The following is a 57,671-nucleotide window of genomic DNA, read 5'->3' as shown; positions in this document are numbered from 1 at the left end:
CTCCGGCGGGTCCAGCCTCAGCGTCCGCGCCACGCGTCCAGCACCTGCGCCGACGCGTTGATCGGCCGGCCCTGCTCCAGCCACGTGTACCAGGTCACACCCACGCCGGAGAGCTGGGCGACCTCTCCCGGCGCAGGCCCGGCGTGCGCCGCCGCAGCCCCGGCGGCATCCCGACGTCCGCCGGCTGCACCCGGGCCCGCCTGCTGCGCAGGAACGCGGCCAGCTCCGGCCTGCGGCGGTGTGATGCCCTCGCCATCCTCACGCCCCCGTCGTCACGTCGTCACGTCTTCACCCTGACCCTGCACGTCCAGAGCGGCCTCGGCTACAGCGCGCTGCGTGCCGGTCTCACCTTCGTGCCGACCGCCGTCGTCTTCGGCGCGGTCGCCCTCACCTGGCGCAGGTGGCCGGCCGCCTGGCAGCGGGCGCTGACCCCCGCCGGGTTCGTGCTCACCGCACTGGGCGTGACCGGCGTCGGGCTGGCCTTCCACGGGGGCGGCGACGGGGGCGTGCAGCGCTATGTGGCGTACGCCGGCGCGGGCGCGGGGCTCGCGCTCGCGTTCAGCCCCACGTTCACCGGCGCGCTCGCAACCGTGCGCCCCGAGGAGGCGGCGGACGCCAGCGGACTCCTCGCGACCGTCACCCAGCTCGGTCAGCTCATCGGTGTCGCCGCGTTCGGCACACTGTTCTTGAACCGGCTTGAGTCACTTGGGGGCCCGCGGGCGTATACCTCTGCGGAGGCGCTGTCAGCCTGCGCATGGGCGCTCGCCGCGACGGCGGCCGCGGGTGCCGTGTCCGGACTGGTACTGAGGCGTCGCTGACCGTATTGGTCCGGCCGTGGCAGAATCAAACGGCCGGAAGGGGGCGCGGCCCGACGGGAGGAGTAGCGATGCCTGCGAGCATCCTTGAGGAGGGCGGCTACCTCCTCGGTGCGGCGTTGATACGGGACACGATCACCCGGCTGCTCTGCCCTTCCTGCGGTTCCGCACATGTCGCCCAAGTGCTGGGTGACAACGGCGGGATCTCCTACGTGTGCACGGCCTGCGGCCACAGCTGGAGCTGATCGATGGGTGCACACAGGCGGAAATGCGACTGGTGCGGGAGCGGCACCCCGATCGTCCGCGACATGGAGCCGATCAACCCCGACTACCAGTACTGGTGCGAGGAATGCGCGCGGGCGCTGATCATAAAAGGCGACCCGATCGAGACCTACCGTGAGCTGGAGGGCGAGCCGATCTACGGCCGGCTCCTCGAAGAGCACTGCACGCTCAAGCGGTTCTATTCGTTCGTCACGGCCTGAGCGGGGCCCGGCTTCGGCAACGATGTCCGGGCAAGCGCGAGGAACAGCAGCCCGGTGACGGTGTAGAGGCCCGACAGCGTCAACGCGACGGTTCCCTGGTGCAGTTCGGGCCGCCCGTGCCCGTGCGGCACCCACCACAGGGCGTACGAGCAGAAGACCAGCACCGTGCCCGCGGCCGCCGTCCGCCACCCGCGCGTCCACAGCAGCAGCACCACCGGCACGCACCACACCCAGTGGTGCGACCAGGACACCGGGCTGATCAGCAGCGCGGTCACCGCGCAGACGGCCACCGCCCATGCCCGCCGGCCCCGCAACTCCGCCGTCACCGCCACCGCGAGCCCCAGGACGGCCGTCAGGGCCGCCGCGGCGGCCCAGAGGGCTCCCGGCTCGGGAGTGTGCAGCAAACGCGCCAGAACGCCGCGCAGGGCCTGATTCGCGGTCTCCTCGGCCCGGCCCACCCGCCCCGTCCGGAAGACCATCCCGGTCCAGAAGTGCCACGAGTCGTACGGCAGGACGGCCGCCGCCAGCAGGGTCGCCCCCGCGAACGCGGTCCCCGCCCCGCGTGCGTGCCGGAGCCACGGGCCCCCGTCCCGTCCTGCGAAGCGCGCGGCCAGGCCCGTGGCGAGCAGGAACACCGCGAAAAGTGCCGGCGTCAGCTTGACCGCGGCCGCGAGCCCCACCCCCACCCCCGCCCAGCGGCCCGGGCGTTCGGAGGGACGGCGTGACAGATCCCACAGCACGAGTACGGCCAGCACCAGATTGATCTGCCCGTAGCGCACGGTCGTCCAGACCGGCTCGCACCACACCGCCGCCGCCGCGACCCACAGGACGCGCTCCACGCGCGCGTGCCCGACGAGCCGCATGGACAGGCCGACGAACACCAGCAGCAGGACGAGGTTCCCCGCCGTCGCGAGCGTGCGCATGCTCGCGACGTCCAGCAGCGTCAGCGGAGTGAACAACAGCGCCGCGAACGGGGGGTACGTGGACGGCAGATGAGCCGCCGTCGTACGCAGCGCGTAGAGATCGCCGCCCGCGCGGACGGTCGCCCCCTCCGCCCGGTAGACCATCAGGTCGATCATCGACACCTGCGCGGCCCGCTGGGCCACCCAGAACGCCGTGAACGACAGGAGACACGCCCCCAGGGCCACCGGCACCCGGCGCCGGGTCTCGGAGAACGCGATCACGGTCACGAAGTCCGACACTAGCCCCCGTATCCGCACAGAACGGAAACGATTTGGTGGTGCACCCCGTCGACCGTGTAATGTTGGCGTCGCCGCCAGGGAAACCGGGCGGACCAAAACAAGGGGCTATAGCTCAGTTGGTAGAGCGCCTGCATGGCATGCAGGAGGTCAGGAGTTCAATTCTCCTTAGCTCCACAGAAGTCGAAGGCGGACCATCCGAACGGATGGTCCGCCTTCGACGTTTTTCCGCAGCATTCCGGCTCTTCGCGCGCGTGGGGCGGGCCACCCGGCCAGGGTGACCCGCCCCACATGCGTGCGGTGAAGTACGCGATCAGCGTCCCAGCGCCCGGCGGCCGCGGCCCTGCGAGAGGACCGGCAGGTTCTTGGCCGGCGCCTGCGAGCGCGTGTCCTCCTCCAGGCGCAGGGCGAGCGCCGGGCAGCGGCGCACCGCGCGCAGCGCCTTGGCCTCCGCGAACCGGGGCACCTTCGCCTGCGCGACCGTCGGGAAACCGTCCGCGCCCAGCTCGAAGACCTCCGGGAGGATGTCCGCGCACAGGCCGTGGCCCCGGCACAGCGTCCAGTCGACGTAGATCTTCTGGCGGCTGCCGCCACCGTTGTCCTCCGGCTCTCCGCCGCCCGGAATGCCGGTGGGCATCTTGCCGTCCTCGAAGAGCGGCAGAACGCCCTCCACGGGCCGTCCGCAGCCGTTTCCGAGAACGTGCGCGGCCAGGTCGTCGGTGAACGCCTTGATCGTCGACTCAAGGAACATCGCGGAACCGTCCGGGTGCGAGCACGCGCCGCGCCGCTTCACGTTCTTCGCGACCTGCTTGAGCGCCTCCAGAGCGGCCGGTCCGCCACCGTTGAGAATGTCCTCCATGCCGCGCGCGGCCGCCGGCAGACCCAGGTAGCAGGGACCGCACTGTCCCGCGCTCTCCTCCGCGAGCCACTGGGCGACCCGCAGCGACTCGCCCAGCGGACAGGTCTCCTGCGTGATCGGCAGGATGGCGCCCGCGCCCAGCGCACCGCCCACCGCGTCGAGCGAGTTGCGCGAGACGATCGCCTCGTTGACCGTGGCCGCGTCTATCCACTTGCCGTGGTAGCCGCCGGTCAGCACCCCCTGCGGCACCGGCGGGGCCCCGGCCAGCTGCAGGACGTAGCGCAGCGGCACGCCCGTGGGCACCTCGATCACCATGGGGCGGGCGACCGCGCCGGAGACCGTCAGCATGACGGTGCCCGGCTCGTCGTACAGGCCGGTGTTGCCGTAACGCTCCGGGCCGATCCGGGCGGCGATCGCAAGCTGCGCGAACGTCTCCGCGTTCGACAGCAGCGTGGGCGCGCCGCCGACACCGTTCTGCGAGGCACTGGTCTTGCGGCCGGGCGGGATCGCGGGGCCGCCGTCGATCGAGCGGATCAGTGACGCGGCGGCGCCGGTGACCATGCGGACCGGGTTGCGCTGGACGAACGCCTTCAGCGCCGAACGCCGGCCGTTGCTCAGGCCGCGCTCGGCGAGCGCCTGCTCCATGGAGCGCTGCGTGGACTCCCGGGTGACCCCCACCACGAGCGTGCGGGCACCCAGCGCCTCGGCGCACAGCAGCGCACCGTCCAGGATCAGATGCGGGGCACGGTTGATCAGCACCGTGTCCTTGCGGCAGGCCGGCTCGTCCTCACTGCCGTTGACGACGACGACCGGTCGTACACCGCGCTTGATCGCTGCCTCGGCGACCGAGCGCAGCTTCTTGTGGAAGGGGAAGCCCGCGCCGCCGCGGCCCCTCAGGTTGATGCGTTCGGAGAGCTGCGCGAGCTGCTCCCCGCCCAAGGGTTCAAGCGGCCCGTGCACCTTGAGGTGCATGGGCAGATCGAGTCTTTCGACAAGGTCGAAGCCTGACGTGAGCTGTGGAAGGCCGACCACGCGGACTTCTGGTACGTCGGGCAGGGCCTCGTTCACCTATAGCCTCCGGAAGGCGTGTTCCAAGGTTCGCCCGAACCCGGGGCGTCGAAGGACGCACCGGGCGCTGGTTCGTTGGCGGGACCGCTGTTGTACGTGTCATTCGAGTTGTACGTCCCGTACCGGGCATTCGTCTCACCCGTGTCGTACACATCACGTCCGTTCGTGCCCGCGGCGCCCGGATTGCCATAGGCCGGGATGTTGTATCCGGTGTCCCGGAGCGGGTCGTACGCCGACGGGGGCGCCTCGCCGACCGGGGGAGGGGACGGGATCGGCCAGCTGCCCGAGGTGCTGGACGGGCCGTCGACACGCTCCATGCGCGCGGTCTGGCCTGCCGCGAACGGCGACTGGGGCTGCCCCGGCGTGTTCGTGGCCCGGTAGGCGGCCGCGAAGCCGGAGGCCGGCTCGGGGGCGGGGGCGGCGGACGGGAACAGCGGGTTCGACTGCGTGGACGCGGTCTCGGCGCGCGAGGGCCTGGGGTCGCGCTCGCGCGGGGCGTCGTAGCCGGGAAGGCCGGACTCGCCGACTCGGGCACGGCTCGCGTCGAGATCGTTCAGACGGGACCGCTCGGAGTCCCCGAGGAGCGTGACGAGCCGGTCGGCGAAGCGGCGCTTGAACGGGCGGGGCGCGGCGCGCAGGGCGAGTGCCGCCATGATCCCGGCCAGGCACAGCTCGTACGACACCATGAAGAACGTCTTTGCCGGGCGGCCCGCGAAGAGACCGTGGAGCAGGGCGAAGCACAGGGCCGGGTAGGCCAGCATGTGCATCGCGCGCCAGCGGGCGGCCACCACGGCGGGCGCGGCGAACTGGTTGCGCAACGCGCCGGTGATGCCCACGAAAATCATGAGGTAGGCGGCCAGGGAGCCCATGCCGACGAGGGTGGCGCTGCCCGGGTTCGCGCCGCCGCCTCCTGTGACCAGCCAGCCGAAGGGGATCAGAGCGGCGATCCAGTCGGCGTGGTCCAGCGCGATCTTCACGCCGATGTGCACGAGCAGGAACGCGATCGAGGCCACCGCGGTGACCCGGTGGATGGCTTGGGCCACGATCCGCTGGCGGATGTTGAGGAGGATGCGGTCCTGGGCCACCAGGCCCCAGATGCACGAGCAGGTCAGACAGACGAGCGCCAGGACGCCCGCACCGAAGTTCAGGAACTGCTGCAGCCAGTCGCCTCCCAGCAGGACGACGATGGGTATCAGCAGCAGGACGACAGCGGACGCCATCCCATAGGCCGAGCGGCCTGGCTTGGGAAGCGAGCTGTTACTACGACGAGGGTTCATGGGGGCAACTCCGAGCAGTTCGGGAAAGCGGTCCCGGTGCCGCAGCCTAAGTGGCGCCATACCGATCAGTACGAGGTTTGAGTTATTGCGTTGTTATCAAAGGGCGATGCATCCCTGGTGATGTCCCTTAGCGGACGTTACGCGAAGTAATTTTTGAACCTGGTTCAACTCTCGTTCCGATGGTCGCCTCAGACGCACGTGTCAACCATTGATACGCAAGCGCGTCGCAGGTTGCTCAAGCGCTGCGGTACCCTGACGCCATGCGTGCCGTACGCCTTCTGCTTAGCGGGCCGCGCTGATCAGTCCCGACCGCCGGACGAAACGGTTGGTCGGCATCGGCGCGGCGTCCCCTCCTGTGCGAGGGGATTTTTCGTTTCTAGAAGTTCGCAGCCGCAGGCAGAGACGACCGATGGAGCTTTGAGGATCATGAGCGAGACGAACCCCGCTGCCGCCGCCACGTCGGCGGAGGCCGCGCCGCACCGCTACACGGCCGCTCTGGCGGCCGGGATCGAGGCACGCTGGCAGGACTTCTGGGACGCCGACGGCACCTACGCGGCGCCCAACCCCACGGGCGACCTGGCCGGCGACCCCGAGCTGGTCGCCAGGCCCAAGAAGTTCATCATGGACATGTTCCCGTACCCGTCCGGTGCGGGCCTGCACGTCGGCCACCCGCTGGGTTACATCGCCACCGACGTCTTCGCCCGCTTCCAGCGGATGACCGGCCACAACGTCCTGCACACCCTGGGCTTCGACGCCTTCGGCCTGCCCGCCGAGCAGTACGCCGTGCAGACCGGCACGCACCCCCGCGTGTCCACCGAGGCCAACATCGAGAACATGAAGGTCCAGCTGCGCGGGCTGGGCCTGGGCCACGACAAGCGCCGGTCGTTCGCCACGATCGACCCGGACTACTACAAGTGGACCCAGTGGATCTTCCTGCAGATCTTCAACTCCTGGTACGACGACGAGGCGAACAAGGCCCGCCCGATCTCCGAGCTGATCGCCCAGTTCGAGTCCGGTGAGCGTGCCGTACCGGGCCACACGCGCGCGTGGAACGAGCTGACCGCCACCGAGCGCGGCGACGTCCTGGGCGAGTTCCGCCTGGCCTACGCCTCGGACGCGCCGGTCAACTGGTGCCCCGGCCTGGGCACCGTGCTGGCCAACGAGGAGGTCACCGCCGACGGCCGTTCCGAGCGCGGCAACTTCCCCGTCTTCAAGGCGAAGCTGCGCCAGTGGAACATGCGCATCACCGCCTACGCCGACCGGCTGCTGGACGACCTGAACGAGCTGGACTGGCCCGAGGCCATCAAGCTGCAGCAGCGCAACTGGATCGGCCGCAGCGAGGGCGCCCGCGTCGACTTCCCGATCGACGGCGAGAAGATCACCGTCTTCACCACCCGCCCGGACACCCTGTTCGGCGCGACCTACATGGTGCTGGCGCCCGAGCATCCGCTGGTCGACCAGTTCGTCCCGGCGGCCTGGCCCGAGGCCACCCACGACGTGTGGACCGGCGGCCACGCGACCCCCGCCGAGGCCGTCGCCGCCTACCGTGCGCAGGCCGGCGCCAAGTCCGACGTGGAGCGTCAGGCCGAGGCCAAGGACAAGACCGGTGTGTTCACGGGCGCGTACGCGACCAACCCGGTCAACGGCGACAAGATTCCCGTGTTCATCGCGGACTACGTGCTGATGGGCTACGGCACCGGCGCGATCATGGCCGTACCGGCCGGCGACCAGCGTGACTTCGAGTTCGCGCGCGCCTTCGAGCTGCCGATCGTCTGCATCGTCGAGCCGACCGACGGCCGCGGCACCGACACGTCGACGTGGGAGGACGCCTTCGCCTCGTACGACGCGAAGATCATCAACTCCTCCCACGACGACATCAAGCTGGACGGCCTGCCGGTCGCCGAGGCCAAGGCCCGCATCACCGAGTGGCTGGCCCGCAAGGGCATCGGCGAGGGCACCGTCAACTTCCGGCTGCGCGACTGGCTGTTCAGCCGCCAGCGCTACTGGGGTGAGCCCTTCCCGATCGTCTACGACGAGGACGGCGTCGCCCACGCGCTGCCCGAGTCGATGCTGCCGCTGGAGCTGCCGGAGGTCGAGGACTACTCGCCGCGCACCTTCGACCCCGAGGACGCCGACACCCAGCCCGAGACGCCGCTGTCGCGCAACGAGGACTGGGTCAACGTGACCCTGGACCTGGGAGACGGGCCGAAGAAGTACCGCCGCGAGACCAACACCATGCCCAACTGGGCCGGTTCCTGCTGGTACGAGCTGCGCTACCTGGACCCGCACAACAGCGAGCAGCTGGTCGACCCGCAGATCGAGCAGTACTGGATGGGTCCGCGCCAGGGCATGCCGCACGGCGGTGTCGACCTGTACGTCGGCGGCGCCGAGCACGCCGTCCTGCACCTGCTGTACGCCCGGTTCTGGTCGAAGGTCCTGTACGACCTGGGGCACGTCTCGTCGGCCGAGCCGTTCCACAAGCTGTTCAACCAGGGCATGATCCAGGCCTACGTCTACCGCGACGGCCGCGGCTTCCCGGTGCCGGCCGCCGAGGTCGAGGAACTGGGGGGCGAGTACTACCACCAGGGCGAGAAGGTCACCCGCCTGCTGGGCAAGATGGGCAAGTCTCTGAAGAACGCGGTGACTCCGGACGAGATCTGCGCCGAGTACGGCGCCGACACGCTGCGCCTGTACGAGATGGCGATGGGTCCGCTGGACGTCTCCCGGCCGTGGGACACGCGCGCGGTGGTCGGCCAGTTCCGGCTGCTGCAGCGGCTGTGGCGCAACATCGTCGACGAGGCCACCGGCGAGGTCACCGTCACCGACGCCGATGCGGACGACGAGACGCTGCGCGCCCTGCACAAGGCGATCGACGGCGTCCGCCAGGACCTGGAGGGCCTGCGCTTCAACACCGCCATCGCCAAGGTCACCGAGCTGAACAACCACCTGACGAAGGCGGGCGGCGCGGTGTCGCGATCGGTGGCCGAGCCGCTGGTGCTGATGATCGCGCCGCTGGCCCCGCACATCGCCGAGGAGCTGTGGCGCAAGCTGGGCCACACCGGCTCGGTCGTGCACCGGGACTTCCCGGTCGCCGACCCGAACTACGTCGTCGACGAGACCGTGACCTGCGTCGTACAGATCAAGGGCAAGGTCAAGGCCCGCCTGGAGGTGGCACCGGCCATCTCCGAGGAGGAGCTGGAGAAGGTGGCGCTGGCCGACGAGACGGTCGTGAAGGCGCTGGGCGGCGCCGGGATCCGCAAGGTGATCGTGCGCGCGCCGAAGCTGGTGAACATCGTCACGGCGTGACACCGCCGACCACCTCCGGGTGGTCCCCTACGGGCAGGTTCGGGGTTTTTCTGGAACTCCGGGCCTGCCCTTTGCGTTTACGGTTGAGGAGCACGGCCACCCACGCCGTGCCCCGAGACGGCCGGGGTGGTGGGCAGCGAGGAGGAGCACCGTGGAAGCAGTGATCGCCGTATTCGCCGTGCTCTTTCTGCTCTTCGTCGCCGGTGGGGCGTACGTCACCTTCAAGGCGGTCGGCGCCGCCAAGCGCGGGGTGGACCGTACGATCACCCAGGCCCGGCGCACGGTCGAGGAGCACACGCTGCGCGCCAAGTCCATGGTCCAGATCGGCCCGGCGGGCGATATCGCCCAGCTCCGGCTCACTCTGCGGACCTCGATGCGGGCGACCCAGGACGCGTTGCACGCGGGCGTCGCCGAGGACGAGTCGCTGAAGGAGTCCCTCGGCCTCTTCCAGCGCCTCAGCGCGCACGGGCGCGAACTGGACGGCGAACTCCGGCGCCTGGAGTCCGAACCCGACCGGGCCACGCTCGTCACGCGCCTGCCCGAGCTGCGCCGTCGTATCGAGCGCATCACGGAGTCCGCGGACGCGTTGCGCTGGGCGGCCCGCGACCGTGCCCGCCGCTTCGCCGACGACGATCTGGACACCTTGAGCACCCAGATCGGCGTCGAGGCGGACGCGCTGCGGCACTGGACCCGTCCGGACCCGGCCGCGCAGACCCCGCCGTGGCCCGAGGCCGCCGCCGGCCCCGGCGACCGTCAGACCTGGCCCGGGCAGTCCCGGTCCGCCGCGGCGGAGGAGCCGGCGCAGCCCGCGATCACGCGGCCCGGCCGGCCTCGGGTGTATCCCTGGCAGAAGAAGCCCCGGCCGGAGAGCACCACTTGACCCGGCCGGTCCCGGTCCGGGCGGCCGGGGGCGGGCTGCCGCGTCCGGGCTACGCCAGGTAACCTCCAGCTCATGTCCTGCCATGTCGCGATCGTCACCGATTCAACGGCCTACCTGCCGCCGCGGACGGTGGAGCGCCACGGCATCACCGCGGTCCCGCTGACCGTGGTCCTCGGCGACCGGGCGCTCGAAGAGGGCACCGAGATCTCGACCCGTTCCCTGGCCCAGGCTTTGCAGAAGCGGCGCCCCGTCACCACGTCCCGCCCAGGTCCGGAGGTGTTCGCCGAGACCTACCGCAGGGTGGCCGGGTCCGGGGCCACCGGCATCGTCTCGCTCCACCTGTCGGCCGAACTGTCGGGCACCTACGACGCGGCGGTCGTCGCCGCCCGCGAGGCACCCGTCCCCGTGCGGGTGGTGGACACCGGGATGGTCGCGATGGCCCTCGGTTTCTGCGCGCTCGCGGCGGCCGAGGCCGCGGAGGCGGGCGGCACCGTCGACGAAGCCGTCACGGCGGCGGAGAAGCGGGCCGCCGGCACCTCCGCGTACTTCTACGTCGACACCCTCGACTATCTGCGTCGCGGCGGCCGCATCGGCACCGCCCAGGCCCTGCTGGGCTCCGCGCTCGCGGTCAAGCCCCTGCTCCAGCTGGACGGCGGCCGGATCGAACTCCTGGAGAAGGTACGGACGGCGTCCCGGGCCATCGCCCGCCTTGAGGAACTCACCGCCGAGCGTGCGGGCGGCGCGGAGGTGGACATCGCCGTGCACCATCTCGCCGCCCCCGACCGTGCCGCGGCCCTCGCCGACCGGCTGCGGGCGCGGGTTCCCGGGCTCGTCGACCTGCATGTGAGCGAGGTCGGTGCGGTCATCGGTGCGCACACCGGCCCCGGGCTGCTCGGGGCGGTCGTCTCGCTGCGGTGACCTGTGGATCCGGGGGTGCGAGCCTCGGCATCGTCACCCGTGCGGGTGGCGGAGTTGTCCACAACTCGGCCGCTGTCCACGGAAACTGATCAAGATCGTCGCGGATCGGCGGGAAGCCCGATCCTCGTCGCATGGCACTTCGATCACGCTCACACGAGACACATGCGACCAGTGGCCCGGGCCGGGGCCCCACCTCCGACGGCCGCACCCGGCACCGGCGGTCCCCGGTCCGGACCCGTGTCCGCCACCGCCCCGCCCCGGCCGACGAACTGCGCCGCCGGGCGGAACTCCTCTTCGGCGAACGGGCCGTCGTCAGGCCGGTGCCGGGGCAAGGACCGCCCGCCGCGGAAACGGTGTCCGGCACCGGCGCGGCGACCGGACTGAACGCGGCCACGACCGCGGTGCGCACGGCCACGGCCGGAGTGCGCACCGCCGCGGCGGCACTGTCCGCGACGGCGGCCGTGATGTCGTCGGCCCGGGCGCTGGCGGGCGAGGCCACGGCGCGGCGCGAGCCAGCGCTGCCGGGGCTGCGGTCCCGGGTCGGGTTCGCCGTACGGGAGCGGATGCCGGTGTGGCTGCAGACGCGCTGCGGACTGGAACGCCGGGGCGCGGTCGCCCTCGGGGTGGTGCTCGTCGTGGCCGCGGCGCTGGCCGTGCAGCACTTCTGGGCGGGCCGGACCGAGGCCGTGAGCGCACCGGAGGTGGTGCGCGCGGAGGCTCCGTACGAAAAGGGCGGGGAGCAGGCCCCGGCCGCAGGAGCGCTCGGCGGAGCCGGTGCCGCCACCGGGCCCGACGCGTCCGCCCGGACGGGCGGGGCCGGTGGGACCGGGGGGTTCGGTGGAACCGGCAGGCCCGGCGGGGAGATTGTGGTGGATGTCACCGGGAAGGTCCGTGACCCGGGGGTTCACACGCTGCCGGCCGGGTCCCGGGTGACCGACGCGCTGCGGGCGGCGGGCGGGGTGCGGCCCGGCACGGACACCGACGGACTCAACCGGGCGCGCTTCCTGACGGACGGCGAACAGATCGTCGTCGGGGGCCCCGCCCCGCCCGCCGCACCGGGCCAGGTCGTGGGTGGTGCCGCGGCGGGGACGGGCCCGTCCGCCCCGGTCTCCCTGAACACCGCGACCGTGGAGCAACTCGACGCCCTGCCCGGAGTCGGCCCGGTGCTGGCCCAGCACATCGTCGACTTCCGCACCCAGCACGGCGGTTTCCGCTCGGTCGACGAACTCCGCCAGGTCAAGGGCATCGGCGACCGCCGCTACTCCGACCTGCGGGATCTGGTACGGCCATGAGGCGCGGGACCGCCGACGCCGTCCCGGGACCCGGGGCCGTACGCCGGGCCGGGCACACCGGCCCCGGGCAGCGGCTCGGGACCGCGCACGCCGGGCAGGGCGCGCGGGCCGATCTGCGGCTGGTGCCGCCCGCGCTGGCCGTCTGGGCGACGGCGGCGCTGGCCCTGGACGCGCCACCGGGGTGGACGGCCGGGACCGCGATCGCCTGCCTGGTCGCCGGGGTGATCCTGCTGCGGCTCGCCCGGACGCGCCCCGGGCCGGGCGCGACGACCGCCGGTGTCGCCTCCGCCCGGCCTGGCTGGCGGCAGGCTTCGGCCGGTGCGCTGCTCCTCTGCGTCGCCGGGGCGGCGGCATCCGCGGGGCTGCACGGGGCGGACGTGCGTCGCGGACCGGTTCCCGGGCTGGCCCGCGCATACGCCACCGTGACCGCGGAGGTGGAGCTCACGGGTGACCCCTGGGCCGCGAGGCCACGCGTGCGGGGGGATCATGCCACCGCGGCCGCCGTGCTGATGCGCGGCGAGGTGCGGCGGGTGGACAGGGGCGACGGGACGGCGGTGACGACACGTTCACCGGTGCTGGTGGTCGTGGACACGGGGGTGTCGGCACCCGGTGGTGGCGGCCGGGCGCGCTGGCTGGGACTGCTGCCCTCCACGCGGCTGCGGGTGAGCGGGCGGCTGGTGCCGGCCACGGCCGGCGGGGACCGGGTCGCGGCGCTGCTGCGGGTACGGGAGCGTCCCGCGCCTGCGGTGGTGGGGGAGCCGAGCGGGCCGCAGCGCGTGGCCGGGCGGTTACGGGCCGGGTTGCGGGAGGCGACCGACGGGCTGCCCGAGGACGCGCGGGCGCTGCTGCCCGGCCTGGTCGTCGGGGACACCTCACGGATCACCCCGGACCTGGACGAGGCGTTCGAGGCGACCGACCTCGCGCACACCCTCGCGGTGTCGGGCAGCAACCTCACCATCCTGCTCGCCCTGCTCATCGGACCGCCGGGACTGGCCCAGCAGACCGAGCGCCGGGGGCTGGCCCCACGCCTCGGGCTGTCGCTGCGGGCGACGGCGCTCTTCGCGTCGGCGCTCACGCTCGCCTTCGTCGTCGTGTGCCGGCCCGACCCCAGCGTGCTGCGGGCCGCGGCCTGCGGAGCGGTCGCCCTGCTCGCCCTGGCGACCGGCCGCCGCAGGTCCCTGATCCCGGCCCTGGCGACGGCGGTTCTGCTGCTGGTGCTGTACGACCCGTGGCTGGCTCGCAGTTACGGCTTCCTGCTGTCGGTGCTGGCCACCGGTTCGCTGCTGATGCTGGCGCCCGGGTGGAGCGAGGCGCTGCGGCGGCGCGGGGTGCCGGAGCGGCTGGCCGAGGGGCTGGCGGCGGCCGCGGCGGCGCAGGCGGTGTGCGGGCCGGTGGTCGCGGTGCTGTCCGCGCGGGTGAGTCTGGTGGCGGTGCCCTGCAATCTGCTGGCGGAGATCGCGGTCGCCCCGGCCACGATCCTGGGGTTCGGAGCGCTCGCGGCGGCTCCGGTGGCGATGCCGGTGGCCAGGCTGCTGGCGTGGTGCGCGGGTTGGCCGGCCGGGTGGATCGCGGGGATCGCCCGGGCCGGGGCCGGGCTCCCGGGTGCGGGGGTGGACTGGCCCGGGAGCTGGGCGGGGGCGCTGCTGCTGGCCGGGGTGACGGTGGTCGTCGTACTGCTGGGGCGCCGGTTGCTGCGGCATCCGTGGTGGTGCGGGGCGCTGGGGGTGCTGCTCGTGCTGCTGGTGGTGCGGCCGGCGCCGCTGACCCGGGTGATCACGGGCTGGCCGCCGCCCGGCTGGCGGCTGGCGATGTGCGACGTCGGGCAGGGCGACGCGACCGTGCTCGCGGCGGGCGCGGGCACCGCGGTGGTCGTGGACGCCGGGCCCGATCCGGCGCTGGTCGACCACTGCCTGCGGGAACTCGGCATCACCCGGATCCCGCTCGTCGTCCTCACCCACTTCCACGCCGACCATGTCGCGGGGCTGCCCGGGGTGCTGCGCGGGCGTGAGGTGGCGCAGATCGAGACGACCGGGTTCGAGGAACCCGCGGACCAGGCCGGGTTCGTCCGGAGAGAGGCCGCCGAGCATCATGTCCCCATCACGCGGGCGGTCGCCGGGGAGCGGCGCAGGGCCGGGCCGCTGGACTGGCGGGTGCTGTGGCCGCCTCCGGGCCCGGCACCGGAACCGGACGGACCGAACGACGCCAGTGTCGCCCTGCTGGTCCGTTCGGCCGGACTGCGGATGCTGCTGCTCGGGGATCTCGAACCGCCGGCCCAGCAGGAGTTGCTGAGATCGCCGGCCGCCGCCGGGCTGGGCCGGGTGGATGTGCTGAAAGTGGCCCATCACGGGTCCGCGTATCAGGATCCGCAGCTGTTGCGGCTGGTGGCGCCACGGGTCGCGCTCATCTCGTGCGGGGCGGACAACCCCTATGGGCATCCGGCGCCGGGCACGGTGGCCGAGCTGCGGGCCGTGGGGGCGGTGGTGCTGCGTACCGACCGGGACGGGGCGCTCGCGGTGACCGGCGGCGGCGCGGGAGGGGAGGCGGGGGAGCTGAGCGTGGCGCGAGACTGAGGGCATGAACTCGGTGAACCCCGCGCAGATCGACGCCTACCTCCGTCGGCTCGGAGCCGCCCGTCCGGACCGGCCCACCGCCGAGGCCCTGCGCGAGCTGCACCTGCGGCATCTGCGCACCGTGCCCTTCGAGAACCTGTCGATCCACCTCGGTGAGGAGATCGTGCTGGAGGAGAAGCGGCTGCTGGACAAGGTGGTGGACGCGGGCCGGGGCGGGTTCTGCTACGAACTCAACGGCGCCTTCTCGGTGTTGCTCACCGAGCTCGGTTTCGAGGTGACACGGCTGGCGGGGCGGGTGTACGGGGCGGAGGGACGGCTCGGGATCCCGTACGACCATCTCGCGCTGCGGGTGCGGACGGTGGACGGCGGTGAGTGGCTCGCCGACGTCGGGTTCGGGGCGCACGGCCACTACCCGCTGGCGTTCGCCAAGCGGGGTGAGCAGGCTGATCCCGGCGGGACGTTCCGGATCACGGAGGCCGGGCCGGACGCGGCGGGAGCGGGAGCAGGAGCAGGGGAGGGGGCGCAGGGACTGGGCGCGGATCGGGTGGCGGCCGGGGACCTGGACGTGCTGCGCGACGGGCAGCCGCAGTACCGGCTGGAGGTCCGGCCCCGGGTGCTCGGGGACTTCACGGCGGGGGCGTGGTGGCACAGCACCTCACCGTCGTCGCACTTCACACAGTCGCTGGTCTGTTCCCGGATCACCGAGGACGGCGGGCGGATCACGCTCAGCGGGCGGACGTTGACGGAGACGGCGGCCGGAGGGGCCCGTGAGGTACGGGAGTTGGAGCGCGACGACGAGGTGCTCGGGGTCTACCGGGAGCGGTTCGGGATCGAGCCGGCCTGTGTGCCCACTGTGCGAAATCCGGGGAAAGTCAACCGGAATGGCTAATTCGGGTGCCGTGGGAGAACGTGCTTCCACTGGCGCGTAGCGTGCTACTCGTGCCCAGTTCCGGCGCATGCGGCGGATTCCCGCGATGTGGGCCCGTGTTGCCCCGAAAGCCGCATCAGTGATCGAATGTTTCTTCGGCAATGGACGGTGGCGAGGCGTACAGGGGTGGCGAGGATGTTCGGCCGCTTGATGGGTAACCGAACGAACCGGATGCAGCGGACGAGCCCCCTCGCGGCGGTGCAGACTCCGCCCGACGCCGGGGTGCTGAGCTGCCGGGTGCTCGACCCGGTCAACGAACCGGTGACGAAAGCCGAGTTCGCGGTCAGCGACACGATGGGGCGCACGGTCGTCAGCGGGGGTACGGATCCCTACGGGTCGTTCGTGGCGACCGTGCCCGCCGGGGAGTACCGGCTGGCGGTGTCCGCCGAAGGGTTCACGCCGTACCGGGCCACCGCGCAGGTCGGTGAGAACTGCCTCGCCTCGCTCGGCGACGTGACCCTCCAGGTCGCCCCGCCGCCGGACCTGCCCGCGCCGGGGGACTGGGAGATCGAGCCGACGCATTCCTCGATCGGCTTCACCGCCCGCCACATCGGACTGGCCCGGATCCACGGGCGGTTCAACTCGTTCGCGGGCGCGGTACGGATCGGCGAGCGGGTGGAGGGGTCCGCCATGCACGTCGTGATCGACGCCGCGACCATCGACACGGGCGTCCGGATGCGCGACGACCATCTGCGGTCGGCGGACTTCCTGGACGTGCAGCGGTTTCCGACGCTGGAGTTCTACAGCGACCGGTTCGTGCACAAGGGCGGCACGAGGTGGGCCGTCACCGGGGCGCTGTCCCTGCACGGGGTGACGCGTACGGTCACCCTCGACACGGAGTACCTCGGGCTCGGCAACGGCATGGAGGGCGAGGTGCGCGCCGCCTGCCGGGCCACCACCGAACTCCACCGCGACGACTTCACCGTGAGCTGGCAGACCATGCTGGCGCGCGGGATCGCGGTGGTCGGGCCGAGCATCCGCGTCGACCTGGACGTGCAGATCGTCCCGAAGGGCTGAGCGGGCCGCGACCGCTCGCTCCCCTTCCCTCCCACGCCCTCCGGCTCCCTGCGGCTCCCCGCGGTCGGCGGTGCCCGAGAGCGGTGTCCGAGAATAGGGCCGTGAGCGATGTGAGACACGTGCTGGTGCTGCCCGACCGGGACGCGGCCGAGGAGGCCTCGGAGGCGCTCGGGGAGCGGTTCGGCGTCGTCGAGGAGCCGCGGCTGGTGCGGGACGCCCTGGCGGGGGAGGACGACGCGGAGGACGCGCAGTGGCTGGTGCTGCTGAGGGACGAGCAGGGACGGCTGGACCCGGCGGAGCTGGACGAGTTCGCGGGGGAGTGGGACGGGTGGCGGGAGGAGCCGTAGCAGCGCGCGCGGCCCGGGGAGGGGAGCGCGCGGCCGGCCCTGTTGTCAGTGGGCCGTGGGATGCTTGGCGCGATGGCCAAGAAGACTGCTGATGACGATGCGCTTGCTCCGGTGACACTGGCCGTGGGGCAGGAGGAGCTGCTGCTCGACCGTGCCGTGCAGCAGGTGGTCGCCGCTGCCCGGGCCGCCGACGCCGACACGGACGTGCGGGACCTGAGCCCCGACCAGTTGCAGCCCGGCACGCTCGCCGAGCTGACCAGCCCGTCGCTCTTCGCGGAGCGCAAGGTCGTGGTCGTGCGCAACGCGCAGGACCTGTCCGCCGACACGATCAAGGACGTGAAGGCGTACCTCGGGGCGCCCGCCGAGGAGATCACCCTCGTGCTGCTGCACGCGGGCGGCGTCAAGGGCAAGGGCCTGCTGGACGCGGCGCGCAAGACGGGGGCGCGGGAGATCGCCTGCCCGAAGATGACCAAACCGGCGGACCGGCTCGCGTTCGTGAAAAGCGAGTTCCGGGTGCTCGGGCGGTCCGCCACACCCGAGGCCTGTCAGGCGCTCGTCGACGCCATCGGCAGCGATCTGCGCGAGCTGGCGTCGGCCGTGACCCAGCTCGCCGCGGACGTCGAGGGCACCATCGACGAGGCCGTCGTCGGGCGGTACTACACCGGGCGGGCCGAGGCGTCGAGCTTCACGGTGGCCGACCGGGCCGTGGAGGGGCGTACCGCGGAGGCGCTGGAGGCGCTGCGCTGGTCGCTGGCGACCGGGGTCGCCCCGGTGCTGATCACGAGCGCGCTCGCGCAGGGCGTACGCGCGATCGGGAAGCTGGCGGGGGCGCGGGGCGGGCGGCCCGCCGATCTCGCGCGGGAGCTCGGGATGCCGCCGTGGAAGATCGACCGGGTGCGGCAGCAGATGCGGGGGTGGACGCCGGACGGGGTCGCGGTGGCGCTGCGGGCGGTCGCCGAGGCGGACGCGGGTGTGAAGGGCGGCGGGGACGATCCCGAGTACGCCCTGGAGAAGGCCGTGGTGACGATCGCGCGGGCGGCGCGGTCACGGGGGCGAGGTCAATAGGCGGAGGGCTGCGCCACGGGGGCGAGGTCAATAAGCGTGAGGGCTGCGCCCATACGCCGGGGGCGGGGTCAACAGGCGGAGAGCGGGCGCAACGGGCGGGGAAGGTGTGCCCGGGCATGCCGAAGGCCCCGGCGTCCGCCCTGGGGAAGGGCGAGCTGCCGGGGCCTTCGGTTCAGGCTGTCGATCGACGCCCGCGTGGCGAACGCAGGCCGCGCGTCGATCCTCGGGTGCCGGTCGGGGGCGGATGAGAGAGGGCCCGCCCGGGTCCTTCCGGCGTCAAATCAAATGTCAGCCCTTGAGGGAAGCGACCTTGGAAGCAAGCGCCGACTTCTTGTTGGCGGCCTGGTTCTTGTGGATGACGCCCTTCGAGACGGCCTTGTCGAGCGCACGCGCGGCAGCGCGCTGCAGCTCGGTGGCCTTCTCGACGTCACCCGCGGCAGCAGCCTCACGAGCCTTGCGGACCGCGGTCTTCAGGGAGGACTTGACGGCCTTGTTGCGCAGCCGAGCCTTCTCGTTGGTCTTGATCCGCTTGATCTGGGACTTGATGTTCGCCACGAATGAGCCTTTTCAGGTTCTGGTGCGGGGCCGTGAAGGTCCCGTACCGATGATTTCTTGAAGTGGTGCCTCGCGCTGAGAGGGCATGAGGCACAGCCGCCCACGTTACCAGCGAGCCGGACAATGGCCCAAACCGGTCCCCGGTCCCCCGCCATGGGACCATGGAGACTACGTATCGATCCGACCCGAGGCATAAGGCGCCTCAAGAGACAGGACCCTGCGTGCCCGCGACCCCTAACAATGTGCCCGAGCCGAGCCGTACCGCCCCGGCTCTGATCCGCAATTTCTGCATCATCGCGCACATCGACCACGGCAAGTCCACGCTCGCCGACCGGATGCTCCAGCTGACCGGTGTGGTCGAGCAGCGGCAGATGCGTGCTCAGTACCTCGACCGGATGGACATCGAGCGCGAGCGCGGCATCACGATCAAGTCCCAGGCGGTGCGTCTGCCCTGGGCCCCCACCGAGGGCCCGGACCAGGGCAGCACGCACATCCTCAACATGATCGACACCCCGGGGCACGTCGACTTCACCTACGAGGTCTCGCGGTCGCTGGCGGCCTGCGAGGGGACCATCCTCCTCGTCGACGCCGCCCAGGGCATCGAGGCGCAGACCCTCGCCAACCTCTACCTGGCGATGGAGAACGACCTCACGATCATCCCCGTGCTCAACAAGATCGACCTGCCGGCCGCGCAGCCGGAGAAGTTCGCCGAGGAACTGGCGAACCTGGTCGGCTGCGACCCGTACGACGTGCTGCGGGTCTCCGCCAAGACCGGCGTCGGCGTCGACGCACTGCTCAACAAGGTCGTCAAGGAGATCCCGGCGCCGGTCGGTGTCGCCGACGCGCCCGCCCGCGCCATGATCTTCGACTCGGTCTACGACTCCTACCGCGGTGTCGTGACCTATGTCCGTGTCATCGACGGTCAGCTCAACAAGCGTGAGCGGATCAAGATGATGTCGACCGGCGCCACCCACGAACTGCTGGAGATCGGCACCAACTCGCCGGAGATGCTGTCCGCCGACGGACTCGGCGTCGGCGAGGTGGGTTATCTGATCACGGGTGTGAAGGACGTCCGGCAGTCCAAGGTCGGTGACACGGTCACCAGCCAGAGCAAGGGCGCCACCGAGGCCCTGGGCGGCTACAAGGACCCGAAGCCGATGGTCTTCTCCGGCCTGTATCCGCTGGACGGCTCCGACTACCCCGAGCTGCGCGAGGCCCTCGACAAGCTTCAGCTCAACGACGCCGCGCTCGTCTACGAGCCGGAGACCTCCGCCGCGCTCGGCTTCGGCTTCCGGGTCGGCTTCCTCGGCCTGCTGCACCTGGACGTGATCCGGGAGCGGCTGGAGCGCGAGTTCGGGCTCGACCTCATCGCCACCGCGCCGAACGTCGTCTACCGCGTGGTCATGGAGGACCGGACCGAGTACACGGTCACCAACCCGAGCGAGTTCCCCGAGGGGAAGATCAACGAGGTGTACGAGCCCGTCGTACGGGCCACGATCCTCGCGCCGACCGAGTTCATCGGCTCGATCATGGAACTGTGCCAGACCCGGCGCGGCACCCTGCTCGGCATGGACTACCTGTCCGAGGACCGGGTCGAGATCCGGTACACGCTCCCCCTCGCGGAGATCGTCTTCGACTTCTTCGACCAGCTGAAGTCGAAGACCCGCGGCTACGCCTCGCTGGACTACGAGCCCACCGGTGAGCAGACCTCCAGCCTGGTCAAGGTCGACATCCTGCTGCACGGCGACAAGGTCGACGCGTTCTCGGCGATCACGCACAAGGACGCGGCCTACGCGTACGGCGTGCGGCTCGTCGCCAAGCTGCGCGAGCTCATTCCGCGGCAGGCCTTCGAGGTGCCCATCCAGGCCGCCATCGGCTCCCGGGTGATCGCCCGCGAGACCATCCGCGCCATCCGCAAGGACGTCCTCGCCAAGTGCTACGGCGGTGACATCTCCCGTAAGCGCAAGCTGCTGGAGAAGCAGAAGGAAGGCAAGAAGCGGATGAAGATGGTGGGTTCCGTGGAGGTTCCGCAGGAGGCCTTCATCGCGGTGCTCTCCAGTGATGACAGCGCGGGATCGGCCAAGAGCAAGAAGTAACCGCGGGTAACGATCGGTCGCGGCCGTAAATCGGGTACAACAGGGGTTCGCCGTGCGAAAGTGTGGCGGACCCCTACGCGTGCGTAGCGTCGCTCTGCGTGGACCATGCGGCGAAACAGACAGGCCGATGCCCCTTACGTACAGGCCGGTCGCGGCTTACTCTGATCCCTGCTCGCTAGTTACTCGCGAGTTAAACAACCAGCGCGAACCCCACCGTGAGTAAACCCCAGCCGCACTGAGCCAGCCGCACCGTCGCGGGCCCCGGAGGATGTCGTGACCGACACACAGACACTGATCGAGAACCGACCGCCGTCCGTGGCGGCCCTCTTCCTGGATCGCGTGGCGGCCACACCGGACGCCGAGGCATACCGTTACCCGGTGCCCGCGGCCTCCGGTCAGGGTCCGGACGACTGGAAGTCGCTCAGCTGGGCGCAGTCCGCCGAGCGGGTCTACGCGATCGCGGCCGGCCTCATCGAACTCGGCATCCAGCCCGAACAGCGGGTCGCCCTCGCCGCCTCCACGCGCGTCGAGTGGATCCTCGCCGACCTCGGCATCCTGTGCGCGGGCGCGGCCACCACGACCGTCTACCCGCAGACCAACGCCGAGGAGTCGGCGTTCATCCTCTCCGACTCCGAGAGCCGGGTGCTGATCGCGGAGGACGCGGCCCAGCTCGCCAAGGCCGTGGAGAAGCGCGCCGAGCTGCCCGAGCTCATCCAGGTGGTCGTCATCGACCCCGCCGGCGTGGAGACGAGCGACTGGGTCGTCACCCTCGCCGAGCTGGAGCAGCGCGGCGCCAAGTACCTGGAGAAGCACCCCGAGCTGATCAAGGAGCGGGTCGGCGCGATCACCAAGGACCAGCTCGCCACCCTCATCTACACCTCCGGCACCACCGGCCGCCCCAAGGGCGTACGGCTGCCGCAGGACAACTGGTCGTACATGGCGAAGGCGATCGCCGCGACCGGGCTGATCAGCAGCGAGGACGTGCAGTACCTGTGGCTGCCGCTCGCCCATGTCTTCGGCAAGGTGCTCACCTCCGGACAGATCGAGGTCGGTCACGTCACCGCCGTCGACGGCCGCGTCGACAAGATCATCGAGAATCTGCCGGTCGTGCAGCCGACGTACATGGCCGCCGTGCCGCGCATCTTCGAGAAGGTCTACAACGGCGTAGCCGCGAAGGCCCGCGCGGGCGGCGCCGCCAAGTACAAGATCTTCCAGTGGGCGGCCGACGTCGCCCGCGAGTACGCCAAGGTCACGCAGGACAACTTCCGGCGCACCGGCGCCGCGACCGCGCCCTTCGGGCTCGCCGCCAAGCACAAGGTCGCCGACGGCCTCGTCTACTCCAAGCTGCGCGAGGCGTTCGGCGGACGGCTGCGGGCCTGTGTCTCCGGGTCGGCCGCGCTGGCGCCCGAGATCGGCTACTTCTTCGCCGGTGCCGGCGTGCACATCCTGGAGGGTTACGGCCTCACCGAGTCCTCCGCCGCGTCCTTCGTGAACCCCGGCGAGGCCTACCGCACCGGTACGGTCGGCAAGCCGCTGCCCGGCTGCGAGGTGCGGATCGCCGACGACGGGGAGATCCTGCTCCGCGGCCCCGGCATCATGCAGGGCTACCACGGGCTGCCCGAGAAGACGGCGGAGGTCCTGGAGGCCGACGGCTGGTTCCACACCGGTGACATCGGCGAGCTGTCTCCCGACGGCTATCTGCGGATCACCGACCGCAAGAAGGACCTCATCAAAACGTCCGGCGGCAAGTACATCGCGCCCGCCGAGGTCGAGGGACAGTTCAAGGCGGTCTGTCCCTACGTCTCCAACATCCTCGTGCACGGCGCCGACCGGAACTTCTGCACCGCGCTGATCGCCCTCGACGAGCCCGCGATCCTGGAATGGGCCAAGGAGAACGGCCTGGACGGCAAGTCCTACGCCGAGGTGGTGGCCGCGCCGGCGACCGTCGAGATGGTCGACGGGTACGTCAAGCAGCTCAACGAGGGGCTGCAGCGGTGGCAGACCATCAAGAAGTTCCGGCTGCTGCCCCGGGATCTCGATGTGGAACACGGGGAGATCACGCCGAGTCTGAAGCTGAAGAGGCCGGTTGTGGAGCGGGAGTACAAGCACCTCATCGACGAGATGTACGCGGGGACGCGCGAAGCGTAGGTGGTTGCGGGGGACTGTCGGCGGCTGCGGGTTCTTTGCGGCTTGTCGCGCAGTTCCCCGCGCCCTTTCAGCGGGACTGCTCAGCTCTGCTCAGCAGCCGCCGTAGTTTCCTGACTTCTTTTCTCGGCGTTGCCACGTCGAGAAGTTCTTCGGACAACCGGTCCTCCGTGAGATCGCCGCGCCGTTGACGCGGGACCTCCAGGCGCCCTGCGAGGGGCTCGCCGACAGCCGCTCGTCCAGGTGGCCGTGGCGCACCGGCGTCGTTTCCGTCGCCCCCGTCGATCCCCGTCTCCGGGACGTCGGGGAAGCCGCCGTCGCCGGTGGTGGTCATCGCGGCGAGCGGAGGGCGCCGTTCGGATGCTCGCAGTCGTTGCGGTTTCTGTCCGTCTTCGAGCACACCCGTAGCACTGTTCTCACTCATGGCGGCCGACTTCGGTAACTCCGTGCTTATGGGCGCGGCCAGTCTGTCACTCTGTCCGCATCGATCGGGATGTATTCGTCCGAACTGCTCGGGGAGCTGGACATGGGGGTCATACCCACGCAACGGGAGACCGTCTCCCGGGTCCGTGAGGCGCCTGCGGACGACGCGGCACCGGTGTACGACACCGCGGGCCCGCGTGCGCAGGGGCGCGCATCCCTGCCCGGAAGCCCCCTCGCGCCCGCTTCCGCCCGTGCCCTGGTGCGTGCCTGCCTGGACGAGTGGACCGCCTGCGGACTCCTCTGCCCGGAACAGCAGCGGGTCGCCGAGGACGCCATGGTCGTCGTCAGCGAGCTCGTCACCAACGCCGTCGTGCACGCGGGGACGGACGTCGAGGTGGACTGGTGGCTGGAGGAGCGGGAGGAGACGGCGTTCGTCGTCGAGGTCACCGACCACCATCCCTCGCGCGCGCCGCGCGACCACCCGGGCGAGACGCCGTACGAGATACCGGAGTTCGGGCGGGGGCTGCGTCTGGTCGCCTCGCTCGCGGAGTCCTGGGGGGTGACGTACCGCACCGGCGCGAAGTCGGTGTGGGCGCGGTTGACCGGCCACGGCGGCACGCTCCCCGACGAGCAGCAGCTGAAGGTCGCCGAGATCCTCGCGCCCGAGCCGCCCCCCTCCCCGTCCCCGTACGTGGCCCCGTCCCCGCACGCGGCCTCGGCCGCAGCGGAGGGCGGAGGATGCTCGCATCGCCCCGAGCGCGACCGGGACTGGCTCAACCGGGGTGCGCTGTCCTTCCTCGCCGAGGCCTCCGAACTGCTCGCCGGGCAGCTCGACGAGAACCTGGTGGCCGCGCTCACCGGCCAGCTGATCGTGCCGCGGCTGGCCGACTGGTGCGCGGTGTGGCTGGAGGACGAGGCGACCGGGCGCGGCGGCGGCTGGGGCGACCAAGCCGGTGCGGGCGGCCCGCGGCTGGCCCGGGTCTGGCACGGCAGCGAGAACCGCATCGAGGAACTGCGCCGTGCGCTGGAGAAGGACCCGCCGGGCGCGCAGGGCGGGTTACGGTCCGGGCCCGAGCCGTATCCCTGGCCCGGCGCGGCGCTCGGCCCGCAGGGCGCCGTCGGCTCGGCGCTCGCCTACCGGCTGATCGCGGGCGGCCGCCCGCTCGGCACGCTCGTCATCGGACGGTCCGGTCCGGACGGCATCCCCGACGAGATCACCGGCCTCATGGAGGACTTCGGCCGCCGGGTCGCCCTCGCCGTCGGCGCGGCCCGCCAGTACGCCCGCCAGGCCACCATCAGCGCCGTCCTCCAGCGCGGGCTGCTGCCCGGCGCGGTCGCGGAGATCCCGGGCGTGCGCAGCGCGCTCGTCTACGAACCCTGCGACAAGGGCGGCCCCAGCGGCGACTTCTACGACCTCTTCCCGGCCGGTGACGACCGCTGGTGCTTCGCCGTGGGCGACGTCCAGGGCAAGGGCCCCGAGGCCGCCGTCGTCATCGGCCTCGCCCGGCCCTGGCTGCGGCTCCTCGCCCGCGAGGGGTACCGGGTCGCCGACGTCCTGGACCGGCTCAACCAGCTCCTCCTCGACGACGCCACCGAGGTCGCCGACGCCGCCGCCCGCGCCCTGGTCGCCGCCGGCGGCCGGCCCATGCCGCCCGGCGACGGCCCGCAGACCCGTTTCCTCTCCCTCCTCTACGGCGAACTCACGCCCCTCGACGGCGGCGGCGTCCGCTGTACCCTTGCCTCCGCCGGGCACCCGCTGCCGCTGCTCCTCGGCCCCGACGGCGAGGTCCGCACCGCGGCCTGCCCGCAGACTTTGCTCGGGGTCGTGGAGGACGAGACGTACACCAGCGAGACCGTCGAGCTCGCGCCCGGCGCCAGCCTGCTGTGCGTGACCGACGGGGTCACCGAGCGGCGCTCCGGCTCCGCCCAGTTCGACGACGGCGACGGGCTCGCGCGGGCGCTGGCCGGCTGCTCGGGGCTGAGCGCCGACCTGATCGCCGAACGCATCAGACGGCTCGTCCACGAGTTCGGCGGCGGACAGCCGGAGGACGACCTGGCGCTGCTCGTCCTCCAGGCGGAGTGACCGAGGCCGTACCGGAAATCCCTACGGGGCGAGTACGGGACAATGGAGGACATGCCTTCCGCACTCCCCGACGGCGAGCCGGTCCCCGACGACGGCGCGCTCCCCGCGTCCGCGCTCGCCGGTGCCGCCGCCCGCCCCCTCGGGTTCTACCTGCACGTCCCCTACTGCGCGACCCGCTGCGGCTACTGCGACTTCAACACGTACACGGCGACCGAGCTGCGCGGCAGCGGCGGTGTCCTCGCCTCCCGCGACAACTACGCGGACACGTTGGCGGACGAGGTCAGGCTGGCCAAGAAGGTCCTCGGCGACGACCCGCGCGAGGTCCGTACGGTGTTCGTGGGCGGCGGTACGCCGACGCTGCTGGCCGCCGCCGATCTCGTACGGATGCTGCACGCGATCCGTGACGAGTTCGGGCTCGCCGCCGACGCGGAGGTCACCACGGAGGCGAACCCCGAGTCCGTCGACCCGGCCTACCTGGCGGCCCTGCGGGAGGGCGGCTTCAACCGGATCTCCTTCGGCATGCAGAGCGCACGGCAGCACGTGCTGCGGGTCCTCGACCGCACCCACACCCCCGGGCGCCCCGAGGCGTGCGTCGCGGAGGCCCGCGCGGCCGGCTTCGAGCACGTCAACCTGGACCTGATCTACGGCACCCCCGGCGAGTCCGACGACGACTGGCGGGCCTCCCTGGAGGCGGCGATCGGAGCCGGGCCCGACCATGTGTCGGCGTACGCGCTGATCGTCGAGGAGGGCACGCAGCTCGCCCGCCGGATCCGCCGCGGCGAGGTCCCGATGACCGACGACGACGTCCACGCCGACCGCTACCTGATCGCCGACTCGGTGCTGTCGGAGGCGGGCTTCGACTGGTACGAGGTGTCCAACTGGGCCACCTCGCAGGCCGGCCGCTGCCTGCACAACGAGCTGTACTGGCGGGGCGCCGACTGGTGGGGCGCGGGGCCGGGGGCGCATTCGCACATGGGCGGGGTGCGCTGGTGGAACGTCAAGCATCCGGGGGCGTACGCGGCGGCGCTGGCGTCCGGGAGATCGCCGGGGGCCGGGCGGGAGGTCCTGTCGGACGAGGACCGGCGCGTGGAGCGGATCCTGCTGGAGCTGCGGCTGCGGGAGGGGGTGCCGCTGGACCTGCTGAAGGAGGAGGGGCTGAAGGCCTCGCGGCGGGCGCTGGGGGAGGGGTTGCTGGCGGACGGCCCCTACGAGGAGGGGCGGGCCGTCCTGACGCTGCGGGGGCGGCTGCTGGCGGATGCGGTGGTGCGGGACCTGGTGGACTGAGGGGTCACCCCCGCGACAGCGGGGAGCATGACCTGCTCGGCGGTGCGGACGGACTGATCGACGGGCCACCTCCGCGCGGGCGGAGAGCAGTCCACCGGTCCCGGTGAATCAAGGGCTCGGCAGACGTCAGGGCACGGTCACGTGGTCGATGAGACGCTCGACACATCCCAGCAGCTCCGGCTCCAGGTCCTTGTAGGAGCCCACGCGCGCGAGGATCGCCTGCCATACCGCGCCCGTGTTGTCCGTGGGCCAGCCGAGGGCCCGGCACACGCCCGTCTTCCAGTCCTGGCCGTGCGGGACGCGGGGCCAGGAGCCGATGCCCAGAGCCGACGGCTTCACCGCCTCCCAGATGTCGATGTACGGGTGGCCGACGACCAGGGCGTGGTCGCTGGTGACCGACTGGGCGATGCGCCACTCCTTGGTACCGGGGAGCAGGTGGTCGACGAGGACGCCGAGGCGGGCGTCGGGGCCGGGGGCGAACTCGGCCACGATGGCGGGGAGGTCGTCGACGCCCTCCAGGTACTCCACCACCACGCCCTCGATGCGCAGGTCGTCGCCCCAGACCTTCTCGACCAGTTCCGCGTCGTGGCGGCCCTCCACGTAGATGCGGCCCGCGCGGGCGACACGCGCGCGTGCGCCGGGGACGGCGACCGAGCCGGAAGCGGTACGCGAAGGGCGTGAAGGTCCATTGGACGGGGGGCGTACGAGGGTGACCGCCCTGCCCTCCAGGAGGAAGCCGCGCGGCTCCAGCGGGAAGACGCGGTGCTTGCCGAAGCGGTCCTCCAGGGTGACCGTGCCCGCCTCGCAGCGGATCACCGCGCCGCAGAAGCCGGTACCGGGCTCCTCCACCACCAGACCGGGCTCGGCGGCCACCTCGGGCACCGGCTTCGGCTTCTTCCACGGCGGGGTCAGGTCGGCGGAGTACTGGCGCATTCGGATGACGATAGGAGAAGCCGAACCGGTGCGCCTACGACACGCCGAAACGGGCCGCCAGGGCGTCGCGCTGGGCCCGCACGAACGCCGCGTCGACCACCGCTCCGTGACCGGGTACGTACAGGGCGTTCTCGCCGCCGAGCGAGAGCAGGCGGTCCAGGGCCGCGGGCCATCGCGACGGTACGGCGTCGGGGCCGGCCTGCGGATCGCCGGACTCCTCCACCAGGTCGCCGCAGAACACCACCTCCGGGTCGCCGGGGACCAGGACGGCGAGGTCGTGGGGGGTGTGGCCGGGGCCCACGTTGGCCAGCAGGGCCTGGCGGCCGTCGCCCAGGTCGAGCGTCCACTCGCCGGAGACCAGGTGGCGCGGGCGGGGGAGGGCGTCGGCCGCCTCCTCGGCCTCCGGGGAGGGAAGGCCGTTGCGGACCGCGTCCAGGCGGAGCTCCTCGCGGTCGTAGGCGAAGACGGCCTCCGTGCCCACCGCCGCGTACAGGTCCGCGCCAGCGAAGGCGGCCGCCCCGAAGACGTGGTCGAAGTGCGGGTGGGTGAGCGCGAGATGAGTCACACGGCGGTCGGCCAGTGCCTGCGCCTCCACGCGCAACCGTGCGCCCTCCGCCAGGCTCGACCCGGCGTCCACCATCAGGGCCGTGCCCGCGCCCAGCACCAGACCCGCCGTGCAGTCCCAGCCCGGCAGCCGGCACCGGCCGACCCCGTCGGCCACCCGCTCCCAGCCCAGCTCTTCCCAAGTCACCGTCATGCCGCGACGCTAGCCGTAGAACGCCATGGGTCCTGACCGACCTTGCCCAGTCAGTACCCCACGGCCGTACACTGGGCCGGGGACGCTGGCACTCGCGCTCACAGAGTGCCAGACGAAAGACACGAAGGACCCGAAGGACCCGAAAGGCCGCGGGACGACTTTCTGGAGGTGTGGCGCCGGATGCTGAGTGAACGCAGGCTTCAGGTATTGCGCGCCATCGTCCAGGACTACGTCGGCACCGAGGAACCGGTCGGGTCGAAGGCGCTGACCGAACGGCACAACCTCGGCGTCTCGCCGGCGACCGTGCGCAACGACATGGCCGCCCTGGAGGACGAGGGGTACATCGCCCAGCCGCACACCAGCGCGGGGCGGATCCCCACCGACAAGGGCTACCGGCTGTTCGTCGACAAACTGGCCGGCGTCAAACCGATGAGCGCGCCCGAGCGGCGGGCCATCCAGAACTTCCTCGACGGCGCCGTCGACCTCGACGACGTGGTGGCGCGTACCGTGCGGCTGCTGGCTCAGCTGACGCGGCAGGTGGCGGTGGTGCAGTATCCGTCGCTGACGCGGTCGACCGTGCGCCACGTGGAACTGCTCGCGCTGGCCCCGGCCCGGCTGATGCTGGTACTGATCACCGACACCGGACGGGTCGAGCAGCGGATGGTCGACTGCCCGGCGCCCTTCGGGGAAACGTCTCTGGCGGATCTGCGGGCCCGGCTGAACAGCAAGGTCGCGGGACGCCGGTTCGCGGACGTGCCCCGGCTGGTGGAGGACCTGCCGGAGGCCTTCGAGGTCGAGGACCGCGGCGCGGTCACGGCGGTGCTCTCCACCCTGCTGGAGACACTCGTCGAGGAGAACGAGGAGCGGCTGATGATCGGCGGCACCGCCAATCTCACCCGCTTCGGACATGACTTTCCCCTCACCATCCGGCCCGTCCTGGAGGCTCTGGAGGAGCACGTCGTCCTCCTCAAACTCCTGGGCGAGGCGGGGGATTCGGGCATGACCGTACGCATCGGTCACGAGAACGCCTACGAGGGACTCAACTCCACGTCCGTGGTGTCGGTCGGTTACGGTTCGGGCGGCGAGGCAGTCGCCAAACTCGGCGTGGTCGGACCGACGCGCATGGATTACCCGGGAACGATGGGAGCGGTACGAGCGGTGGCACGGTACGTCGGACAGATCCTGGCGGAGTCGTAAGTGGCCACGGACTACTACGCCGTTCTCGGCGTGCGCCGCGACGCGTCGCAGGAAGAGATCAAGAAGGCCTTCCGTCGGCTCGCGCGCGAGCTGCACCCGGACGTCAACCCGGATCCGAAGACCCAGGAGCGGTTCAAGGAGATCAACGCCGCCTACGAGGTGCTCTCCGATCCGCAGAAGAAGCAGGTCTACGACCTCGGCGGGGATCCGCTCTCGCAGAGCGGCGGCGCGGGGGCCGGGGGCTTCGGGGCCGGTGGCTTCGGGAACTTCTCGGACATCATGGACGCGTTCTTCGGTACGGCGTCCCAGCGCGGGCCGAGGTCGCGTACGCGGCGCGGCCAGGACGCGATGATCCGGATCGAGGTCGAGCTCGACGAGGCGGCCTTCGGCACGACCAAGGACATCCAGGTCGACACGGCGATCGTCTGCAACACCTGCAACGGTGAGGGCGCGGCGCCGGGCACCTCCGCCCAGACGTGTGACATGTGCCGGGGCCGTGGTGAGGTCTCGCAGGTGACGCGGTCCTTCCTCGGGCAGGTCATGACCTCCCGGCCGTGCCCGCAGTGCCAGGGGTTCGGGACCGTCGTGCCGACGCCGTGCCCCGAGTGCGCGGGTGACGGGCGGGTGCGGTCGCGGCGGACGCTGACCGTGAAGATCCCGGCCGGTGTCGACAACGGCACCCGGATCCAGCTCGCCGGTGAGGGCGAGGTCGGGCCCGGCGGGGGTCCCGCGGGTGACCTGTACGTCGAGATCCACGAGCTGCCGCACTCCACGTTCCAGCGGCGCGGGGACGATCTGCACTGCACGGTGACGATTCCGATGACGGCGGCGTCGCTCGGTACGAAGGTGCCGCTGGAGACGCTGGACGGGCTGGAGGAGATCGACATCCGGCCCGGCACCCAGTCTGGGCAGTCGATTCCGCTGCACGGGCGTGGGGTCACGCATCTGCGGGGTGGCGGTCGGGGTGACCTGATCGTGCATGTCGAGGTGACGACGCCGACGAAGCTGGATCCTGAGCAGGAGCGGTTGCTGCGGGAGCTGGCGAAGCTGCGTGGGGAGGAACGGCCGCAGGGGCAGTTCCAGCCGGGTCAGCAAGGGTTGTTCAGCCGACTGAAGGACGCGTTCAACGGGCGTTGACATGGTGCCGTGAAGGGGCTCCGCCCCTTCGACCCCGCCAGGGGGCTCCGCCCCCTGGACCCCCGAAACCCTCGCCCACCCACCACCCGACTCGGTCGATCAAGAAGCAAGGCCGCCCCGCGGCTCGGTCGATCAAGAAGTGAGGCCGCCCCGCGGCTCGGTCGATCGAGGGTCGGGGCCGTCCCCGCGGCTCGGTCGATCAAGAGGTTGGGTGCCTCTGGGTGGGGGAGATTTCTGGCATGTGCCAAAGGGGCGGCCCGATTCGGTCTTGTTCGGAGGACGTGACAACATGCCGTCATGTCCTCCGCACTGACCGATCTCTTCCCCATTCCGATCGTGCAGGCCCCCATGGCCGGCGGGGTCTCCCTCCCGCAGCTCGCCGCCGCCGTGTCCGAGGCGGGCGGGCTGGGGTTCCTCGCCGCCGGGTACAAGACCGCCGACGGGATGTACCAGGAGATCAAGCAGTTGCGAGGGCTGACCGGGCGTCCCTTCGGTGTGAACCTCTTCGTGCCGCAGCCGGAGTATGCCGAGTCCGGGGCCGTGGAGGTCTACGCGCACCAGCTGGCCGGTGAGGCCGCCTGGTACGAGACCGAGCTCGGTGATCCGGACAGCGGCCGCGACGACGGGTACGAGGCCAAGCTGGCCGTGCTGCTGGACAATCCGGTGGCCGTGGCCTCGTTCCACTTCGGTGTGCCGACGCGGGATGTGCTGGACTCCCTGCGGCGTGCCGGAACGGTCACGATGGTCACCGCCACCACCGTCGAGGAGGCCCTCGCCGTGGAGCGGGCCGGCGCCGACGCGGTGATCGCACAGGGCGTGGAGGCCGGCGGACACCAGGGCACCCACCGGGACGTACCGGAGAACGACGGGTCCGGGATCGGCCTGCTGTCGCTGGTCGCCCAGGTGCGGGAGGCCGTGCGGATCCCGGTCGTCGCCGCCGGCGGGCTCATGCGCGGCAGCCAGATCGCGGCCGTGCTGGCGGCGGGGGCGAGCGCCGCACAGCTGGGGACGGCCTTCCTGGCCGGCCCGGAGTCCGGCGCCGCCGACCTGCACAAGCAGGCGCTGACCGACCCGCTGTTCACGCGGACCGCGCTGACCCGGGCGTTCTCCGGGCGGCCCGCACGCGGCCTGGTCAACCGGTTCATGCGCGAGCACGGCCCCTACGCGCCCGCCGCCTACCCGGAGGTCCACCACCTCACCTCCCCGCTGCGCAAGGCCGCCGCGAAGGCCGGGGACGCGCAGGGCATGGCCCTGTGGGCCGGGCAGGGGCACCGGCTGGCCCGCGAGCTGCCCGCCGGGCAGCTGGTGGAGGTCCTCGCCGAGGAACTCGCCGCCGCGTCGACAGCGTTGTCGACCAAGGGGGAGGGGGGCCGGGGATGACCGCGCCGGTGTTCGTGCTCGATCCGCTGGTGGTGCCCGGCTTCCCCGGCGGCGAGATCGTCCTGGACGGCCCCGAGGGGCGGCACGCCGTCTCCGTGAAGCGGCTGCAGCCCGGCGAGCCCGTCATCCTCACCGACGGGCGGGGGCGCTGGACCGAGGGGGTCGTACGGGCCGCCGAGGGCAAGGACCGGCTGGTGGTGACGGATGTGGCGACCGTCCACGAGGAACCTGTGCCGCGGCCCCGGATCACCGTGGTGCAGGCACTTCCCAAGGGGGACCGGGGGGAGGTCGCCGTGGAGACCATGACCGAGGTCGGCGTCGACGCGGTCGTGCCCTGGCAGGCCGCCCGCTGCATCAGCCAGTGGAGGGGCGAGCGCGGGCTCAAGTCGCTGGCCAAGTGGCGCGCCACCGCCCGCGAGGCGGGCAAGCAGTCCCGCCGGGTGTGGTTCCCTGAGGTGGGGGACGCGGTGAGCACCAGACAGGTTGCGGCGCTTCTCGCCAGAGCCGACCTCGCCGCCGTGCTGCACTCCGACTTCGAGCACGGCAGCGAGCCGCTCGCCGGCGCCCGGCTGCCCGCCGAGGGCGAGATCGTGCTGGTCGTCGGGCCCGAGGGAGGCATCGCCCGGGACGAGGTGGCGCTGTTCGAGGAGGCGGGTGCGAAGGCGTACACGCTGGGGCCTACCGTGATGCGGACATCGACCGCCGGGACGGCGGCCGCGGCCCTGCTGCTGGGCCGCACCGGCCGGTGGTCCTGAACCACACCAGCCCTGGGGGACACGCCGTGGAACTCGCCCAAGTCCGGCTCCTGGTAACCGACTTCGCCGCCTGCTACCGCTTCTATGCCGAGGTGCTCGGGCTGAAGCCGCAGTCGGGGGCGAGCGAGGGGCCGTACGAGAAGTTCAGCCCGCACGCCGGGTCGGCGGGGATCGCCCTGCAGGACCGGGCGATGATGGCCGCGGTACTGGGCGAACTGGGAGACGCGGCGACCGGGCACCGTTCGCTGGTGGTGCTGCGCGTCGACGACCTCGACGCCTACTGCGAGCAGATCGTGGGGCGGGGGGCGGTCCTCGTGCACGGGCCGGCGGCGATGGCGGAACGCATGCGGGTCGCCCACCTCAAGGACCCCGAGGGGAACCTGGTGGAACTGCAGGAGTGGCTGCTGCTGCGCACCTGAAGGGTGATGGTTCCGAACACGTGAGTGGCCGTATGTCCCCTACCGCCACCGGCGGGACGGTGGCAGGCTGCCCTCCATGGGGGCATTGAGGCGGATTTGGGGCCGGCCGCGCGGGACCAGGGTGGCGGCCGCGGCGGGGCTCGTGGTGCTCGCCGTGGGTGGCGCGGTCGCTTGTCAGCCGAGCGACCTGAACACCGCGACGGTCGCCTACACCACCGACCAGACCGCCACCGCCGAGCTGAAACGCCAGCACGTGGACGTCAGTTGGCTCACCTGCACCGGCAACTACGGGTCGTCGAAATCGTCCGCGAAGACGCCGTCGGCCACCGAGACCACCGTCGTCTCCGTGGACTGCAAGGGCAGGACCAAGGACGGGCGGGCCATCACCGTCACCGGCCGGGTCACGAAGGCGGTCAGCGGGGCCTGCGTGCGCGGGAACCTCGTCGCGAAGGTCGGCGGCAAGGAGTGGTTCCGGGTGAACGGACTGGGCGACTGCGACGCCACGCCCGGACCGACGTACAGCACCTACCGGCCGCCCACCTACGGGCAGCAGCCCGGCCCCACCGTGACCGTCACCAAGACCATCTGGTGCCAGGGCGACCCCAAGTGCCGGCCGGTGCAGGGCAAGTGATCGAAATCGGCCACCGGGAACACACCGCGATGCATAGGCTGAGCGAGTGACTCAGGGTGCAGCGACAGGACCGCGGTCCTACCTCCGATTTCCGCACGTCCACGGCGATCTAGTCGCCTTCACCGCCGAGGACGACGTGTGGCTGGCGCCCCTGGACGGCGGCCGGGCCTGGCGGGTCAGCGCCGACAACGTCCCCGTGACCCTGCCGCGCATCTCGCCCGACGGGACCACGGTCGCCTGGACCTCCACCCGCGACGGCGCCCCCGAGATCCACCTGGCCCCCGTCGACGGCGGCTCCGCCACCCGCCTGACGCACTGGGGGAGTTCCCGTACCCAGGTGCGCGGCTGGACCGCCGACGGGCAGGTCCTCGCGATCACCACCCACGGCCAGGCCAGCCTGCGCCGCAGCTGGGCCCACACCGTCCCGCTCGACGGCGGCCCGTCCACCGTCCTGCCGTACGGCCCGGTCGGCCATGTCGCCCTCGGCCCGCACACCGTGCTGCTGTCCGCCCCGATGGGGCGGGAGGCGGCCTGGTGGAAGCGGTACCGGGGCGGTACGGCCGGGAAGCTGTGGATCGACCGGGAGGGCGCCGGCGAGTTCGTACGGCTGCACGCGGAGCTGGACGGGAACCTGGAGTACCCCGTGTGGGCCGGCGACCGGATCGCGTTCCTCTCGGACCACGAGGGCACGGGCGCGCTGTACTCCTCCCTGGCCGACGGTTCCGACCTGCGCCGGCACACCCCGCTCGACGGTTTCTACGCCCGGCACGCGTCCGGCGACGGCACCCGCGTCGTCTACGCCTCGGCCGGTGAACTCTGGCTCCTGGAGGACCTGGAGGGCGCCGAGCCGCGCCGCCTGGACATCCGGCTCGGCGGGTCCCGGGTGGACCGGCAGCCGTACCCGGTCAACGCGGCCCGCTGGTTCTCCCACGCCTCGCCCGACCACACCGCGCGCGGCAGCGCCGTCCTGGTGCGCGGCGGCGTGCACTGGGTGACCCACCGCTCGGGCCCGGCGCGTGCGCTCGTCGCCGAGCCGGGGGTGCGGGCCCGGCTGCCCGTCACCTTCCGCGTGGACGCGGAGGAGTGGGTGGTGTGGGTGACGGACGCCGAGGGCGACGACGCCCTGGAGTTCGCCCCCGCGACCGGGCTCGTGCCCGGCGCCACACCGCGCCGGATCGCCGCCGGACAGCTCGGCCGGGTCCTGGACCTCGCCGTCGCCCCCGACGGCGGCCGGGTCGCCGTCGCCGCCCACGACGGACGGCTGCTCCTCGTCGAGCGGGAGACGGGCGAGGTCCGCGAGGTCGACCGCAGCGAGGACGGTGACGTCTCCGGACTGGCCTTCTCGCCCGACTCCGGCTGGCTCGCCTGGTCCCACCCCGGCGCCGGCGGGCTCTGCCAGCTCCGCATCGCCCACACCACCGACCTGACCGTCACCGAGGCGACCCCGCTGCGGTTCAGGGACTACGACCCCGCCTTCACCCGGGACGGCAAACACCTCGCCTTCCTCTCCACCCGCTCCTTCGACCCGGTCTACGACGAGCACGTCTTCGACCTGGCGTTCGTGGTCGGCGACCGCCCGCACCTGATCACCCTCGCGGCCACCACCCCCTCGCCGTTCGGCCCGCAGCGGCACGGCCGTCCCTTCGAGACCCCCGACAAGGACGAGACCCCGGACGCCGAGGGCACCCCCGCCACCCGCATCGACCTGGAGGGCCTCGCCGACCGGATCGTGCCCTTCCCCGTCGAGGCCGGCCGCTACTCCACGCTCCGGGCCGCCAAGGACGGCGTGCTCTGGCTGCGCCACCCGGTGCGCGGTGTGCTCGGCGCCTCCCGCGCCCACCCCGAGGACCCGGCGCCCAAGACCGAGCTGGAGCGCTACGACCTCGCCCAGCAGCGCATCGAGTACCTCTCCTCCGACGCCGACCACTTCGAGGTCAGCGGCGACGGCAAACGCGTCCTGCTCTGGGCCGACGGCAAACTCAAGGTCGTACCCAGCGACCGCCGGGCCTCGGGCGACGACGACAGCGACAGCAACATCACCGTCGACCTGTCCCGGGTCCGGCAGACCGTCGACCCGGCCGCCGAGTGGCGGCAGATGTTCGACGAGACCGGGCGCATCATGCGCGACCAGTTCTGGCGGCCCGACCTCGGCGGCGTCGACTGGAACGGCGTCCTCGACCGCTACCGCCCGCTCGTCGACCGGGTCGCCACCCACGACGACCTCGTCGACCTGCTCTGGGAGGTCCAGGGCGAACTCGGTACCTCGCACGCCTACGTCACCCCGCGCGGCGGCCACGGCAACGGCGCCCGCCAGGGCCTGCTCGGTGCCGACATCTCCCGCCATGACGACGGCAGTTGGCGCATCGACCGGATCCTGCCCGCCGAGACCTCCGACCCCGGAGCCCGGTCCCCCCTCGCCGCCCCCGGCGCCGCGGTACGCCCCGGCGACGCGATCGTGGCCGTGGCCGGCCGCCCCGTCGACCCGGTGACCGGCCCCGGCCCCCTCCTCGTCGGCACGGCCGGCAAGGCCGTCGAACTGACCGTGTCCCCGGCCGGTGGTGGCGAACTGCGCCACCCCGTCGTCGTCCCGGTCGCGGACGAGGAGCCGCTGCGCTACCACGCGTGGGTGGCCGACCGGCGAGCCCACGTCCACGAGTTGTCCGCCGGCCGGCTCGGCTACCTCCATGTCCCCGACATGCAGGCGCCCGGCTGGGCCCAGATCCACCGCGACCTGAGCGTGGAGATGGCGCGCGAGGGCATCGTCGTGGACGTCCGCGAGAACCGGGGCGGGCACACCTCCCAGCTCGTGGTGGAGAAGCTGGCCCGGCGGATCGTCGGCTGGGACCTGCCGCGCGGCATGCGGCCGCACAGCTATCCGAGGGACGCGCCCCGGGGACCGGTGGTCGTCGTCGCGAACGAGTTCTCCGGCTCGGACGGCGACATCGTCAACGCGGCGATCAAGGCCCTGGGCATCGGCCCGGTGATCGGCACCCGCACCTGGGGCGGCGTGATCGGCATCGACAGCCGCTACCGCCTGGTCGACGGCACACTGGTCACCCAGCCGAAGTACGCGTTCTGGCTGGAGGGCTACGGCTGGGGCGTGGAGAACCACGGCGTCGACCCGGACGTGGAGGTCGTACAGACCCCGCAGGACTGGGGCGCGGACCGGGATCCCCAGCTGGACGAGGCGGTACGGACAGCGCTGGAGGCCCTGGAGACGGCTCCCGCGAAGACGCCGCCGACGCTGCCCCTGTAGGGAGGGGCGCCCGGTCCACCTGAAAGGGCGCCGGACTGTGCCGACATGCGGCAACCACGGCCGGCCAAGGGGCGCGGGGAACTGCGCGACCAGCCCCCGCGAACCCGCACCCGACGACGATACGATGCCCCGGAAGATCGATCACGGTGCCAAGGAAGGAAACGGAATGGCAGGGGAACCCCAGGACGACTGTCTCTTCTGCAAGATCGTCGCAGGTCACGTCCCCGCGACGATCGTCCGGGAGACGGACACCACCGTCGCCTTCCGGGACATCAACCCCCAGGCACCCACCCACGTCCTGGTGATCCCCAAGGTCCACTACAAGAACGCGGCCGAGCTCGCCGCAGGCGAACCCGCGATCGCCGCCGACATACTGCGTGAGGCCCAGGCCGTCGCCGACGAGGACAAGCTGGAGAGCTACCGCGTCGTCTTCAACACCGGCAGCGGCGCCGGCCAGACCGTCTGGCACACCCACGCCCACGTCATCGGCGGCCGCGGCCTGCAGTGGCCGCCCGGGTGACCAGCCGTGTCCGTACGTGAACTGGTGGTCCTCGGCACCGCCAGCCAGGTCCCCACCCGGCACCGCAACCACAACGGCTACCTGCTGCGCTGGGACGGCGAGGGCATCCTCTTCGACCCCGGTGAGGGCACCCAGCGGCAGATGCTGCGGGCCGGGGTCGCCGCGCACGACCTGAACCGGATCTGCGTCACCCACTTCCACGGCGACCACTCCCTCGGCCTCGCCGGGGTCATCCAGCGCGTCAACCTCGACAAGGTCCCGCACCCGGTCACCGCCCACTACCCGCGCTCCGGGCAGCGCTTCTTCGACCGGCTCCGGTACGCCACCGCCTACCGCGAGACCGTCGGCATCACCGAGGCCCCGGTCGACGCGGACGGCGACCTCGCCAGCACCCGGTCGTACCGGCTTGAGGCCCGGCTGCTCTCCCACCCCGTCGAGTCCTACGGCTACCGGCTCACCGAGCCCGACGGCCGCCGCATGCTGCCCGAACGGCTCGCCGCGCACGGCATCACCGGCCCCGACGTCGGCCGGATCCAGCGCGAGGGCGTCCTCGGCGCCGTCACGCTCGACGAGGTCAGCGAGGTGCGGCGCGGCCAGCGGTTCGCGTTCGTCATGGACACCCGGCTCTGCGACGGCGTGCACGCCCTCGCGGAGGGCTGCGACCTGCTCGTCATCGAGTCGACCTTCCTCGACGAGGACGCCGGACTCGCCGCGGAACACGGCCACCTGACCGCCGGACAGGCGGCGGCCGTCGCCCGCGAGGCGGGGGTACGGCACCTCGTGCTGACCCACTTCAGCCAGCGCTACTGCGACCCCGACGCCTTCGAACGGGAGGCCCGGGCCGCCGGATACGACGGCGAGCTGACCGTCGCCCGCGACCTGCTCCGAGTGCCGGTCCCGAAGCGCAGGTGAAACGGCCGTACGATGCTTTGATGCCCCTCCCCAAAGCAGAACTGCACCTCCACATCGAAGGCACGCTGGAGCCCGAGCTGGCGTTCATGCTGGCCGCGCGCAACGGCGTCGAGCTGCCGTACGCGGACACCGACGCGCTGCGCAAGGCGTACCAGTTCGAGGACCTGCAGTCCTTCCTGAACCTGTACTACGAGCTGATGGCCGTCCTGCGCACCGAGCAGGACTTCGACGACCTCGCCGACGCCTACCTCGCGCGGGCCGCCGCGCAGGGCGTGCGGCATGCCGAGATCTTCTTCGACCCGCAGGCGCACCTGGTGCGCGGGGTGTCCATGGGCGCGGTCGTCGAGGGCCTGTGGCGGGCGCTGGGCCGGAGCGTCGAGAGCCACGGGATCTCCACCCGCCTCATCATGTGCTTCCTGCGCGACGAGTCCGCCGAGTCGGCGATGGAGACGCTTCAGGCGGCGAAGCCGTACCTGGACCGGATCACCGGTATCGGGCTGGACTCGGCCGAGGTCGGGCATCCGCCGGTCAAGTTCCGCGAGGTGTACGAGGCCGCGGCCGCGCTCGGGCTGCGGCGGGTGGCGCATGCCGGTGAGGAGGGGCCGCCGGAGTACATCACCGAGGCGCTGGACGTGCTCGGCGTCGAGCGCGTCGACCACGGGCTGCGCTGCGTGGAGGACCCGGAGCTGGTCGCCCGGCTGGTGCGGGAACGGATCCCGCTGACGCTGTGCCCGCTGTCCAACGTCCGCCTGCGCACGGTCGACGTGCTCGCCGAGCACCCACTTCCGGCCATGATCGACGCCGGGCTGCTGTGCACGGTCAACTCCGACGACCCGGCCTACTTCGGCGGTTACGTCGCCGACAACTACCACGCCGTGCGCGACGCCCTGGGCCTGACCAGGGAACAGATGCGGGAGCTGGCCCGCAACTCCTTCCGCGCGTCCTTCCTGGAGGACGACGAGGAACTGCGGGCCCGGTACCTCGCCGAGGTGGACGCCTACGAGTTCGGCTGAGTCGCCGAGTTCGGTCAGGCCGCGACGTCCAGCCGTACCGCCGTCCCGTCGGTGAGTGCCGGGCCGGTCGTGACGGTGGTGGTCCTGCGCCGCAGCGCCACCGCCGTCAGCGGTACCGCGACCGCCAGCAGGCCCACCGCGAGGACCGTCCCCATCGCCGGGAAACCCGCCCGCGCGGCCAGCAGGCTGCCGGTCATCGGGCCGAGGGCCGTCCCCAGCGATGACGCCGACCCCACCAGCACCGCCCAGCGGCCGCGTGGATCGAGGGCGGCGGCGAGCCCGATGACGTACGACAGGACGACCGGGTAGAGCAGGTTCCAGGCGATCTCGCCGGCCGCGAAGGACGCGAGGCCGGTGGCGGACGCGCTGAGCGCGATACAGCCCGCGATCAGCACGGTGCCGAGCCCGATCGGCAGGGCCAGGCCGAGCCGCGGGCCGAGGGCACCCGCGCCGACCACGCCGAGCAGGCCGGTGCCGAGCGCCACCGCGAACACCGCGCCGACGGTCGCCTCGCCGAGGTGCGCCTGCGTCAGGCCGATACGGCCGCTGACCCCCCACAGCGAGTTCTGCGCGGCCGACCAGCACGGCATCGCGGCGGCCAGCAGCAGGCCGGAGCGGAGCTGGGGGAGCCGGGAGCCGGCGGCGGTGCGGGGGAGGGCCGGGGCGGTGCGTGGGGACAGGCGGGCGGTGAACGGCCAGACCGCGAGCGCCGTGAGCGCGATCGCGGCGAGGGGCTGCGCGTGGCCCGGGCCGAGGTGCGGGACCGACAGGTAGACGGCCGCCGCGAGGGCGGAGACGCCGAGCAGGCCGAGGGTGGTGGTGCGGTGCGGATCGCGTTGTGCGGCGATACCGGTGGCGGCGACCGCGGTGACCGTGCCGGAACCGAATCCGCCGACCACTGCGCCGGCGACGACCGCGGGGACGGCGGTGGTCAGGGCCGCTCCGCCGTAGCCGAGGGCCGCGAGCAGCAGGCCTAGGCGGGCGAGTGTGCGGGGGCCGATGCGGTCGACCCGGGCGGCGAGGAGGAAGCCTGCCGTCGCCGAACTCAGCAGCAGGGCACTGCCGATGGCGCCTGCCTGGGTGGCGGTGACGGGGAGCCCCGATTCGAGCCTGCCGACGGTGGTCGGGAGGAGGTAAGGGGCCAGGTACCCGGCCGTGAAGAGGGCGACGAGGGGCCAGGGGGTGGTGCGGGGGGCGGACACGGGCGTTCCCAGGGCATGCGAAAGGAGCGGCGGAGAAAGGGGGTTCGGCGCAGGCCGTCGAGGGACAGGAACGCGCGGGGAATTTGTATCAAGGGCGGGGGAGCGGAAGAAGAGCGGGGGGTGTGATGTGGGGCACGGTGAGGTTTTGGGGGCGGGGGAGGGGGTAGCGGCGCCGCGCGCCATGGGGTTCGGTGGAGTGGCGAGTGCGGCCAGCGGGGGCTGGGGGCCGGGTGGGGACGCTTGCCGGCGCTGGCAGGGTGCCTCCCCCAGAAGGGTGTACCCCCAGCGCCCACCCGTGCCGCCCTGCGGCACGCCTGCCCGCAGCTAAGGCGCCCCGCAAGGGGCGCGGGGAACTGCGCGACCAGCCCCCACCCGCCCGCGGCCGACGACGCACCGGTACCCTCCGGCTCCTCAACGCCAGTTGACCGTGCCGCCTGTTGTCGCTGACTCGATGCGGGTGCGGGTTTCCTGCATCACCGCCACGATCTCGGCCTCGTGCCGGGGCGTCAGCCGGGTCACCGGTACCGAGCAGCTGATCGCGTCCTGGGGCGGGGTGTCGTAGCGGAGGGCGAAGCCGAAGCCGGTGATGCCGAGGACGCTTTCCTCGCGGTCGATCGAGTAGCCACGGGCGCGGGTCTCGGCGAGGTCGGCGGAGAGGGAGTCCGGGGTCGTGCGGGTGTGGGGGGTGAGGGGCTGGTAGGGGCCCTCGGGGAGGCCGGCGTCCGGGCGTTCCGCCAGCAGGGCCTTGCCCAGGGCGCCGGCGTGGGCCGGGAGGCGGCGGCCGACCCTGCTGATCGTGCGCAGGTACTCGTGGGACTCCCGGGTCGCCAGGTACGCCACGTCCGGGCCGTCCAGGCGGGCCAGGTGGATCGTCTCGCCGAGTGCCTCCGAGGCCTCGTCGAGGTAGGGGCGTACGAGGCGGACCCGCGGGTCGGAGTCCAGATAGCTGGTGCCGGTCAGCAGGGTGCGGATGCCGATGCCGTAGAGGGAGCCCGTGGTGTCCGTGCGCACCCAGCCGCGGGTGATCAGCGTCTGGAGCAGGGCGTACATCGAGCTGCGCGGGACGCCGAGTTCGTCCGCCAGCTCCTGGAGGCGGGCCGGGCGGTCGCCGCGGGCGGCGAGCAGCTCCAGCAGCTCCACCGTGCGCGCCGCGGACTTCACCTCGCGGACCCCTGCTGTCTCCGACATGCGCTGATCGTAAGGGGGTGGGGGCGGTGCGCGCCGTTGACGGCGAGGCGTTCGCATATCTAGTCTCTGTCTTCATACATAGATGACGTCCATGTCAGGAGATGGGTGCGGTGGCCGGACAGCCGGAGCGTGTGGTGCGGAGGCTGCGGGACGGGATGGCGGGCGGTGTGCTGTCGTTCCCGCTCACCTCGTTCCACGCCGACGGGTCCCTCGATGTGGACGGATTCCGGGCGTACGTCGCCGGGCAGCTGGCCGCCGGGCCCGGCGCCCTCTTCCCGGCCTGCGGCACGGGGGAGTTCTTCTCGCTGGACGAGGAGGAGTACCGGCAGGTCGTGACGGTGGCGGTCGAGGAGGCCGGCGGGCGGATGCCGGTGGTCGCCGGGGTGGGGTACGGCTGGGCGCAGGCCGCCCGGTTCGCGCGCATCGCGGAGGAGGCCGGCGCCGACGCCCTGCTCGTGCTGCCGCACTACCTCGTCGCCGCCCCGCAGGACGGACTGATCGCCCACATCGAGGCGATCGCGGGCCGGACCGGGCTGCCGCTCGTCGTCTACCAGCGCGGCCAAGTCACGTACACCGCCGAGTCGTTGGCCCGGATCGCCGGCATCCCCGGCGTGATCGGCCTCAAGGACGGGCACAGCGACCTCGACCGGCTGCAGCGGCTCACCCTCGCCGCCCCCGACGGCTTCCTCTTCTTCAACGGCGCCGCCACCGCCGAGATCCAGGCCCGCGCCTACGCCACCGTCGGCGTCCCCGCCTACTCCTCGGCCGTGCACGCCTTCGCCCCCGAGATCGCCGACGTCTTCTTCGGCGCCCTGCGCGCCGGCGACCAGGGCACGGTCGACAAACTGCTGCGCGGCTTCTACGTGCCGTTCGTCGAACTGCGGGACCGGGTGCCCGGATACGCGGTGTCGCTGGTGAAGGCGGCGGCCCGGCTGCGCGGCCGGCCGGTGGGCCCCGTGCGCGCCCCGCTCACCGACCCCACCACCGCCGACCTCGCGGACCTCAGGGCGCTGCTCACCGCCGGCCTCGACCTCGTGGGGGCCGCACTGTAGGCCTCACGGCCGGGGCGTGCGGCGGCCGTACCCGCCCGGCCGGCCGGCACCGGCGATGCCGCCGGCAGGGACGCCTCGTTCGGGCGGTCGTACGGTGAGAGCGGCCGCCTCGGACCCGACATGGTGCAGACTGGCCGGATCCGCACACGTCAGGGAGCGCACCGTGACCGCGTCCAACGCGTTCGCCGGAGAGGAACCCGAGTACCTCGACGACGACAGGGGAGCAACAACACCGCACTGCGCCGCACAGGTCGACCCGCTGGCCGCCCTGCGCACGCCGGACGACCCGCCCTGGGACGTCTACCTCACCGGCACCGTCTTCCTCGACATCGTCTTCACCGGCCTGGACTCCGCGCCGGTGCGCGGCACCGAGTCCTGGGCCCGGGGCATGGGCTCCAGCCCCGGCGGCATCGCCAACATGGCCACCGCCCTCGCCCGCCTCGGCCTGCGGACCTCCCTCGCGGCCGCCTTCGGCGACGACCACTACGGCGAGTACTGCTGGGACGCGCTCGCCCAGGGCGAGGGCATCGACCTCTCCCCGTCCCGGACGGTGCGCGGCTGGCACTCGCCGGTCACCGTCTCCATGGCGTACGAGGGCGAGCGGACCATGGTGTCGCACGGGCACGAGCCGCCCGCCGACACGCTGTTCCGCCAGCAGAACGCACCCGGCCACCCCGCTCGTGCACGCGCCGCCGTCGCCTCGCTCACGCCCGGCAAACGCAACCCGTGGATCGCCCGCGCGGCCGCTGAGGGCACCCGGATCTTCGGTGACATCGGCTGGGACGACACGGGCGAGTGGGACCTGGCCGCGCTCGCCGATCTCGAACACTGCGAGGCGTTCCTGCCGAACGCGGAGGAGGCCATGCGGTACACCGGCGCGGACTGCCCGCGGGCCGCGGCGCACGCCCTCACCGAGTACGTGCCCGTTGCCGTGGTCACCCTCGGGGCGGAGGGGGCGTACGCGGTCGACGGGCGGACCGGGGAGTCCGCGGAGGTGCCGGCGATCGCCGTGGAGGCCCTCGATCCGACCGGGGCGGGCGATGTCTTCGTCGCCGGTTTCGTCACCGGGACACTGGCCGACTGGCCGCTGGCCGACCGGCTCGCCTTCGCGGGGCTGACGGCGGCGCTGTCCGTCCAGGAGTTCGGCGGCTCGTTGTCGGCTCCCGGCTGGTCGGAGATCGGGGCATGGTGGCGGAAGGTGCAGTCGGTGACGGGGCAGGAGCCGGCGGCGCTGCGGCGGTACGCGTTCCTGGAGGGGCTGGTGCCGGAGGAGGACCAGGTGAGGCCCTGGCCCCTGCGGAGGGCGGTGCCGACGATCGGGTTCGGCCGGGCCGGGTGACTGCGGAGAGGGCGGGTGCGGGTGGCTGGAGGCTGGGGCAGGGGGTTTTCGCTTACGGCGCTGGCACGGTGCCTCCCCCCAGAGGGGGTACCCCCAGCGCCCACCCGTGCCGCCCTGCGGCACGCCTGCCCGCAGCTAGGACGTGCCCCGTAAGGGGCGCGGGGAACTGCGCGACGAGCCCCCACCGGCCCGCACCCGACAACGAGCCGTCACCCCCCCGGCCTACTCCCCCCGCACCCGACAACGAGCCGTCCCCCCCCGGCCTACTCCCCCGGCCTACTCCCCCCGCACCTTGGCAACCTGCACCCGCACCAGCGACCGCCCCGCCCCCGACACCCCCGACAACGCACCGGCGAACAGCTCCTCCACCCCGCCCCCGTCGGCCCCCACACTCCCGCTGCTCACCACATAGCCCTCCCGCACCGCGACCCTCAGCACACCCTCCGTGTCCACCGCAGCGGCGGCGATCGTCGGCACCTCCCCGCCCGCCGGGTCCGGCACCTTCGTGTACGCCCCCTTCACCGGCTCCCGCCAGCGCAGCGCCAGCAGGACCGGTGACTTGGCCTCGACTTCCGCGAGATCCACCTCGTACACCCCGTCCGCCGTGAGCACGTCGGCCCACGCGTCCAGCGCGATCGCCGCCGGCAGCAGGTCCCGCAGCGTCGACCCGGCGATGTTCCCGCCCACCGTCGCCGTCCGGCGCACCGCCCCCGTGCCCACGCCCTTCGCCGCCTGCCGCAGCAGCTCGGGAACCCGGTCGTCCAGCTGGTGGAGAAGGACCGCGCCTCCGAGGACCCCGTTCCCCATCGCCGTCGCCTCCGGTACCTTCCGCAGGGACACCGCCTGTTCCGGGAAGCCGTCCCGCTGCCACGCGGCCCATATCAGGGTCGCTCCGCCGACCGGTACCGCCCCCTCGGCCAGGCATTCCCGGGCCTCGGACACCGACGTGGGCAGTCGCAGCAGCACGGCTACCTGCTTTCTGTGCGGACAGGTGGCGTGGAGCGGACGCGGCCCCCCGACCACGTATGGCAGTGACGGCACGGATTCTGCCCCGGCGTGCCGGAGCGCATGCAGGGCTCACGGCGGCAACGGGGGCGCCTTTCCCGGGGAAAAGACCTACGGCGTTGTCAGCCCCGCGTCGTACGCTTGATACCGCGAGGCCGCCCTCAGCTACGCGGCCGTGACGAGGAGGAACCGCAGGCCTTAAGCGCCGGCCCATGACTCAGACACCGACAGCTCACACTCCCGCGCAGCAGCAGGCCCGAGCCCAGTTCGAGGTTCCCGCCCAGCACCCCATGGTCACCGTGCTGGGATCCGGCGACTCCCTGCTGCGCGTGATCGAGAAGGCCTTCCCGGCGGCCGACATCCACGTCCGGGGCAATGAGATCAGCGCGGTCGGCGATGCCCGTGAAGTGGCCATCGTCCAGCGCCTGTTCGACGAGATGATGCTGGTGCTCCGCACCGGGCAGCCGATGACGGAGGACGCAGTGGAACGCTCGATCGCCATGCTGCGGGCGAGTGAGAACGGGGAGGGCCCGGAGGAGACCCCGGCCCAGGTTCTGACGCAGAACATCCTGTCCTCGCGCGGCCGCACCATCCGCCCCAAGACCCTCAACCAGAAGCGGTACGTCGACGCGATCGACAAGCACACGATCGTCTTCGGCATCGGGCCCGCCGGTACCGGCAAGACGTATCTGGCCATGGCCAAGGCGGTGCAGGCCCTGCAGTCCAAGCAGGTCAACCGCATCATCCTGACCCGGCCGGCGGTCGAGGCGGGTGAGCGGCTCGGCTTCCTGCCGGGCACGCTCTACGAGAAGATCGACCCGTACCTGCGCCCGCTGTACGACGCGCTGCACGACATGCTCGACCCGGACTCGATCCCGCGCCTGATGGCGGCCGGGACGATCGAGGTGGCGCCCCTCGCCTACATGCGCGGCCGCACCCTCAACGACGCCTTCATCATTCTCGACGAGGCCCAGAACACCTCGCCCGAGCAGATGAAGATGTTCCTCACCCGGCTCGGCTTCGAGTCGAAGATCGTGATCACCGGTGACGTGACGCAGGTCGACCTGCCCAACGGCACCAAGAGCGGTCTGCGGCAGGTGCAGGAGATCCTCGACGGCGTGGAGGACGTGCACTTCTCCCGGCTGACGTCCCACGATGTCGTACGGCACAAGCTGGTGGGCCGTATCGTCGACGCGTACGAGCAGTACGACAGCACGCACGGTACCGAGAACGGCACGCCCAAGGGCGGCCGCTCGAAGTCCGCGCACAAGGGGAAGTAGACAAGCGCAGCGCCATGTCGATCGACGTCAACAACGAGTCCGGAACCGAGGTCGACGAGCAGGCGATCCTCGACATCGCCCGCTACGCCCTCGCGCGGATGCGCATCCACCCGCTCTCCGAGCTCTCGGTGATCGTCGTGGACGCCGACGCCATGGAGCAGCTGCACATCCAGTGGATGGACCTGCCCGGCCCCACGGATGTCATGTCCTTCCCGATGGACGAGCTGCGCCCGCCGTCGAAGGACGAGGACGAGCCGCCGCAGGGGCTGCTCGGCGACATCGTGCTCTGCCCGGAGGTCGCCGCGAAGCAGGGTGCCGAGGCCGAGACCCAGCACTCCATGGACGAGGAGCTCCAGCTGCTCACCGTCCATGGCGTGCTGCACCTGCTCGGCTACGACCACGAGGAACCCGACGAGAAGGCCGAGATGTTCGGCCTGCAGGCGGCCATCGTGGACGGCTGGCGTGCGGAGCAGGGCCTGACCGGCCCGTCCCCGGCGCCGACCGTCTCGTAGGCGGGCCGGGTCGTATTCGTATGAGTCCGCAGATCGTCGTCGGAGCGATCGCGCTGGTGGTCGTGGCCTGGCTGGCCGCCTGCGCCGAGGCCGGTATCGCCCGCGTCTCCAGCTTCCGGGCCGAGGAGGCGGTGAAGTCCGGGCGGCGCGGCAGCGCCAAGCTCGCCCAGGTCGCCGCCGACCCGACCCGCTACCTCAACGTGGCGCTGCTGGTCCGGGTCGCCTGCGAGATGGCGGCCGCGGCGCTGGTCACGTACGCCTGCCTCCAGGAGATCCCCGCCACCTGGCAGGCGCTGCTCGCCGCGATCGGCGTGATGGTGCTCGTGTCGTACGTCGCCGTCGGCGTCTCCCCGCGCACCATCGGCCGCCAGCATCCGCTGAACACGGCGACGGCCGCCGCGTACGTGCTGCTGCCGCTCGCCAGGATCATGGGCCCGATCCCGTATCTCCTCATCCTCATCGGCAACGCCCTCACCCCCGGCAAGGGCTTCAGGCGCGGTCCGTTCGCCTCCGAGGCCGAACTGCGTGCCCTGGTCGACCTCGCCGAGCAGGAGTCCCTGATCGAGGACGACGAGCGCCGGATGGTGCACTCGGTCTTCGAGCTGGGCGACACGCTGGTGCGCGAGGTCATGGTCCCGAGGACGGACCTCGTCGTCATCGAGCGCTACAAGACCATCCGCCAGGCCCTCACCCTGGCGCTGCGGTCCGGTTTCTCCCGGATACCCGTCACCGGGGAGAGCGAGGACGACATCGTCGGCATCGTGTATCTGAAGGACCTGGTCCGCAAGACGCACATCAGCCGGGACGCCGAGACCGACCTGGTCTCCACCGCGATGCGGCCCGCGTTCTTCGTGCCCGACACCAAGAACGCCGGCGACCTGCTGCGCGAGATGCAGAAGGAACGCAACCACGTCGCCGTCGTCATCGACGAGTACGGCGGCACGGCCGGGATCGTCACCATCGAGGACATCCTGGAGGAGATCGTCGGCGAGATCACCGACGAGTACGACCGTGAACTCCCGCCCGTCACCGACCTCGGCGACGACCGCCACCGGGTCACCGCCCGCCTCGACATCACGGACCTCGGCGAGCTGTACGGCCTGGAGGAGTACGACGACGAGGACGTGGAGACCGTGGGCGGACTGCTCGCCAAGGCCCTCGGCAGGGTGCCGATCGCCGGCGCCTCCGCCCAGGTCGAACTCCCCGACGGGCGCAGGCTCGCCCTGACCGCCGAGTCCGCCGCCGGCCGCCGCAACAAGATCGTGACGGTGCTGGTGGAGCCGGTGCCGGCGGCCGACGACCCGGAGGGGGACGGCACCGAGTGACCCCGGACCAGCTGCGCGCCCACTGCCTGTCCTTCAACGCGGCCGAGGAGGACTTCCCCTTCAACCCGGACATCTCCGTCTTCAAGGTGCTCGGCAAGATGTTCGCGCTGAGCTGGATCGACGCGAAGCCCCTCAAGGTCAACCTCAAGTGCGACCCCGAGGACGCGATCCGGCTCCGCGGCGAGCACGAGGGGCTGATCGCGCCCGGGTATCACATGAACAAGCGGCACTGGAACACCGTGACCGTGGACGGCGGTCTCCCCGACCGGCTCGTCAGAGAGCTGATCGAGGACTCGTACGACCTTGTCGTCGCCGGCCTGCCGAGGGCGGAGCGGCTGCGGCTGGACCGGCCGTAAATACCGTTGCCCGCGGGCGCCCGGGGCGGTCGGATGTGCCGTATGACCATCCGAGATCCGCTGACCGTCACAGATCCGCCGACCGTCAGATATCCGCGTCCCCTGCGTCCCGGTGACCGTGTCGGGGTGACCTCGCCCTCCAGCGGTGTGCCCAAGGAGCTTCGCGCGCGGCTCGACGTGGCGATCCGGACGGTCGAGGAGCGCGGGTACGAGGTGGTGACCGGCCGGTGCATGGACGCGGCCACCCACGTCAGCGCACCGGCCGCCGAGCGCGCCGCCGAACTCACCGGGATGCTCACCGACCCCTCGATCCGGGCCGTCGTCCCACCGTGGGGCGGCGAGACCGCGATCGACCTCCTCCCGCTGCTCGACTTCGAGGCGATCGGGCGGGCCGAACCGACCTGGGTCGTCGGCTACTCGGACATGTCGACCCTCATGACCCCGCTGACCCTGCGCACCGGGGTCGCCACCGTGCACGGCAACTGCCTCATGGAAACGCCCTACCGGCCGCCCGCGGGTCTGCTGTCCTGGCTGGACGTCGTGGCCGCGGCGCAGGGGCAGCCGTTCACCCAGTCCCCGCCCGGGCGGTACCGGGCGGCGGGCCGGGACGACTGGATCGCGGAGCCCGGCGTCCGCGAGGTCACGCTGGACGCCGCGGGCGGCTGGACCCGGCTCGACGGGACCGGGGACGGGGACGTGGACGTCGAGGGCCGGCTGATCGGCGGCTGTATCGAGACACTCGCCAACCTCGCCGGGACGCCGTACCTGGACACCGGCGGCTTCGCCGGGGACGAACCGCTGCTGGTCTATGTCGAGGCGTGCGAGGACAGTGCGTTCACCATCTGCCGGAACCTGCACGGCATGCGGCTCGCCGGCTTCTTCGACCGGGCCGCCGCCGTTCTCGTGGGGCGCACGCGTGCCCCCGGCAGCCCCACCCTCGGCCAGCACGAGGCCGTGCTCGACGCGCTCGGGCCGCTGGGGGTGCCGGTCGTCGCCGATGTGGAGTGCGGGCATGTGCCGCCGTTCCTGCCGCTGGTGAACGGCGCGCGGGGGCGGGTGGTGCACGACGCCGGACGGAGTCAGATCGTCCAGACCCTCGGCTGACTCCGTCCGGTGGCGGGGGCGGGCGGGGGCCGGGCCGGGTTGTTCGTATGCTCGGGGCATGACCTCCAGCAACGCGCTCGATCCCGAGGACCGCAAGATCGTCACCCTGGCCCGCTCGGCCCGGGCCCGCAACCAGGTGCCCGAGGGGGCGGCCGTACGGGACTCGACGGGCCGGACGTATGTGGCGGGGACCGTGGAGTTGCCCTCGCTGCGGCTGAGCGCGCTGCGGACGGCGGTGGCGATGGCGGTGGCGTCGGGGGCGGAGTCGCTGGAGGCGGCGGCGGTGGTGTCGGGGGCCGAGGAGGTTGTGGCCGAGGATCTCGCGGCAGTGCGGGATCTTGGGGGGCCGGGGACGCCGGTACTGCTGGCGGGGCCGGACGGGGAGGTTCGGCTCACTGTCCCTGCCTAGCCCTTCCGCCCACCCGACCCGCTCCGCCGAGAAGCGAGGCCTTGTCTGACTCCGTCGGGGGAGGGGCGGGGGCCGGTTGACCGGGGCGCGCGGCGGTGCGGGGACGGGTGCGGCGCCGTCGTGGTTGCGCGCGCCGTTCCCCGCGCCCCTTCAGGTGGGACCAGCTCAGGCGCCCCAAAGGGGCGCGGGGAACTGCGCGATCAGCCACACACCACCCGCACCCGCCCACGCACCCCAGTCACCCCTCTCGGCCGCCCTCCCCGCCGCCCCTCGCCGCAGTCGGCCAAATTTCAACCTTGCCGGTGTGTGTCGCTCGCGCATCAATGGGACCGTAAGTTCCGACGGACCGTCAGATTCGGCCCCGCGGTGTGTCCGCACCCACCCGGACCGGGGTCACCGTCCCACATGGCATTCCCACGTAACGGGAAGGGAACCGATCCCCATGAAACGAACAGTCACCGGTGCGGCACTCGCGGCGGGGGCCCTCGCCGCCACGGCGCTGGCCTTCGCGCCCTCGGCCGCCGCCGTCACCCCGACCACCGCCACCGTCACCGCCAACTGCGGCGTCTTCGGCGGCGGCACGGCCACCCTCACCGCGACCCAGAGCGGTACCTCGGCCACCCTCACGCTCACCTCCAGCGCGATCACCACCCCACTCGCGCTGTCGGCGAACTCCATCGCCTCCACGCTGACCATGGCCAACTCGACCGGCGCCAACCGGGTCTTCAGCGGCACCGTGAACCCGGCCATGGCCGCCGGCTCCCCGGTCACCGTCGGCCCGCTTCCCGGCACCGTGGCCGCGGGTGACAGCCTCGACTTCTACAAGGGCTCGCTGAAGATGGTCATCTTCGGCGTCACCGTCACCTGTACGTCCAGCGCCGCCCAGTCGCCGGGCCCGTTCGTCTTCTGAGTCCGTTGACGGGTTCGTTCCGGATGCCGCAGAACCTGATGAACCGTCAGGTTTCTGCGGCATCTCCATTGACTTCTCACGCGGCCTCCACATCAATGGCCCCCTGTCGGCGCAGAGGAGCCGCTGCGCCCGCAACCCTCAGGAGGGGGCTTCCATGGGTTCACCCCCAAGATCACGAAGATCCCGACGGTGGCGCTGGATCTCACTGTTCGGGGCGACCGCGCTCGCGGTGACGGCGGGTGGCGCGCTGGCCTGTCCGGCCGGTGCCGCCGGGACGAACGTCGACTTCGCCACGCACTGCATCCCGCCCGCCGTCGCGGGCCTCCCGCCGATCGACGGCACCACCACCGCCAACATCTCGGTGGACGACACCAGCCCCAAGGTCGGCGACACGGTCACCGTGACCTACACCGTGGTCACGCCCGCCGCCAACAACCCCACCGCCCTCGCCCTGCCGGCCGACATCATGACGCCGACCGGGAAGGTGACGCTGGGCGGGGCGCAGACCGGGGACGTGACGGTGACCGGGCCGAAGAAGAACGATCCGGTGCCGGGGTACGGGACCTTCCCGTCGTTCTCCATGACGGGGACGTTCACCGTCACCTCGCCGGGCGCCATCACGCTCTCGCCCGGCGACTACAACATCCACACCAGCTACATCCTGGAGCTGGACACGCCGTGCACCGTCACCACCCCGCCCGCCCCGGTGTCGGAGACCGTCACGGCCACCTCGACCACACCGGTCAACAACCGTGCCATCAGCCTGGACAAGGCCTCCGGCAACCCCGGTGACAGCGTGACCGTCAGCGGGCAGAACTTCACGCCGGGGGCGACCGTGACCCTTGCCGGCCGGTCCGGGGACACCCAGACCGCCGACACGGCGACGGCCACCGCGGGCTCCGACGGTTCCTTCAGCGCGCCCCTCGTCGTCAACGACAAGACGACGACGGGGATCGTGGCGTACGAGGGGAGCTCGTGGAGTGCCGACACGGGGGCGGGACCTGCCGCCTACGTCGTCAACGACACCACGCCGGTGCCCGACGGGAGTCAGAAGCTGACGACCACGGTCAAGGCGGGGACCCTGTCCATGTCCCAGGCCGGGGACTCCGTCGCGCTGTCGGCGGTCGACTTCGGGCAGGGCGGGGCCTCCACGGGCAACCTGCAGACCGTCACCGTCAAGGACTTCCGCGGCGGTCCGGCCGGCTGGTCGCTCACCGGCAAGGTCACCGACTTCACCGGTCCCGGCGCCAAGATCGACGCCGGGAAGCTGAGCTGGACGCCGAGCTGTGCCACCAAGTCGGGCAGCCCCAGCACCTGTGCGGCCGGTTCGGCGGGCACCGTCGGCAGTTCCGGAGCGACCCTCGCGTCGACGCCGGACGCCACGCTGACCGGCGGCGAGTTCACGGTCGACGCCGGACTCTCCCTGGACGTCCCGGCGTTCACGCCGCCGGGGTCGTACTCCGGAGTCCTGACCCTGACGCTCACCTGAGCCAACTGCCAACTCCCTTGTGGCGGCCGGGCTTTCGCACCGTGAAAGACCCGGTCGCCACCGACCCGCTTCCGACCGGGGGTCCGCACCCATGCGTCGCGTCAAGCCGTATGTCCTCCTCCTGAGCCTGATCCTCGGCGCCCTGTGCACGGCGGTTCCCGCACGCGCCGCCGACAACGGCAGCTGGTCCGTGTACCCGGTCGCCTCCAGGATCGCGGCGCGGCCGTACTTCTATCTCTCCCTCGACCCCGGATCGACGATCACCGACAAGGTGGCCGTCGCCAACAAGACCGGCAGGCCGCTCACCTTCCGGCTGTACGCGGCCGACGCCTACAACACCGCGCGCGACGGCGGCTTCGCCGTCCGCACGGTGAAGGAGCGGATGCGGGGCGTGGGGGCCTGGGCGAAGCTCGGGAAGGCGCGGGTCACCGTGCCCCCGCACAAGACGGTCACCGTTCCCTTCACCCTGCGGGTGCCGAAGGGCGCCGAGCCCGGTGACCATCCGGGGGCGATCGTCGCGCTGGACGAGAAGGTCGACCCGGGGTCGGGCTCCCTGGCGCTCGGCGTGCAGCGGGCGGTCGGCGCCCGCGTCTATCTGCGGGTGAGCGGGCCGACGCTCCCGGCCCTCACCGTCGAGAACGTGCACATCGCCCACCACCAGCCGCTCGTGCCCGGCCTCGGCGACAGCACGGCGACGATCTCCTACACCCTGCACAACACCGGGAACGTCACGCTGGATCCGAAGGTACGGCTGCGCGCGCGGGGCCTGTTCGGCCGTACGCTGCTCAGCCGCGACCTCACCGGGGTCCCCTCCGAGCTGCTGCCGGGGGAGCGGGTGGAGCTCACCGCGCGCTGGCGGGACGCACCCCAGCTCGACTGGGGCGACGTGACGGTGACGGCCAGCGCGACCGGAACCGAGGAGTCGGCGAGCGCGTCGTTCCTCGCGCTGCCGTGGCTGGTGGTGGCGGTGGTCTTCGTCGCCGGGGCGGCGGCCGGCGCGCTGTTCGCCCGGACGCGCCGGGGCAGGGGCCGGGGGAAGCCGTTCCCCGGGTGGTTCAGAGGGCGTCGGGACCGCGCTCGCCCGTCCGCACCCGTACGACCGTCTCCACCGGCAGCGCCCACACCTTCCCGTCCCCGATCTTCCCCGTCTGCGCGGCCTTGACGATCGCCTCGATCACCGGCTCGGCGTCGGCGTCCTCGACGACGACCTCGATGCGCACCTTGGGTACCAGGTCGACGCGGTACTCGGCGCCCCGGTACACCTCGGTGTGGCCGTGCTGCCTGCCGTATCCGCTGGCCTCGGTCACGGTCAGGCCGTGCACGCCGAGTTCCTGGAGCGCGGTCTTCACCGCGTCGAGACGGTAGGGCTTGACGATCGCGGTGATGAGCTTCATGCCTGGGAATCGACCTTCCGGGCGGCGGGGACGACGGAGTGGGCGACCGGGGCGCCATGGCCCAGGACCCCGTGATCGTAAGCGGTCTCGGCGTGCACCGTAAGGTCCAGACCGGTGTGCTCCTGGTCCTCGGCAGCCCGGAAGCCCATCGTCTTGTCGAGCAGCTTGCCGATGCCGTACGTCCCGGCGAACGCGTACGCCGCGACGGCCACCACCGCCACCGCCTGCTTGCCGAGCTGGGCGAGCCCGCCGCCGTAGAAGAGGCCCTCGGCGCCGCCGGTCATGGCCTTCTCGGCGAACAGGCCGATCAGGAGGGTGCCGATGATTCCGCCGACCAGGTGAACGCCGACGACGTCGAGGGAGTCGTCGTAGTTCAGCTTGAACTTCCAGCTCACGGCGTACGAGCAGACCACGCCCGCGGCCAGTCCGACGACCAGCGAGCCGAGCAGGGAGACCGAGCCGCAGGACGGGGTGATGGCGACCAGGCCCGCGACCGCGCCCGAGGCCGCGCCCAGGGTGGTGGGGTGGCCGTCGCGTTTCTGCTCGACGAAGAGCCAGCCGAGCAGGCCGGTGCAGCCGGCGGCGAGGGTGTTCAGGAAGACGGCGGCGGCGAGGCCGTTCGCGCCCATCGCCGAGCCCGCGTTGAAGCCGAACCAGCCGAACCAGAGCAGGCCGGCGCCCAGGATCACCATCGGGAGGTTGTGCGGCCGCATCGCGTCCTTCTTGAAACCGAGCCGCGGGCCGAGGACCAGGCACAGGGCGAGGCCGGAGGCGCCGGAGGTGATCTCGACGGGCAGACCGCCGGCGAAATCCAGGGCGCCGAGGTGGTGCGCGATCCAGCCACCCGGGCCCCACACCCAGTGCGCGACGGGAACGTATACGAGCAGTGCCCAGACGGGGACGAAGACCAGCCATGCCCCGAACCTGGCCCGGTCCGCGATCGCGCCGCTGATCAGCGCGGCCGTGACGATCGCGAAGGTGAGCTGGAAGGTGGCGAAGAGGAGGGTGGGGACGGTGCCCTGCACACTGTCCGGCCCGAGGCCGCGCATGCCCGCGTGGGCGAGGTCGCCGAGCAGCCCGGCGCCGAGGTCGTCCCCGAAGGCGAGCGTGTATCCACCCACCAGCCACACCACCGTGACCAGGGCGATCGACACGAAGCTCATCATCAGCATGTTGAGCACGCTCTTCGTGCGGACCATGCCGCCGTAGAACAGGGCCAGACCCGGGGTCATCAGCAGGACCAGGGCGGTGGCGGCGAGCAGCCAGGCGGTGTCGCCGGTGTCGGCGTGCGCGGCGGAGAGGAACACGGGCGTCTCCCACTGGGGTCGGGGCTCGTCAGAGAGTCACCGGTCCTGGTTTCCGGTTGCGTACGGCTGTGTTTCCGTGACGTTTCGTTGCGCCGGGGTTACCGAAATCTCACGGTGCGGCGGGGCCTCGTGGATCAGGGAGAATGGGAGCCATGAGCGTTCGCAGCCAGTCCACCGAGCCGTCGGAATCGCCGGAGGCCGCCCACCGGGCGGGCTTCGCCTGTTTCGTCGGGCGCCCCAACGCGGGCAAGTCCACCCTCACGAACGCTCTGGTCGGGCAGAAGGTGGCGATCACCGCGAACCAGCCGCAGACCACGCGGCACACGGTACGGGGGATCGTGCACCGGGAGGACGCCCAGCTGATCCTGGTCGACACCCCCGGCCTGCACAAGCCGCGCACCCTGCTCGGCGAGCGGCTCAACGACGTGGTCCGCACCACCTGGGCCGAGGTGGACGTGATCGGCTTCTGTCTCCCGGCGAACGAGAAGATCGGTCCGGGTGACCGTTTCATCGCCAAGGAGCTGGCGGGGATCCGCAAGACCCCCAAGGTCGCCGTCGTCACCAAGACCGACCTCGTCGACTCCAAGACCCTCGCCGAGCAGCTGATCGCGATCGACCAGCTCGGCAAGGAGCTCGGCTTCGAGTGGGCCGAGATCGTCCCGGTCTCGGCGGTCGGCGACAAGCAGGTGAGCCTGCTGGCCGACCTGCTCGTCCCGCTCCTCCCCGAGGGGCCGGCCCTCTACCCCGAGGGCGACCTGACCGACGAGCCCGAGCAGGTCATGATCGCGGAACTGATCCGCGAGGCCGCCCTGGAGGGCGTCCGCGACGAGCTGCCGCACTCCATCGCCGTCGTCGTCGAGGAGATGCTCCCCCGCGAGGACCGCCCCGCCGACAAGCCCCTCCTGGACATCCACGCCAACCTGTTCATCGAGCGCCCCAGCCAGAAGGGCATCATCATCGGCCCCCAGGGCAAGCGCCTGAAGGAGGTCGGCATCAAGAGCCGCAAGCAGATCGAGGCCCTCCTCGGCACACCCGTCTTCCTCGACCTGCACGTGAAGGTGGCCAAGGACTGGCAGCGGGACCCGAAGCAGCTGCGGCGGCTGGGGTTCTAGGACCGGCCGGCACCACGGGGACCGTGGGGGCACGAGGAGGGAACGCCGGCCCGGATGCGGATCTGCCTTGGAGACGGACCGCGTGCACTCCTCCGGCGAGAGCCCCGGACGGTCGCTCCGGACGTCCGGGTCGAGCGTCCGGTCTCCGGCTCGTGCTGCCGGAAGCAGGTGTGGTGCGGCCCGGATTCCCGGGCGGTCAGGAGCGGCTCGGGGTCATGTCCTGCAGGCCCACCACCCGTAGCAGTTGCAGGCGTTCGTGGGACTCCGTGCCAGGGCGGGCCGTGTGGATGACCAGGTGCTGGTGGGTGTCCGTGTTGATGAGGACCTCGCAGTCCAGTTCCAGGAGGCCGACGGACGGGTGGAGGAAGCGTTTCGTCGTCGCGCGGCGTACCGCCACCTCGTGCTCGGCCCAGAGGCGGGCGAACTCCTCGCTGCCGGCCAGGAGTTCGGCGACGAGGGCGGCGGGGACCGGGTCGCCGGGACGGGCGGCGGCCACCGCGCGGAGGTTGGCGACGTGTTCGCGGGCCCGTGCCGGGCGGTCCTCCGGCGGGAAGAGGCCGCGGACCGACGGGTCCAGGAAGTAGCGGCGGAGCATGTTGCGTTCGCGCGGCGGGCGGGCCAGGACGTCGCCGCTCAGCGCCCGTGACAGGGCGTTCTGGGCGAGGACCTCGCCGCAGTCGGTCGTCACCAGCGCCGGGGTGTCGTGCAGCCGGTCCAGGACCAGGAGCAGCCCCGGCCCCACGTGGGTGCTGGTCGCCTCCCGGCGCGGGGGTTCCTCGCCGGCCAGGTGGAACAGGTGGTCGCGTTCGTCCTCCGTCAGGCGCAGCGCCCGGGCCAGCGCCGTCAGCATCTGGCGGGACGGGCGCGGGCCCCGGGACTGTTCCAGGCGCGTGTAGTAGTCGGCGGACATGCCGGCCAGCGCCGCCACCTCCTCGCGCCGCAGCCCCGGGGTGCGCCGCCGGGCGCCCGGCGGCAGGCCCACGTCGGACGGGTCCAGGCGGGTGCGGGCGTGGCGCAGGAAGTCGGCGAGTTCGGGACGGTTCACCTCTCCAGGGTGGCGCGGGGCGTCCGGCTTATCCAGGGACCGCCGGTCCCCTGATCGGAAGGTCTCTCCCGGTCGCGCCCGGGCCCGGCGAGGGTGGTGGCACCAGAGCGAAGGAGCAGACCA

50 protein-coding genes, 1 tRNA gene and 2 pseudogenes (2 of these 53 cut by a window edge) are annotated in these 57,671 nt (G+C 72.1%); 40 read left to right on the top strand and 13 right to left on the bottom strand.

Annotated elements, in window-relative coordinates; genetic code table 11:
- Positions 1 to 256 (bottom strand): annotated as a pseudogene (locus OHB00_RS17745) (helix-turn-helix transcriptional regulator) (it extends 656 nt beyond the left edge of the window).
- A 28-nt stretch (positions 257 to 284) separates the two neighbouring features.
- Here OHB00_RS17745 and OHB00_RS17740 point away from each other — a divergent pair.
- From OHB00_RS17740 to OHB00_RS17730, 3 genes and pseudogenes are all read left to right on the top strand, one after another.
- Positions 285 to 818: pseudogene (locus tag OHB00_RS17740) on the top strand (MFS transporter); the annotation flags it as partial.
- Positions 819 to 886: 68 nt separating this feature from the next.
- Positions 887 to 1,060: a hypothetical protein gene (locus OHB00_RS17735; RefSeq protein WP_406435874.1), complete on the top strand. Its 174-nt coding sequence runs from the start codon at positions 887 to 889 to the stop codon at positions 1,058 to 1,060.
- 3 nt (positions 1,061 to 1,063) lie between these two features.
- Positions 1,064 to 1,297 carry a hypothetical protein gene (locus tag OHB00_RS17730; protein WP_006136074.1) on the top strand — a complete coding sequence of 78 codons (234 nt, stop codon included), beginning with the start codon at positions 1,064 to 1,066 and terminating at the stop codon, positions 1,295 to 1,297.
- Here OHB00_RS17730 and OHB00_RS17725 read toward each other — a convergent pair.
- Positions 1,276 to 2,487 carry a glycosyltransferase 87 family protein gene (locus OHB00_RS17725; protein WP_406435873.1) on the bottom strand — a complete coding sequence of 404 codons (1,212 nt, stop codon included), beginning with the start codon at positions 2,485 to 2,487 and terminating at the stop codon, positions 1,276 to 1,278. The genes OHB00_RS17730 and OHB00_RS17725 overlap by 22 nt on opposite strands.
- 113 nt (positions 2,488 to 2,600) lie before the next feature.
- Here OHB00_RS17725 and OHB00_RS17720 point away from each other — a divergent pair.
- Positions 2,601 to 2,673 (top strand) — tRNA-Ala (locus OHB00_RS17720).
- Between the two features lie 136 nt (positions 2,674 to 2,809).
- Here OHB00_RS17720 and OHB00_RS17715 read toward each other — a convergent pair.
- Entirely contained in the window at positions 2,810 to 4,423 is a 1,614-nt protein-coding gene (locus OHB00_RS17715; protein ID WP_406435872.1) for an NADH-ubiquinone oxidoreductase-F iron-sulfur binding region domain-containing protein, read from the bottom strand.
- Positions 4,420 to 5,643, bottom strand: a complete 1,224-nt coding sequence (locus tag OHB00_RS17710) for a cytochrome b/b6 domain-containing protein (RefSeq protein WP_406435871.1) — start codon at positions 5,641 to 5,643, stop codon at positions 4,420 to 4,422. The genes OHB00_RS17715 and OHB00_RS17710 overlap by 4 nt, the downstream gene beginning before the upstream one ends.
- Before the next feature lie 483 nt (positions 5,644 to 6,126).
- Between OHB00_RS17710 and leuS the strand changes: the two genes are divergently transcribed.
- From leuS to holA, 9 genes are all read left to right on the top strand, one after another.
- Positions 6,127 to 9,006: a leucine--tRNA ligase gene (leuS, locus tag OHB00_RS17705; protein ID WP_406435870.1), complete on the top strand. Its 2,880-nt coding sequence runs from the start codon at positions 6,127 to 6,129 to the stop codon at positions 9,004 to 9,006.
- 151 nt (positions 9,007 to 9,157) lie between these two features.
- Positions 9,158 to 9,886, top strand: a complete 729-nt coding sequence (locus tag OHB00_RS17700) for a hypothetical protein (RefSeq protein WP_406435869.1) — start codon at positions 9,158 to 9,160, stop codon at positions 9,884 to 9,886.
- Positions 9,887 to 9,958: 72 nt separating this feature from the next.
- Positions 9,959 to 10,804, top strand: coding sequence for a DegV family protein (locus OHB00_RS17695; RefSeq protein ID WP_406435868.1), 846 nt, complete (start codon positions 9,959 to 9,961; stop codon positions 10,802 to 10,804).
- 131 nt (positions 10,805 to 10,935) lie between these two features.
- On the top strand, positions 10,936 to 12,096 hold the full coding sequence (locus OHB00_RS17690; protein WP_406435867.1) for a helix-hairpin-helix domain-containing protein: 1,161 nt from the start codon (positions 10,936 to 10,938) through the stop codon (positions 12,094 to 12,096).
- Positions 12,093 to 14,666, top strand: a complete 2,574-nt coding sequence (locus OHB00_RS17685) for a ComEC/Rec2 family competence protein (protein WP_406435866.1) — start codon at positions 12,093 to 12,095, stop codon at positions 14,664 to 14,666. Before OHB00_RS17690 ends, OHB00_RS17685 begins: the two co-directional genes overlap by 4 nt.
- A gap of 13 nt (positions 14,667 to 14,679) precedes the next feature.
- Positions 14,680 to 15,555, top strand: a complete 876-nt coding sequence (locus OHB00_RS17680; protein ID WP_406445828.1) for an arylamine N-acetyltransferase — start codon at positions 14,680 to 14,682, stop codon at positions 15,553 to 15,555.
- A gap of 174 nt (positions 15,556 to 15,729) precedes the next feature.
- Positions 15,730 to 16,611, top strand: a complete 882-nt coding sequence (locus OHB00_RS17675; RefSeq protein WP_406435865.1) for a YceI family protein — start codon at positions 15,730 to 15,732, stop codon at positions 16,609 to 16,611.
- 101 nt (positions 16,612 to 16,712) lie between these two features.
- On the top strand, positions 16,713 to 16,958 hold the full coding sequence (locus tag OHB00_RS17670; RefSeq protein WP_406435864.1) for a hypothetical protein: 246 nt from the start codon (positions 16,713 to 16,715) through the stop codon (positions 16,956 to 16,958).
- Positions 16,959 to 17,030: 72 nt separating this feature from the next.
- The gene (gene holA, locus OHB00_RS17665; RefSeq protein ID WP_406435863.1) at positions 17,031 to 18,023 is read left to right on the top strand and encodes a DNA polymerase III subunit delta; all 993 of its coding nucleotides are present in this window, start codon (positions 17,031 to 17,033) and stop codon (positions 18,021 to 18,023) included.
- Positions 18,024 to 18,311: 288 nt separating this feature from the next.
- On the opposite strand, the gene rpsT is transcribed toward holA, so the two are convergent.
- Positions 18,312 to 18,578 (bottom strand): 30S ribosomal protein S20, encoded by a 267-nt coding sequence (rpsT, locus tag OHB00_RS17660; protein WP_089106790.1) that lies wholly within the window; start codon positions 18,576 to 18,578, stop codon positions 18,312 to 18,314.
- A 221-nt stretch (positions 18,579 to 18,799) separates the two neighbouring features.
- Here rpsT and lepA point away from each other — a divergent pair, with 221 nt between their 5' ends.
- From lepA to hemW, 4 genes are all read left to right on the top strand, one after another.
- Positions 18,800 to 20,674 carry a translation elongation factor 4 gene (gene lepA, locus OHB00_RS17655; RefSeq protein ID WP_406435862.1) on the top strand — a complete coding sequence of 625 codons (1,875 nt, stop codon included), beginning with the start codon at positions 18,800 to 18,802 and terminating at the stop codon, positions 20,672 to 20,674.
- 273 nt (positions 20,675 to 20,947) lie between these two features.
- A complete protein-coding gene (locus OHB00_RS17650) occupies positions 20,948 to 22,822 on the top strand; it encodes an AMP-dependent synthetase/ligase (RefSeq protein ID WP_406435861.1) in 1,875 nt (624 codons plus the stop codon).
- Positions 22,823 to 23,345: 523 nt separating this feature from the next.
- Positions 23,346 to 25,325: a SpoIIE family protein phosphatase gene (locus OHB00_RS17645; RefSeq protein ID WP_406435860.1), complete on the top strand. Its 1,980-nt coding sequence runs from the start codon at positions 23,346 to 23,348 to the stop codon at positions 25,323 to 25,325.
- A gap of 51 nt (positions 25,326 to 25,376) precedes the next feature.
- Positions 25,377 to 26,609 (top strand): radical SAM family heme chaperone HemW, encoded by a 1,233-nt coding sequence (hemW, locus tag OHB00_RS17640; RefSeq protein WP_406435859.1) that lies wholly within the window; start codon positions 25,377 to 25,379, stop codon positions 26,607 to 26,609.
- Between the two features lie 126 nt (positions 26,610 to 26,735).
- Here the strand turns inward: hemW and OHB00_RS17635 are convergent, their stop codons facing one another.
- Both OHB00_RS17635 and OHB00_RS17630 read right to left on the bottom strand, forming a co-directional pair.
- Positions 26,736 to 27,542 (bottom strand): DUF3097 domain-containing protein, encoded by an 807-nt coding sequence (locus OHB00_RS17635; protein ID WP_406435858.1) that lies wholly within the window; start codon positions 27,540 to 27,542, stop codon positions 26,736 to 26,738.
- Between the two features lie 34 nt (positions 27,543 to 27,576).
- Positions 27,577 to 28,299: an MBL fold metallo-hydrolase gene (locus OHB00_RS17630; protein ID WP_406435857.1), complete on the bottom strand. Its 723-nt coding sequence runs from the start codon at positions 28,297 to 28,299 to the stop codon at positions 27,577 to 27,579.
- 180 nt (positions 28,300 to 28,479) lie between these two features.
- On the opposite strand from OHB00_RS17630, the gene hrcA reads away from it, so the two are divergent.
- From hrcA to OHB00_RS17580, 10 genes are all read left to right on the top strand, one after another.
- Complete coding sequence (hrcA, locus tag OHB00_RS17625) at positions 28,480 to 29,496, top strand: heat-inducible transcriptional repressor HrcA (protein WP_406435856.1); 1,017 nt, start codon at positions 28,480 to 28,482, stop codon at positions 29,494 to 29,496.
- Positions 29,497 to 30,633, top strand: a complete 1,137-nt coding sequence (gene dnaJ, locus OHB00_RS17620; RefSeq protein WP_406435855.1) for a molecular chaperone DnaJ — start codon at positions 29,497 to 29,499, stop codon at positions 30,631 to 30,633. It abuts the gene before it with no gap.
- Between the two features lie 297 nt (positions 30,634 to 30,930).
- Positions 30,931 to 32,013: a nitronate monooxygenase gene (locus tag OHB00_RS17615; protein WP_406435854.1), complete on the top strand. Its 1,083-nt coding sequence runs from the start codon at positions 30,931 to 30,933 to the stop codon at positions 32,011 to 32,013.
- Entirely contained in the window at positions 32,010 to 32,768 is a 759-nt protein-coding gene (locus OHB00_RS17610; protein ID WP_406435853.1) for a 16S rRNA (uracil(1498)-N(3))-methyltransferase, read from the top strand. The genes OHB00_RS17615 and OHB00_RS17610 overlap by 4 nt, the downstream gene beginning before the upstream one ends.
- Before the next feature lie 26 nt (positions 32,769 to 32,794).
- Entirely contained in the window at positions 32,795 to 33,187 is a 393-nt protein-coding gene (locus OHB00_RS17605; RefSeq protein WP_406435852.1) for a VOC family protein, read from the top strand.
- A gap of 76 nt (positions 33,188 to 33,263) precedes the next feature.
- Positions 33,264 to 33,818 carry a hypothetical protein gene (locus OHB00_RS17600; protein ID WP_406435851.1) on the top strand — a complete coding sequence of 185 codons (555 nt, stop codon included), beginning with the start codon at positions 33,264 to 33,266 and terminating at the stop codon, positions 33,816 to 33,818.
- Between the two features lie 46 nt (positions 33,819 to 33,864).
- Complete coding sequence (locus tag OHB00_RS17595) at positions 33,865 to 37,074, top strand: S41 family peptidase (RefSeq protein ID WP_406435850.1); 3,210 nt, start codon at positions 33,865 to 33,867, stop codon at positions 37,072 to 37,074.
- Positions 37,075 to 37,240: 166 nt separating this feature from the next.
- Entirely contained in the window at positions 37,241 to 37,594 is a 354-nt protein-coding gene (locus OHB00_RS17590; protein WP_406435849.1) for a histidine triad nucleotide-binding protein, read from the top strand.
- Positions 37,595 to 37,600: 6 nt separating this feature from the next.
- Positions 37,601 to 38,506 carry a ribonuclease Z gene (locus tag OHB00_RS17585; RefSeq protein WP_406435848.1) on the top strand — a complete coding sequence of 302 codons (906 nt, stop codon included), beginning with the start codon at positions 37,601 to 37,603 and terminating at the stop codon, positions 38,504 to 38,506.
- Between the two features lie 20 nt (positions 38,507 to 38,526).
- Positions 38,527 to 39,519: an adenosine deaminase gene (locus OHB00_RS17580; RefSeq protein WP_406435847.1), complete on the top strand. Its 993-nt coding sequence runs from the start codon at positions 38,527 to 38,529 to the stop codon at positions 39,517 to 39,519.
- Between the two features lie 14 nt (positions 39,520 to 39,533).
- On the opposite strand, the gene OHB00_RS17575 is transcribed toward OHB00_RS17580, so the two are convergent.
- On the bottom strand, positions 39,534 to 40,721 hold the full coding sequence (locus OHB00_RS17575; RefSeq protein WP_406435846.1) for an MFS transporter: 1,188 nt from the start codon (positions 40,719 to 40,721) through the stop codon (positions 39,534 to 39,536).
- Between the two features lie 411 nt (positions 40,722 to 41,132).
- The gene (locus tag OHB00_RS17570; protein ID WP_406435845.1) at positions 41,133 to 41,909 is read right to left on the bottom strand and encodes an IclR family transcriptional regulator; all 777 of its coding nucleotides are present in this window, start codon (positions 41,907 to 41,909) and stop codon (positions 41,133 to 41,135) included.
- A 110-nt stretch (positions 41,910 to 42,019) separates the two neighbouring features.
- Here OHB00_RS17570 and OHB00_RS17565 point away from each other — a divergent pair, with 110 nt between their 5' ends.
- The gene (locus OHB00_RS17565; RefSeq protein ID WP_406435844.1) at positions 42,020 to 42,961 is read left to right on the top strand and encodes a 5-dehydro-4-deoxyglucarate dehydratase; all 942 of its coding nucleotides are present in this window, start codon (positions 42,020 to 42,022) and stop codon (positions 42,959 to 42,961) included.
- 163 nt (positions 42,962 to 43,124) lie between these two features.
- Positions 43,125 to 44,300: a carbohydrate kinase family protein gene (locus OHB00_RS17560; RefSeq protein ID WP_406435843.1), complete on the top strand. Its 1,176-nt coding sequence runs from the start codon at positions 43,125 to 43,127 to the stop codon at positions 44,298 to 44,300.
- Positions 44,301 to 44,576: 276 nt separating this feature from the next.
- On the opposite strand, the gene OHB00_RS17555 is transcribed toward OHB00_RS17560, so the two are convergent.
- Positions 44,577 to 45,266: an FAD binding domain-containing protein gene (locus OHB00_RS17555; RefSeq protein WP_406435842.1), complete on the bottom strand. Its 690-nt coding sequence runs from the start codon at positions 45,264 to 45,266 to the stop codon at positions 44,577 to 44,579.
- Between the two features lie 251 nt (positions 45,267 to 45,517).
- Between OHB00_RS17555 and OHB00_RS17550 the strand changes: the two genes are divergently transcribed.
- From OHB00_RS17550 to OHB00_RS17510, 9 genes are all read left to right on the top strand, one after another.
- On the top strand, positions 45,518 to 46,585 hold the full coding sequence (locus OHB00_RS17550) for a PhoH family protein (RefSeq protein ID WP_406435841.1): 1,068 nt from the start codon (positions 45,518 to 45,520) through the stop codon (positions 46,583 to 46,585).
- A gap of 14 nt (positions 46,586 to 46,599) precedes the next feature.
- The gene (ybeY, locus tag OHB00_RS17545; RefSeq protein WP_234539372.1) at positions 46,600 to 47,097 is read left to right on the top strand and encodes an rRNA maturation RNase YbeY; all 498 of its coding nucleotides are present in this window, start codon (positions 46,600 to 46,602) and stop codon (positions 47,095 to 47,097) included.
- 20 nt (positions 47,098 to 47,117) lie between these two features.
- Entirely contained in the window at positions 47,118 to 48,422 is a 1,305-nt protein-coding gene (locus tag OHB00_RS17540) for a hemolysin family protein (RefSeq protein WP_406435840.1), read from the top strand.
- Positions 48,419 to 48,778: an MmcQ/YjbR family DNA-binding protein gene (locus tag OHB00_RS17535; RefSeq protein WP_406435839.1), complete on the top strand. Its 360-nt coding sequence runs from the start codon at positions 48,419 to 48,421 to the stop codon at positions 48,776 to 48,778. The genes OHB00_RS17540 and OHB00_RS17535 overlap by 4 nt, the downstream gene beginning before the upstream one ends.
- 42 nt (positions 48,779 to 48,820) lie before the next feature.
- Positions 48,821 to 49,882 carry a S66 peptidase family protein gene (locus OHB00_RS17530; RefSeq protein WP_406435838.1) on the top strand — a complete coding sequence of 354 codons (1,062 nt, stop codon included), beginning with the start codon at positions 48,821 to 48,823 and terminating at the stop codon, positions 49,880 to 49,882.
- A gap of 58 nt (positions 49,883 to 49,940) precedes the next feature.
- Positions 49,941 to 50,291 (top strand): cytidine deaminase, encoded by a 351-nt coding sequence (locus OHB00_RS17525; protein WP_406435837.1) that lies wholly within the window; start codon positions 49,941 to 49,943, stop codon positions 50,289 to 50,291.
- Positions 50,292 to 50,733: 442 nt separating this feature from the next.
- Positions 50,734 to 51,201 carry a hypothetical protein gene (locus tag OHB00_RS17520; RefSeq protein WP_406435836.1) on the top strand — a complete coding sequence of 156 codons (468 nt, stop codon included), beginning with the start codon at positions 50,734 to 50,736 and terminating at the stop codon, positions 51,199 to 51,201.
- A 154-nt stretch (positions 51,202 to 51,355) separates the two neighbouring features.
- Positions 51,356 to 52,690: a beta-xylosidase gene (locus tag OHB00_RS17515; RefSeq protein WP_406435835.1), complete on the top strand. Its 1,335-nt coding sequence runs from the start codon at positions 51,356 to 51,358 to the stop codon at positions 52,688 to 52,690.
- A gap of 91 nt (positions 52,691 to 52,781) precedes the next feature.
- Positions 52,782 to 53,852, top strand: a complete 1,071-nt coding sequence (locus OHB00_RS17510) for a WxL protein peptidoglycan domain-containing protein (protein ID WP_406435834.1) — start codon at positions 52,782 to 52,784, stop codon at positions 53,850 to 53,852.
- Here the strand turns inward: OHB00_RS17510 and OHB00_RS17505 are convergent.
- Positions 53,746 to 54,084 (bottom strand): P-II family nitrogen regulator, encoded by a 339-nt coding sequence (locus OHB00_RS17505; protein ID WP_406435833.1) that lies wholly within the window; start codon positions 54,082 to 54,084, stop codon positions 53,746 to 53,748. The two genes, OHB00_RS17510 and OHB00_RS17505, sit on opposite strands and share 107 nt — an antisense overlap.
- Positions 54,081 to 55,391 (bottom strand): ammonium transporter, encoded by a 1,311-nt coding sequence (locus OHB00_RS17500; RefSeq protein ID WP_406435832.1) that lies wholly within the window; start codon positions 55,389 to 55,391, stop codon positions 54,081 to 54,083. Before OHB00_RS17500 ends, OHB00_RS17505 begins: the two co-directional genes overlap by 4 nt.
- A 143-nt stretch (positions 55,392 to 55,534) precedes the next feature.
- Here OHB00_RS17500 and era point away from each other — a divergent pair, with 143 nt between their 5' ends.
- On the top strand, positions 55,535 to 56,503 hold the full coding sequence (gene era, locus OHB00_RS17495; RefSeq protein ID WP_406435831.1) for a GTPase Era: 969 nt from the start codon (positions 55,535 to 55,537) through the stop codon (positions 56,501 to 56,503).
- 196 nt (positions 56,504 to 56,699) lie between these two features.
- Here the strand turns inward: era and OHB00_RS17490 are convergent, their stop codons facing one another.
- Entirely contained in the window at positions 56,700 to 57,548 is an 849-nt protein-coding gene (locus OHB00_RS17490) for a helix-turn-helix transcriptional regulator (protein WP_406435830.1), read from the bottom strand.
- 122 nt (positions 57,549 to 57,670) lie between these two features.
- Here OHB00_RS17490 and OHB00_RS17485 point away from each other — a divergent pair, with 122 nt between their 5' ends.
- Position 57,671, top strand: a 1-nt sliver of a protein-coding gene (locus tag OHB00_RS17485) for an NAD-dependent epimerase/dehydratase family protein (protein ID WP_406435829.1). Its footprint extends 857 nt past the window's final position; only 1 of the gene's 858 nt is visible here; only part of the start codon is in view: it crosses the right edge, with 1 base visible at position 57,671; the stop codon falls past the right edge of the window.

It is taken from the genome of Streptomyces sp. NBC_00631 (genome assembly GCF_045206895.1).
Taxonomy (GTDB): Bacteria; Actinomycetota; Actinomycetes; order Streptomycetales; family Streptomycetaceae; genus Streptomyces.
This window is presented reverse-complemented; position numbering and strand designations above follow the sequence as displayed.

Excerpts from the sequence above, each read along its gene's own strand:
- OHB00_RS17630 (WP_406435857.1), bottom strand. The coding sequence starts at position 28,299 with ATGACGGTGACTTGGGAAGAGCTGGGCTGGGAGCGGGTGGCCGACGGG.
- hemW (WP_406435859.1), top strand. The coding sequence starts at position 25,377 with ATGCCTTCCGCACTCCCCGACGGCGAGCCGGTCCCCGACGACGGCGCG.
- leuS (WP_406435870.1), top strand. The coding sequence starts at position 6,127 with ATGAGCGAGACGAACCCCGCTGCCGCCGCCACGTCGGCGGAGGCCGCG.
- OHB00_RS17615 (WP_406435854.1), top strand. The coding sequence starts at position 30,931 with ATGTCCTCCGCACTGACCGATCTCTTCCCCATTCCGATCGTGCAGGCC.
- OHB00_RS17675 (WP_406435865.1), top strand. The coding sequence starts at position 15,730 with ATGTTCGGCCGCTTGATGGGTAACCGAACGAACCGGATGCAGCGGACG.
- OHB00_RS17695 (WP_406435868.1), top strand. The coding sequence starts at position 9,959 with ATGTCCTGCCATGTCGCGATCGTCACCGATTCAACGGCCTACCTGCCG.
- OHB00_RS17540 (WP_406435840.1), top strand. The coding sequence starts at position 47,118 with ATGAGTCCGCAGATCGTCGTCGGAGCGATCGCGCTGGTGGTCGTGGCC.
- OHB00_RS17570 (WP_406435845.1), bottom strand. The coding sequence starts at position 41,909 with ATGTCGGAGACAGCAGGGGTCCGCGAGGTGAAGTCCGCGGCGCGCACG.
- OHB00_RS17580 (WP_406435847.1), top strand. The coding sequence starts at position 38,527 with ATGCCCCTCCCCAAAGCAGAACTGCACCTCCACATCGAAGGCACGCTG.
- OHB00_RS17550 (WP_406435841.1), top strand. The coding sequence starts at position 45,518 with ATGACTCAGACACCGACAGCTCACACTCCCGCGCAGCAGCAGGCCCGA.
- era (WP_406435831.1), top strand. The coding sequence starts at position 55,535 with ATGGGAGCCATGAGCGTTCGCAGCCAGTCCACCGAGCCGTCGGAATCG.
- ybeY (WP_234539372.1), top strand. The coding sequence starts at position 46,600 with ATGTCGATCGACGTCAACAACGAGTCCGGAACCGAGGTCGACGAGCAG.
- OHB00_RS17735 (WP_406435874.1), top strand. The coding sequence starts at position 887 with ATGCCTGCGAGCATCCTTGAGGAGGGCGGCTACCTCCTCGGTGCGGCG.
- OHB00_RS17610 (WP_406435853.1), top strand. The coding sequence starts at position 32,010 with ATGACCGCGCCGGTGTTCGTGCTCGATCCGCTGGTGGTGCCCGGCTTC.
- hrcA (WP_406435856.1), top strand. The coding sequence starts at position 28,480 with ATGCTGAGTGAACGCAGGCTTCAGGTATTGCGCGCCATCGTCCAGGAC.
- OHB00_RS17530 (WP_406435838.1), top strand. The coding sequence starts at position 48,821 with ATGACCATCCGAGATCCGCTGACCGTCACAGATCCGCCGACCGTCAGA.
- OHB00_RS17710 (WP_406435871.1), bottom strand. The coding sequence starts at position 5,643 with ATGGCGTCCGCTGTCGTCCTGCTGCTGATACCCATCGTCGTCCTGCTG.
- OHB00_RS17520 (WP_406435836.1), top strand. The coding sequence starts at position 50,734 with ATGAAACGAACAGTCACCGGTGCGGCACTCGCGGCGGGGGCCCTCGCC.
- OHB00_RS17515 (WP_406435835.1), top strand. The coding sequence starts at position 51,356 with ATGGGTTCACCCCCAAGATCACGAAGATCCCGACGGTGGCGCTGGATC.
- OHB00_RS17505 (WP_406435833.1), bottom strand. The coding sequence starts at position 54,084 with ATGAAGCTCATCACCGCGATCGTCAAGCCCTACCGTCTCGACGCGGTG.
- OHB00_RS17685 (WP_406435866.1), top strand. The coding sequence starts at position 12,093 with ATGAGGCGCGGGACCGCCGACGCCGTCCCGGGACCCGGGGCCGTACGC.
- OHB00_RS17600 (WP_406435851.1), top strand. The coding sequence starts at position 33,264 with ATGGGGGCATTGAGGCGGATTTGGGGCCGGCCGCGCGGGACCAGGGTG.
- OHB00_RS17645 (WP_406435860.1), top strand. The coding sequence starts at position 23,346 with ATGGGGGTCATACCCACGCAACGGGAGACCGTCTCCCGGGTCCGTGAG.
- OHB00_RS17525 (WP_406435837.1), top strand. The coding sequence starts at position 49,941 with ATGACCTCCAGCAACGCGCTCGATCCCGAGGACCGCAAGATCGTCACC.
- OHB00_RS17590 (WP_406435849.1), top strand. The coding sequence starts at position 37,241 with ATGGCAGGGGAACCCCAGGACGACTGTCTCTTCTGCAAGATCGTCGCA.
- holA (WP_406435863.1), top strand. The coding sequence starts at position 17,031 with ATGGCCAAGAAGACTGCTGATGACGATGCGCTTGCTCCGGTGACACTG.
- OHB00_RS17690 (WP_406435867.1), top strand. The coding sequence starts at position 10,936 with ATGGCACTTCGATCACGCTCACACGAGACACATGCGACCAGTGGCCCG.
- OHB00_RS17510 (WP_406435834.1), top strand. The coding sequence starts at position 52,782 with ATGCGTCGCGTCAAGCCGTATGTCCTCCTCCTGAGCCTGATCCTCGGC.
- OHB00_RS17635 (WP_406435858.1), bottom strand. The coding sequence starts at position 27,542 with ATGCGCCAGTACTCCGCCGACCTGACCCCGCCGTGGAAGAAGCCGAAG.
- OHB00_RS17730 (WP_006136074.1), top strand. The coding sequence starts at position 1,064 with ATGGGTGCACACAGGCGGAAATGCGACTGGTGCGGGAGCGGCACCCCG.